The following is a 42,721-nucleotide window of genomic DNA, read 5'->3' as shown; positions in this document are numbered from 1 at the left end:
CTTGGTCAGGTCGAACAGGTCGAGGCCAATGAGGGCATGTCCTATGGCGTCAACGACATGCGCGACGGCGTCAACCTGTCGCGTATGCAGGTGACCCGGCCGCTGGTCATGCCGACCGAGGTCACCAACCTGCCCAATCTGGTGGGCTTCCTGCGCTTCGGCCGCAATTTGCCTGTGGTCCGGTTCGATAGCCGGTTCAACAACATTCCATCGCTGGGAGAGGCCTTCGCCGAACGTACTGATCCGCCCGCCCAGATCGACAAGGCGCAAACACTCGTTCGCATTGCCCACGCCGAATCGCGGGTCCGTGAAGCCATGGAGCGCGAGGCTGCGCAGACGCCGCCAGCCCCCAACGCCGGAGAAAAGCCGTCGAAGAAGCCCCCGGTATCCCAGGAGACGCCAACGCCGCCTTCACCCCAGCCGGATCTGTTCAGCCCTCCGGCGCCCGATATCGATCCGCAGCGGGTCGAGGACATCCTGCTGAATGAAGAGCATGCCGAGCTTCCGGCTCCCGCGCGAACCCTGTGGACCATCCTTGCCGGCAAGCAGGGAGAAATCCGCTCCGAACTTGTCCAGCATGGCCATGAAGATGGGCCGCGTGAGCAGGCGAGGCCGGCATGATCCAGCCCCAGCGTCTCCATGGTCGGCCCGCCAACATTGCCCGCTATTATACGGTCGGCGACTATTACACCAAGGGCGGGAACGAGCCTTCGGAATGGGCCGGCAAGCTCGCGACTGATCTTGGGCTGTCAGGCGCGGTCGATCCCAAGCTGTTTCGCGACGTTCTGGCTGGCAAGGTTGGCGACCAGCAACTGGGGCGCCATCGCGCCGATGGGCAGATCCAACACCATCCCGGCTGGGACTTCGCGGTCAACGCGCCAAAGTCCGTGTCGATCATGGCGCTGGTGGCCGGGGACGAACGCGTGCTGGCCGCCCATGAGGGAGCGGTGACCGCCGCTATCACCTATCTGGAGGAACAGGCACAGCTGCGCCGCCGGGACGAAGGCAAAATCGTTCACGAAACCACCGGTCGCATCCTCGTCGCGCGCTTTACCGAACATGGTAGTCGCGAACTCGATCCTCATCTCCACACCCATCTGGTCGTCCTCAACATGACCAACCGTGAACCCGGCGATCCCATGGCGAGCCTGGAAAGCAGGGTCATGTATGGCGAACAGCGCGTCGCGGGTCAGATCTATCGCAATGCCCTGGCCTTCGGTTTGCGCGAGGCGGGCTATGAGATCGACACCAACCCGCGATCGGGCCTCTTCGAGATACGCGGTGTTCCCGATGATCTGATTGAGCAATTCTCGCAGCGCGCCGAGGCGATCGAGGACCATGCTCGCGAACACGGGCTGGTCGGGCAGAAGGCCCAGCGCGCCTCATTCTACGCCACGCGCAAGGCCAAGGTGAAGATCGGCAAGGATGACCTTGTCGCACGGTGGCACCAGCGGACCGGGCTACGGCTCGACGCGCTTCGGTTGATCACCGCCGGGACGCATGAGCGAGAAGGCAGGCACCTGCCAGCCACCGAACGGGCGGCGTCGCGTGCCGCGCTGTTCGGCTTGCGGCAATTGGAAACGACCGAAGCGGTCAACAATCTGGGCGATATCCTGCGCACTGGTCTCGCCGCCCATGTCGGTGAAGTCCGGCTCGAGGATATCCGTCCCCGGATTGAAAACCACGAACTGTTACGCAAGCTGCTCCCGACCCATGAGCAGACCGGCCACAGGATACTGGCACGAGGGCGAACCAGTCGCAAATCCTGGCGGCTTGAACTGGCGCTCACCCAGCATATCGCGCTCGGCCTGAATGATGCTCCCCCGATTGCCTCAAGTGATCGATTGCTTACCGTGCTGGAGGGGACCAGCCTCAACAAGCAGCAGCAGAATGCCCTTGTCGAGACGGCGCTGACACGCGATCGCATCACCGCCATCCACGGCGTCGCGGGATCCGGCAAATCGACGCTGGTCAGAGTGTTGGGAGAGGCGGCTGAGCCCGGCACGACCTTGATTGCCCTGGCGCCCACATCTTCAGCGGCCGCCGAACTGGGCAAGAAAGCAGATATAGCCTCCTATACCGTTGCTGGTTTCGTCGCGCGAGGCGGGCAGGGGATCACCGACCGTCATGTGCTGGTCCTCGACGAGGCGGGGCAATTGAGTAACCGTCAGGCCCAGCGACTGCTTGAGATCAGCAGGACGACAGGCGCACGATTGCTGCTGCTGGGCGACGAGAAACAGACTGGCGCCATCGAGCAGGGTAAGCCGTTCTGGCTGATGCGCAAACTGGGCCTGCCGACGGTCGAACTTACCGAGGCCGTGCGGCAGGAAACCAAATCGATCAAGGCGGCCGTCACTGCCGCACGATCGGGCAACTTCGCCGAGGCATTGGCAAAGCTTGATAGCGTCAGCACCGTCACCGACAATGAGAGGATGGCCGAACAGGTCGTGCATGCCTGGATACGGCTCAAGCCGGACTCGCGGGCAGGCACCAATATCCTCGTCCTCGACAATGCGACCCGCCTCATCGTCAACAGCAAGATTCGCGATGCGCTGAAGGACGAGAATGGTCTCGCCGCCCAGGACAGCCGGCTGTCCATCCTCGCGCCCGCCGGCCTGACCGACACTGAAAAGCATATGGCGCGTTTTTACGGCTCTGGTCAGGTCGTACGTTTCGACCGCGATATCGTAGGTCTCGGTGTCGCCCGCAATGCCGACTATCGCGTCGTCGGACTGGGGCGTGAACCCAATGGCCGACAGGTCGTGCGCCTCGTCGACGAGCAAGGACGCACGATCCGATGGGATCCGCAGACCACCGGGGCCCGGCACATCAACATATTCAATCCCGAATATCGCGATCTTGCCGGAGGAGACCGTATCCAGTGGCGTCTCGTCAACCGTGAACTGGATCTGCGCAACGCCGAGCGTGGGACCGTGGAGAAGCTGGAAGGGGCGGTGGCAACGATCCGCTGGGACCGGGATGGACGTGTGCAACAGGTCGATCTCGCCGAGCACAGGACGTGGGATCATGGCTATGCCGAGACCGTCTATTCCGCTCAGTCCAAGACCTATCCGCGCGTCTTCGTGCTTGCCCCGGTCGAATCGCCACTCGTCAACGCCCAGAATTTCTACACGGCCATCACCCGCGCGGCCTTCGGCGCGAGGCTTTGGACCAACGACGTCAAGGCGTTGATCGCAAAGCTCGAGCGGCAGTCGGGCGAGAAAACATCTTCGTCGGAAGGGTTGGGGCGGCTGAAGGCAGACCGTGTCGATGCACTCTCGAACCGCCATGGACAGCATCTGGCCAATCTCAAGGCCGAACAGGAGCAATTGCGCGCACAACGCCGCGATCGCGTGCCCGAACGGCATCTTGATCGCCGGGAGCGTCCGCCGCGCGGCGCCGCCGAACATCTCGCCGAGGGCGCGCGCAGTATTGCACAGGTCCTGGACCGCTTCCTCAAGGACATTCTCGACCGCGCCCGCACCGATCGCGGGGCACCAGAAAATCAGCCGACGCGGCCAACGCCATTTCCTGTCCATCACCCCGAGCCGTCTCACGGTCCCGAGCGATAAGGTCATTTCCCATGCTGTTTATCCTGTCCGCGCTGCTGCTCATCCTTCTGGCTTTTTTCTTCCGTCGATTTCGGGTGCCCATGAAGCATCGCTGGCGAAGGCGGCAGGCCAGGGCCATGGCGGGCCAACTTCGCGGACGGAATCGGTTGCAGCCGCCACAACTCCTCTATGCCCGCCTGCGCGCCATGGATCCGCTCGCTTTCGAGGAACTTCTGCTCGAGAGTTTCGAGCGCCGTGGTCACAAGGTCATTCGAAACCGCCGTTACACCGGTGATGGCGGGAACGACGGACAGGTGGTCATCAATGGCGCTGCCTGGCTGATCCAGGCCAAGCGCTATGCTGATACGATCCGGCCGGAACATGTTGCGGCATTTGAGGCGCTCTGTCGCACGAGGGGGCGGCGCGGCCTCTTCATCCACACGGGGCGGACCGGGCCACAATGCCGGGCCGCCGTCGCGAATAGCAGCACCATCGAAATCATTTCCGGTCGCGCACTTCTCGCCTTGCTGACAGATGGGCCGTTTCCAGACTTCACCGGCATAGGGCACCATGACCGAGTGGCGTCAAAGGCGATGAGGGGTGTATGATGCGTTTCGTTCCCTATCTCATCGGTATATTGCTGTGCGGAGTGATAATTTCACCGTCCTTGGCGCAGGCCAGAACGCGCAATCCGGATGAGGAACGTCTGATCGGTGTGTGCATCCGCCAGGCCTCACTTGGCAGGCCCTGGCTCGAAAAGACGCTGTGGGGTCTGCGCGACCAGGAGGCAGGCTGGATCGGAGCCGAGGTTGGCAACACCAACGGCACCCATGACCTGGGGCCCTTGCAGATCAACAGTTGGTGGGTCGGCCGCATCGCCGCGCATATCGGTCGGCCAAAAGCTCATGTGCGCCACTGGCTCCGTTTTGATCCCTGTTTCAACGCCGAGGCCGCACGGTGGGTGTTTCTGTCCGCCCTGCGGACGACGGGAGACTATTGGAAGGCAGTCGGCGTCTACCACAGCCCGACGGCGTGGCGTCAGCGGAACTATATTGCATCGGTGGCCATGCACCTGAGTGGAAGGTTCGGGAACGACGTGTTTATGCGCTGAAACCTCCGTCACGCCGCAGGTTGCGGCGCAGCCAGCTCAGCCATCTGCTCCAACGCGGTGGTCAGGTCCTTAATAATCTGGCCGGTTAGCTCGTCTAACGCTTCGGGGCCGAAATCCCGATGCCGGCTTCGCTCGGAAATCCAGCTGATATCGAGCGCAGCCTTGTCACGTTCCAAGAGACCCGCAATGTCATAGGCGCGCCAGCGCCCGGCGGGCGCTTCGGGAGACCAGCTAGCCACTCTGTTATGGCGATCGTCGGGGCGAAAGCAGGTCACAAAGTCCTCCAAAGTCCGCCTGTTCAAGCCGATTGCAGCGTAGCCAATGCGGTGTTTGAGGGCGCAACGGCGGCGTACGGCGGCAAATAGCGGTATGGCGGGTCGCATGGGATTCGAACTGGTATGAGGCGACGATACCCTTCGTCTGAACGATAAGTTCAAATTGATACTCTCAGCGAATGTCGGTCTCGGTGGTGGCGAGCCCCCGCAACCACAAAAAACGACATTCGGGAGTTTTGTCGGTCTCGGTAAGATCGCCCTCCTGCAACCAACTACCCGGCGTATGGGACAGAGTCAGCGCCTGTTCGCATGCGGCAATGAAGGCTTCCCCGCGATCGGCCACGAATACGGCTTCGATATCGCCATAATGGCGGACGACGTCGGTTATGGGGGTCGATACAACGGGCTTCCCGGCCGCAAGATATTCCGGCGTCTTAGTCGGGCTGATGAAGCGGGTGGCTTCGTTGATGGCAAAGGGCATCAGGGCGACATCCCAGGCGCACACGCAGGCGGGCAACTCTTCGTAGGTCAGGCCACCCGGAAAATGCAGGTTGGCGCGCCGGGGCAGATCATCCGGGTTGATCTTGACGATCGGACCTATGACTTCAATGTGCCAGTCAGGCCGCGCGTCGGCGAGCGCCGCTAGCAGTTCAAGGTCCATCCGCTCATCGATGACACCGTAAAAGCCAAAACGGGGGGGATGCCCCGTTGCGCGCGTGCGCGGCTGCCGGGCTGCGCTGAAATGCGCAACATCGACGCTGGAAGGAACCGGATGAATATCCCGATGCCGGTCCTTTTTCGCCTCATACAGACTATATCCGCCTGTAAAGACGACATCGGCCTGAGACAGCAGTCGCTGTTCGAGGGGCAATAATTCCGGTGGGGCGCCGTGAAAGTTGGCGAGTTCGTCCATGCAATCGTAGATCACGCAGTCGGCGGGAACATGCTCTGAAAAGGGCAGCATCATCGGGGTGTAATACCACCGGATATAGGGGTCGGGCTCGCTGGCGAGATGTTGATCGAGCAGCAGCTTCAGGATTTCGCCATTCAGGGCGGGATCGCCAGCCGCGCACAACTGCGGCGTGATGACGCGAACGCCGGTTTGCGGACAATCGCGGATATGAAGTCTCGGCTCGTCCAGGTCGGTGATCGAGACGGGCTCCTCCCAGTAGAGGACGCGGCTGTGGTGGGCGAAACGCCGCATCAGATGCTGGGGCCGCTGAAAAACGAAGTCCCAGCGCAAATGGCTAAAGCAGATCAGGGTAAAGCCGCTGAGGGCGACAAAAGATGCAGGGAACTGAGAGGGTGGCGTCGGCCGGCGGCCCATGGACTTACCTTTCTGGAATATGAACAAACCGAACCCGCTGCGCACATCTGCGGTTCCAGCAATGTTCGTTCACATAGGTTGGTCAAAGGGGTGAATACGTCAGGCCTGCGTTGAAAACTCGCTCGAAAGGGCTTTAGTGCCAATGCTGCGGGCTGCTGGACAGTTGCCGGAGACTGGCTGATGACAAACAATCCTGAGCTATGGGCCGGCGTGGAATGTACGCTCAACCGGGTAGGTGACATGTTCACCGATCAGCTCCGGCTGAGCGGGCACCGGGACCGTATCGACGATCTTGACCGGTTCGCCTCGCTCGGCATCGGCGCGATCCGTTATCCAATACTATGGGAACATATCAGCCCTGACGATCCGGGCCTTTGCGACTGGTCGTGGAGCGACGCCCGGATGGCGCGGCTCAAATCGCTGGAGCTGCGGGTCATCGCGGGGCTGGTGCATCATGGCAGCGGTCCGCGCTATACCAGCCTGCTCGACGATAGTTTCGCGCCCGGACTGGCGCGCCACGCGGCCCGCACGGCCAAGCGCTATCCTTGGGTCACCGACTGGACCCCTGTTAACGAACCGCTGACGACGGCGCGGTTTTCTGCACTCTATGGTATATGGTATCCGCATCTGAAGGACGAGCGGGCTTTCTGGCTCGCGCTGCTTAATCAGGTGGATGCCATACGGCTCTCCATGCGCGCGATTCGGCGCGTCATTCCAGGCGCCCGGCTTATCCAGACTGACGATCTTGGACGAACCTACGCAACAGCGACGCTGAGGGGACAGGCAGCGTTCGATAATGAGCGACGGTGGGCCGGATGGGATCTGCTGTTTGGAATCGTTGACGACCTGCATCCCCTCTGGCCGCGGCTGTCATCCTTTGGCTTACAGGATCGTTTGCGCCGGATCGTCGATGATCCCTGCCCGCCTGACGTGGTCGGCATCAATCATTATCTAACCAGCGACCGTTTCCTGGATCATCGCCTGCAACGATATCCGCGCCATACCCATGGCGGCAGCGACAAGCAGCTTTATGCCGATGTCGAGGCGGTCCGGGTACTCAACCCGGCACCACCAGGGTTGGACAACGCATTGAGCGAGGCTTGGGCGCGCTATCGAACGCCACTTGCAATAACCGAGATTCATAACGGCTGCACCCGCGAAGAGCAGCTTCGTTGGGTGGCGCAGGCGTGGGACATAGCGGTGAATGCCCGAAGCCGGGGCATCGACGTAGAAGCCTTCACGCTCTGGTCGCTTCTGGGCAGCCAGGGATGGAACACCCTATTGACCCATAAAGGCCTCTATGAGCCAGGTGCATGGGATGTGAGCAACGGTTCCCCCCGTGCCACCGCATTGACCCGCTTGCCAGGCGCGTTGACCTTTCGCGGTGACCGCCCCTTGCTAAGCCGGGGAGCGGGATGGTGGCAGCGACCGATCCGTATCATGCATACCCCGATGACAAGGCCTTCGCCAATCGCCGAACATTGCGCGGGCCAAGCTGTACAACCCGTCCCGCAACCCCTGCTGATTTGCGGCGCTACCGGCACATTGGGGCAGGCTGTCGCGCGCGCCTGCATGCATCGGAACATTCCATTCGTCCTTACCGGTCGCGACGAGATCGACTTGGGCGATCCGCGAACGATGGACGCAGCGCTAAAACGGCATCGACCATGGGCAGTGGTCAATGCAGCGGGGTGGGTGCGGGTGGACCATGCCGAACATGCAGAGCAGGCATGCCGTCGGGTCAATGCCAGCGGTGCGCAAGCCCTGGCGGCCGCCTGTGCAGATCATGGGGTGCCGACCCTGTCTTTTTCGAGCGATCTTGTATTCGATGGTACAAAGAGCGGCGGCTATGACGAGACAGATGCTCCGCTGCCCCTGAACGCCTACGGACGCAGCAAGGCGGATATGGAAGCGGGCCTTCTTTGCCTTCCCGGCCGCCATCTGATCATACGTACAGCCGCGTTCTTCTCGCCCTACGACCGCCATAACTTTGCCGTCGCGGTTGTCGATGCGCTCCGTCGTGGTGAGCAGTTCCTTGCGGCCAACGACCTGTTCGTCACGCCCACCTATGTGCCCCATCTGGTCGCAACCGCGCTGGATCTGCTGATAGATGAAGAGGCGGGACTGTGGCACCTTACCAACGGCGAACCCGTCACATGGGCCGACTTTGCCCGCCGGGTCGCCCTATCGCTGCACCTGGAACCCGCGCTTGTTGTCGAAGCGCCCTGTTCGACATTCAATTGGGCGGCGCGTCGGCCGACCAATGGCGCACTGTCAAGTTCGCGCGGCGCGCACCTGCCGCCCCTTACCGCTGCCCTGGACCAATTTTCGGCGCATATGCGGGCCACCTGATAACAGCAGATTGCGCCCTACAGACCACGCCGGGATTAAGACTTGCCGCATGGAGAACTCTTTGCAGGCCGATGGGTTCTTTGACGCAAAGGAGTTTATGCAATGACCGATACCGCCCCAATGATCCACGAAGATGCGCTGCCCGGCCATGAGCGCAAACTGTCGCCCAAGCCCCAATGGCAACCGCGCTACCAAGGTTCCAACCGGCTCGCGGGCAAAGTGGCCATCATCACAGGCGCCGACAGCGGCATAGGCAGGGCGGTCGCCGCCCTCTATGCGCGCGAAGGTGCCGACATCGCGATCGTCTATCTGCTGGAAGACGACGATGCGGCCGAAACGCGGCGCATCGTAGAAGCCGAGGGTCGAAAGGCGATCACGATCCGCGGCGATATCGGCGAACGGACCTTTTCTGACGAGATCGTCGCACAAACATTGGGGGCGTTCGGCAGGGTCGATATCCTTGTCAACAATGCGGGCGAACAGCATCCCGACAAGGACATCACCGGGATCGCCGAGGATCAGCTTCGCCGTACTTTCCAGACCAATATTTTCGGCATGTTCTTCCTCGTGCAGGCCGCGCGTCCGCATCTAAAGGCCGGGGCGGCGATCATCAATTGCACCAGCGTGACCATGTACCAGGGCAGCGCCGAGCTATTGGATTATAGCGCTACCAAGGGCGCCATCACCGCCTTTACCCGGTCCCTGTCGGAAAATCTCGTGGGAGAAGGCATTCGCGTGAACGCCGTCGCACCCGGCCCGATATGGACGCCGCTCAACCCGTGCGGGGGTGCAAGCTCAGAGAAGCTGGAACATTTCGGCGAGGATACACCGATGGGCCGACCAGGCCAGCCCAATGAGGTCGCGCCAGCTTTCCTCTTTCTCGCGTGCGACGACGCAAGCTATATGTCGGGTCAGGTCCTGCACCCCAACGGCGGAACGATCGTTAACGGATGAGGCTGCCTTTCCGACGATCCCAAATCAGCGGAGCGTTATGCGCACACCTCGTCACGCGCCTCTTGGTGACTGATCGTGAACCGGGCGGTGCCCGACATTGCGGCATTTCCCTCCGGCGAGACCGCCGAGACGACGGAGGACGAGTTCATCCAATGCTTCCTGCTCGGGGGGGTGAGCTGGTCATTCGCGATAGTGAGACGCGCCGAAAGCAGTTCTTCATTGCTTAGTGCGGCGGCTTGTGCCGCAAGTCTCAAATGATCTTCCATGTAACGTCTCCCTCGCGACTATCTCCTGTAGCAAACGACCGGCAGGCAGCGGGATCTGCGCCGATATTATATCGCAGCCGAAATTGATGACATTAACGCAGGTTGAAACAGTGCCATGAGGGTCGATCTGACTGATCGCACTGGTCGATAGGTCTTTTTGACCAGAGGGTGCAACCGGACGTTACAGCAGGGACGGGTCTTGGCGGACCGATTTCGCGCCGTACTATGGTAGCCGAATTTTGTGGAGCAGGCCGCAGCAATGCTACCCGTAGCGATATCCCCCGATCTATGCAGGATCGGACTTGCCGCATCTCCATCCGCGCAGCCGAGCAGGCGTCTGCAGGAGTAGGGCTCTTGGCGCAACCGCCGTTGACGCCCCGTGTTAGCGCACACTCTTGAGACCAACCTTCAGGTGAACCGCCATCACGCCGTAAATCGACGTCAGCCACGCGCCTGTTTGCGGCGGGCTTCCCAACCCTTCTTAGCCGCAGCCGAGCGCTTTTCGGCGCTCTGGTCGGAGCCGGCTATATGACCGCCCTTACGGGATGAGGCGTGGTTTTCGATCTTGCTGCGACCTGGTCCCGATTTCTTTCCGCCGCCGGATTCCTTGTTCACCGTCGCCCAGGCGCGGCGCTCGGCTTCGTCCTTGGACACGCCGCGATCCTCATATCCTTCCTCGATATGCTCGGCCTTGCGCTTTTGCTTGTCGGTATAGCTGGACTTGTCACCGCGAGGCATGACTCTTCTCCTTCTTGCTGAATGCCGCCCGCAGCTCGTCCTTGGCTTTTTCCAGGATATGTCGTTGCCTGGCGCTGAGATTGTCTCCCGCCCGATTGATGTAGAATGTCAGCATGCCCATCGCCGATTGCAGCGGTGTGCCCTTGCGGCGGTGGCTATGTTCGGCAGAGCGTTTCAACGACAGGGCGATGGCTTTTGGGTCGTCCTGTTTGAAGACGCCCTCGTCGAGGTCGAGCGCATCACTATGTTCGGTCACATCCTGCGACCATTTGCGCTTGGTCATTGCGTCTCTCCTGTCTCGCTCAGCTGCCAGCATCTATGTTGACGGGCGGCGCCAGAGGATTGCCATCGGATCTATCCTTGTGCGCGACGTCGTCGTCAGCCTTGCCCGATCCACCATCCGCGGGGGTAGGGGAACCCTTTCCCGGCGGCGGCGTCCCGGCATCGCCTTCTGCCGGCTCGGTCGAACGCGGACGGCTCTCGATGTCCTGCAGTACGCTGTTGTCGCGGCCGCTGCTGTGGTTCACCTGCTCCATCATGGCTTATTTCCTTCGTTCAGTCGGAACCTGCACGCGTGTCGTTCTCCTCGCCGCGTCGCGTCATGGTTTCGGGATTATAGTCGGACGATATGGCGCCACCGCTCACCGGATCGCGTGCGGGCTTGCGGTCGAGCGTATCGCTGGGCCGGCGGGCCGCACCCTGAGGCTGGTTCTCCGTCGAGATGTTGGGCTTACGCGTCTTTTCCGTCGGCACGGCGCGTTCGCTACGGGACTGATCTTCCATGGCTCTCTCCGTTTCATGCGCCTTTGGCGCGTTCTCCTTCCGGATAATCCTCCGGTTTACCGTCCCGACTGCGGGCCGATCCTCTACCTTTTCGGGAGGCTCTCCACCGCGCGTGCGCGGATCCGGATCATTCTTGTCCGGCCGGACTTCACCGAGCGGCCCCTGGCGCGGGCTGTCGTCCATCGACACGTCCGAAGGGTCTGTAGGCTCGCGTGTCTGCTCAGTCATCGACCGTCTCCCAGTTCAACTTTTGAGGGGTCCGCTTTGGTCCAGTAGAGGTGACAGGGCGGGATGTTGCGCCACTCATAGGCAGAATGGATCGCGCCGATATGGGTCTTCAGCAGGGGCTCAATGGCGCGGCGCATCTGATAAGCGCAGAACATGCCGTCAGGAGCGAGGATGGCGCGACCGGCGCGCATCGTCCGATCGGCTTCGGCCGGATCAAGGGTGGAGAAGGGCAAGCCTGAAAGAATGCAATCGGCCGGCGGCAGGCCACGCTTTCGAAGGATAGCAGCAACATTCGATGCCGGCGCGCAGACGGCATGCAAACGTCGATCGTCTATGGTCGCCCTGAGGTGATCGACAAAGGCCGGACTGGTGTCCAGTGCGAGCAAGGCAGCGTCAGCAGGCAGACGAGACAGCGCCGCGCGCGTGAACGCACCCGTGCCGGGTCCGAATTCGACGAACAGCTTGATGCCATTCCAGTCGATCGGTTCCAGCATTCGGCGCACGAGCCACCGGCTTGCGGGAAAGGCGGATCCGACCATTGTCGGATACTGGAAAAATGTCTTCACGGTCAGCGCAAGCGACGACCGGCTCTGATCGGCATCCCCACCGGGCGCAGCAGAAACGGACATGGCGTCGGACCCGTCGGCCAGCGTCTTGCTCACGGACCTTCCTCACGGATTGGAATTCACGATGAGCGTAAAACTTGGTTTGCCGAGGGCCGTTCCGACTGCAAGCGCTGAAAAGCTGCGTAGCTTAACCTAAGTAACTCACTTTGTATCGCCAACCGAACTGAACCGCGCCGGGTTTGCCGGAGGCTCCAACTCCTGAGAAGGTGGAGCCTGTATGAGCAAGACAACGAACAAGTTTGCACCTGAAGTGCGCGAGCGGTCGGTGCGGATGGGGGTCGATCACGAGCGCGATTATCCCTCCCGCTGGGCGGCGGTGGTATCGATCGCGCAGAAGATCGGCTGCGTTCCGCAGACGCTGCATGAGTGGGTGAAGAAGGCGGAGGTCAACAGCGGCAAGCGCGCCGGTGTCCCGACCGAGGTTGCCGACAAGATGAAGGCGTTGGAGCGCGAGTTCCGTGAACTGCGGCAGCCAACGAGATCCTGGGCAAGGCGTCGGCATATTTTGCGCAGGCGGAGCACGACCGCCCGTTCCGGCGATGATCGCGTTCATTGACGATCACCGCGATGCCTATGGGGTCGAGCCGATCTGCCGCGTCCTGCCGATCGCGCCATCCACATACTACGAGCGCGTCGCGCAGCGACAGAATCCGACACGCCCGTCGGCGCGGGCACGGCAGGATGCGGCCATCAAGCCCGAGATCGCGCGCGTGTTCGTCGAGAACTTCGCGGTCTACGGCGTGCGCAAGGTCTGGCGGCAGATGATGCGGGAGGACGTGTCCGTCGCCCGCTGTACGGTCGCTCGGCTGAGGCGCGAGATGGGCTTGGCAGGAGTGATCCGCGGCAAGCCGGTGCGCACCACCATCAGCGACAAGGCGGCGCCATGCCCGCTTGATCACGTCAACCGCCAGTCCTACGCGCCAGCCCCGAACATGCTGTGGATGTCGGACTTCGCCTACGTCGCGACCTGGGTGGGGTTCGTCTACGTCGCCTTCGTTATCGATACATATGCTCGGCGGATCGTTGGCTGGCGGGCCAGCCGGACGGCGCACGCCAGCTTCGTGCTGGATGCGCTCGAGCAGGCGCTGCATGATCGCCGACCGGCGCATCGCGGCGGCTGCGGACGTTCGATAATCAGGACCTGACCGGCGTTTAGTCAGGGTACAATGATTCAGCTCTGCGGGCTGACGCGAGAGCGGTTGCAAGCTATAATGATGGAAGTCGCGAGACGGGCGAAAACGTTCCTCCGGCGCTTATGCGCTGCTGCAGACAAAAACGCCTTGGCTGGAATGTCTCAGGCCCAAAGTTCTTCCGCGCTTCAGCGAGCAAGATTCGGGTCTTCACGCACCGGCACCTTACCTGTGGACAAATTAACCTGATCACGCGTGAAAAGGATCAGCCCGGTTCCAAACAGTGGCAGCACAGACAAGATGGCCCAAGCCAGGCAGGCCCCGCGCGACGTGAGCAAGGCCTTGCGCCGCAGAAGAAGTCCCGCGACGAAAAGCGCAATTGAAAGCGCCAGCAGCGCCACGATAATCGGAATCGGTGTCCCCATGTCCATGCAGGGGAAACGGTGCACGCATGCGCCTGTTCCTTTGGAGAAGGGAGAAGCACCTCAAGACTGATCCAGGATAGCAAGGTAAAACCTGCGGTCCGGTGAAGTTTCCTTATCGCCCAAACCGGCAACGAAGTGCCGTCGCACACGTTACGCGGTCATGACCCGCTTTTACCTTCATTTGCATAACCAGACCGGCACGGCGCCAGACGAGCAGGGTCAGGATCTAGGCTCCCTCGACGAGGCGCGGCAGTTAGCGCTGGATTCCATCCGCGATGTTTTAAGCGAAGAGGTCAGACAGGGCCGGATCGACTTTCGTGGCCATATCGAGATTGCGGACGAGACAGGCGAGGCGCTTGCCATCCTGCGTTTTTCCGAAGCGGTCGAGCTTGTCGTGGACGGAGAAGCGGCATGATCGATCGCCATATCGCCAAGCTTCGCGCGCGCGACGAACTCAGTTCGCAAGAAGAAGACGCTATTCGCGCCGCGGTAGCGGAGGTGCGCATCTATGAGCCCGATCTGACCGTCATTCGCAGGGCAGAGCAATTGACCCACTCCACGCTGCTGCTCGACGGGTTCATGTGTCGCTACAAGGACCTCAGCGATGGACAGCGGCAGATCAGTGAATTGCATGTGAGCGGCGACTTCGTTGATCTGCACAGCTTCACGCTCAAATATCTCGATCATGACATCATGACTCTAACGCCATGCCGGGTCGCGTTAGTTCCGCATGAGAAATTGCAAGAAATCACCGAGCAGCACCCTCACCTCGCGCGCCTCTATTGGTTCCTCACCAACATCGATGCCGCGGTGCATCGCGAGTGGGAGCTTTCGCTGGGGCGGCGGTCCGCCGTCGCGCGAATCGCGCATCTGTTTTGCGAGCTGCAAGTTCGGCTGTGTATCGTCGGTATGGCCGATGACAGAGGCTTCGAACTGCCACTCACGCAGGCTGAGTTGGCGGAATGCTCCGGCCTCACCGCGGTCCATGTGAACCGCTCGCTCAAAGCGTTGCGCGAGGATGGCCTGGTAGAGTTTCGCCGAAGCCGTGTCGAACTGAGGTCGCTCGAAAAGCTGAGGATGCTCGCCGAATTCGATCCTATGTATCTGTATGTGGATCGCCGCCGCCGGTAGGTAAGCGGCGTCGCCCAGGCGTAGCTAATCCACTCCGCCAGAACAGGAACGGCCCGCCGCTCTCTTTCGTCTGCCGGTAGGCCGGGCCTGCCATTATTGCATGCTTCCTGATGGGCTAAGCCAGGACTGCGCTCCCCTGGGGCCGGTTGACGAGACTTTGACAGGTCGTATGATCGAGGAAGGTTATCGTCCTGCCATTGACCTGAATGAGCCGATCGCGCCGCAACGCCTGCAAGGTCCGATTGACATGTACACTGGTGAGGCCGACGGCATCGGCGATGATCTCCTGTGTGAGGGGAATAGTCATCCTATTACCCTCACAACATCCACTGAGCGCCAGCCGCTCATGCATTTCGCACAACCAATCGACGATCCGCTCATAGGCGCTTAGCCGGCCCAGCCGGGTGATTTGACGAAACAAATAGCCACGTTCGAGCCGCCGGCTGGAGGCATAGGCGCTTTCCAGCCCGCTGCCGTCCTCATCGGCGCCCGGCGCAACGCAAACCGCAATGTCCGTCAAGGCGGTCAGACTCGCAGGGCCGTTCGCGTCCTGTGCTTCCAGATTATCGATCAAATCGCCAGGGAGCAGAAATTGAAGGATCTGGCGTCGTCCATCGCTCAACAAATGCATCCGGTATGCCCAGCCATCCATCAGCAGCAGCGAACGCCGGACCCCTTTCTCATACATGTCGACTTCTCGCCGCGCAGGGACAATTCGAGCGCTGCGGCCGGCGGCCTCCAGTTTGGCGAGATCCCCATTGCTCAGCGTAGCGAGCGCCGCCAGTCGGCTAAAGGTCGGGAGATGGCCGAACGAAAAGGTTTGCGCTTCCATTCAGGATCAACGTTCGGCAACGAAACTTGTATCCCTTGGTGTCAAGGGTTCTGAATCTATCGTGAATGCAATCGTGCATCGCACCCCGCCCGGCATGATTTCGAAGCTGGTATCAGCTTCAAGCTGATAAGGCAGGGCCTGCTCGATATATTTGCGGCCAAAGCGTTCAGGGATCGGAGCGGACGCAACGACAGACACGCCGGTTTCAGTCCAGTAGAATGTCAATCGCCGATCGCGAAGAGCCCAGCCAATCCGCAATGATCCATGCCCGTCCATACTGGCCAGAACGCCATATTTGACCGAATTGATCATCAACTCGTGAATTCCAAGCGCAAGCGCCGAAGCCTGATCATGCCCTATCCTGACTTCCGACCCTTCGATCAGCACGCGAGGATCATTGGCCGACGCGACCGTGATCAACTCGTCGCAAACCATCATCTCCAGGTCGAGGCCGACCTCGGACGTCAGAGATAGCTGCGCCTGATAGCGCGCCACCGTGTTCAGCCTATCCGGAAAATGATCGGCGACATGCTCCAGCGTTTCGGCCGTCTCGATCGTGCGGGAAAAGATCGACCGCACCACCGCCAGTTGGTTGCGGATACGATGATGGAATTCCCGCATCACGAGGGCTTCCCGCTCGAGGCTTTTGTCCAATGCGCGCTTGTATGTGTCCCGCTCGTCGAGGGCGCGCTGCAATTGCGCAGCAGGATCGCCGTTGAACTCCGCTTCCGCCACACTGCCTCGCCAACCGTTTCAGCGCAAGAACGCATATCACGCGATCCGGTGCCATCGCTGACGACATATCGAAAATTCGCCGACGCTTACAAGTTTTATTGGAGAGAGCAGCGGTAGCGAGTAGCGTACCGGCACCCCTCCTTCAGCGGCGGCAGTTCCGCCTCGAAAGTCATCATGGCCGAAAAGACATCATCGGACCCCGCGTTCGAATCGCTGCTTCAATATATTCAGGACAGCCGCCGGCTGGATTTTCGCGGCTACAAGCGGACCAGCCTGCGCCGCAGGATCAACTTGCGCATGGAAGCCGTGGAGACGAAGACGTTCGACGACTATCAATCCTATCTGGAAGCCGATCCAGGCGAGTTCGAGAGCCTGTTGAACACGGTGCTGATCAACGTCACATCCTTTTTCCGCGATGCCGACGCATGGGCGGTATTGAAGGAAGAGGTCGTGCCCCGGCTGGTGGCCAACAGCGAGCCGGATAAGCCGATCCGCATCTGGAGCGTGGGCTGCGCATCCGGAGAAGAACCCTATTCGATCGCCATGCTGCTGGCCGAAGCGCTGGGCAGTGCGGACTTCTGCAACCGGGTGAAAATCTATGCCACGGACCTGGACGAAGAGGCGCTGAAAGTCGCGCGTCTGGCCAGCTACAGCCCGCGTGACGTCGAGAGCGTGCCTCCCGACTTACTCGAAAAATATTTCGAGCGCACCAACAATCATTATGTATTCGAGCGCGAACTGCGCAAATGCGTGATCTTCGGCCGACATAATGTCGTCAACGACGCGCCGATCTCGCGCATCGACCTGCTCGTGTGCCGCAACCTGCTGATCTATCTGGAAGTCGAGACCCAAGGCGTCGTGCTTCCGCGCCTGCACTATGCGCTTAATCCCGAAGGCACCCTTTTTCTGGGCAAGGCGGAAACGCAGCTCGCGCGCTCGCCTTTGTTCAAGGCGGTCGAGTTGAAGCACCGTATCTTCTCCAAGGTCGCGCAGGAATGGCGCCGGCCGATCAACGGCGGCTTTGCAGGCGGCCGTTCGCGGCGGGCCGAAACGCCCCTGCCCAGCGTGCTGCTGCTCGAAGCGGTAGTGAACGAAGCGGGTAATGCGCTAGTCGTGGTGGACGAGACCGGCGCGGTCGCGCTGGCGAACAATCCGGCCCGGCATCTGCTGGGCGTGGGCGAAGCGGACATCGGGCGGCCGTTCCAGGACCTGCCGATCTCCTACCGGCCGATGGAATTGCGCGGGCCGATCGAGGAGGTGTTCCGCACCCGGCGCGGCATCCGGCTGGAGGACCAGGAATATCGGCTGACCCAGGCCGACGTGTTGCGCCTCACCATCGACGTGCGTCCGCTCGCCCGGCCCGACGGCAGCGTCTACGCCGTGCTGCTGAGCTTCGCCGACACCACGCGGATGCATATGCTGCATCTCGAGCTGGAGGCGGCGCAGGAGAATCTGGAGAACACGATCGAGGAACTCCAGTCGGCCAATGAGGAGCTGGAGACCACCAACGAGGAGCTTCAGTCCACCAACGAGGAACTGGAGACCACCAACGAAGAGCTTCAATCCATCAACGAGGAACTGGAGACGCTGAACGAAGAGGCGCGGTCCAGCAACGAGGAGATGGAATCGGTCAACGAGGAACTGCGCATCCAGGCCGAACAGGCGTCGAGCTATCGTCTCTATCTGGAATCGGTGCTGCGCAGTATGAATGGCGGCATCATCGTGCTCGATTCCAAGCATGCGATCCAGAGCTGGAACCGGTGGAGCGAGAATGCCTGGGGCCTGCGGTCCGAAGAGGTGCTCGGAACCAGTTTCGAGTCGCTGGACATCGGCCTGCCGGTCCACCTGCTGCGCGAAGCGATGGCGACGGTACAGGCGGGAAGCGAGAAACAGGTCGAGAAGATCATCGAGGGCATCGACCGGCGGGGGCGCCGCCTTTTGTGCAATGTGATCGTCTCGGGCCTGCTCGACGAGGAGAATGATCGACATGGCTTGGTGTTGCTGTTTCAGGACGTTACCGAGGAGCATCGCCGCGACGATTATGGCCGCTATCTGGGCCGGATCATGGGGCGGGCGCTCAACGAGATTTATTTTCTCGATCCCGTAACGCTGCACTTCACGCTGACCAACGAAGGGGCGCAGAAGAAACTTGGCTATTCGGAGCAGCAATTGTCGTTGATGTCGCTGCTCGACGTCATGCCGGACGTATCGGGGGCGGAGATCAAGGGTCTGCTCGCGCCGCTCATGAGCCGGGCGAAACCGGAGATTGTGTTCGAGACGGTGATCGGCGCTGCCGACAACCGCCGCTATCCCGCCGAGATCTGCATGCAATATTTCGCGGACGAGCATCCGCCGCTGCTGGTCGCGATCGTCCACGACACAAGCGATCGTCAACAGTTGGGTTAGCCTGGTTTAGCATATGTCAGTTTTTCGATGGTTTTTCAGATCGTCGTTATCAAAGATCAAGGCGTTTGCGCCGCTCTTGAATAGGATGACATTTCGATCGGGGGAAAGCGTAAGGAAGCAGACATGCTCGATGAAATCGATGAGGAATATTATCGTAAGCGCGCGCTCTATGCCCGTCAGCGCGCCGAGGAAGCGGTGAATCCGTCCATCGCTACCGTACACCGCAATTTCGCAGAGGAATATGAGCGCAGAGCGGCAGCTGTACGCACCTCGCGTAAGAGCAAGGCGCATATCATGGGACTCAACTTCAGTACCCGTTAAGCTTCGCCGTCGGTCTGGGATTTACGCAGGCTCGACATCGCCCGTTCGAGCACCTGGATCATCTGTTCGGATTCCCGCGATGCTTCGGCCCAGCGTCCTTCGGCATGGGGCAGGCCTCGCGCATGCGCGCTTTCGCGCATCTGGACGAACAGGCGGATGCGGTCGCGATGGGTGCGTGCGGCGATCGACAGCGCGCGCTCCAGCTCTTCGTTCTGCGCCGCGGCAAGGCCGAGCGGCGTGAAGGCATGACCGACCTGGCAGCGGAAACGCAGCTCGCCCTCCAGCTCGATCTCGTTCAGTACGCCTCCGCAGTCGGGGCAGGAGATATGGCTGGGCTGTCCCGGCGTGACGACATTCGGTTCCATGATGGCAAAATCCCTAGCGGCCATGCGGTCCTCCACCAGATAGTCCTTGGGCAAGGGGACGCTGGCTCCGGCCTCTTCGCGCACCAATGTGCCGAGCAGCGCGGCGAGACCGTCGAGCGCTACGCAATGGTCGACATGATCGCGCTTGAGCGCATTTTGCGGCATCGACGGCCACTGCGCGTCGGCGGGATCCTGGACCATCGACAGGCCGCCCGCGGCCTTGATCGCGATCAGGCCTTCTGTGCCGTCATCCAGCAACCCGGTGAGCACGACACCGATGACGCGCCCCCCATAAGCGATCGCGGCCGAACGGAACAGCGCGTTCACCGCCGGCCGCGTCCGGTTTTCCTGCGGGCCGCGGCGCATGAGGATGTTGCCCGGTCGCAGCAGCATGTGGAGATCGGGCGCCGCGATATAGATGCGTCCCGCTTCGATGATATCGCCGTCCATCGGCGAAATGGCGGGGAGCGGTCCGGCGCGCCCGATCAATTGCGGCAGCAGGCTGCGCGCGGAAGGCGACAGGTGCTGGGCGATGAAAATGGCGGCGGGAAAGTCCGCCGGGAGCCCCGCACATAGCCGCTGCAGCGCTTCCACGCCGCCAGCCGATGCGCCGATTACTACAATGTCCTTGGTCGGCATAATGCCTCCTTGAAAAACGTAACGTCCGCGCATCGTCTTTCGCCGCATGCGCATCGAAAATAACTGGCGACTTTTCCTGAACCCACGCGTTATCTTGCTTAACAGAGGGCCCCGCCATGCCATCATCCGTCGGCCGTTCCGACCCGGACGAGATCATCCGCCTGCTCGACGAAAATGAGCAGCTGCGCACCGCGCTGGAATCGGCGCTGGAAGAGAATGGTCGGGTCGTGGAGGACCGAGACCGCTTGTTGACCCGGATCGCGGTGCTGGGACGGGAGTTGCATGCGCTGAACCTGATCAAGCCGGCTGTTCCTCCTGAACCGCAATCGACGCCGAGCGAAGCCGAAATGCTGGTAAGGCAAAGCCAGACCGATGAGGAACTGCGCGTAGCTTTCGAGGAACTTCAGGTGCTGACCGAGGAGCTGGAAGTCGCCAATACCAGTCTCCAGAAGGCAAACAGCGATCTGGAGGTGCGGGTCGCTGGCCGGACACGCGAGCTGACCGAGGCCAACAGCATATTGCGCCGAACCGAACTCCGGCTCTCCACACTGGTCAACGGCATCCCCCAGCTCGTCTGGCGCGCGGGCGAAGGCGGACAATGGACGTGGGCGAGCGAACAGTGGGAGGGGTTTACCGGCCTTAGCAATGAGGAAAGCCGCGGGTTCGGCTGGCTCGAAGCCTTTCACCCCGACGATCGCGAAGGCGCCCGGCGCGCCTGGGCGCAGGCGGACCGACATAATGGTTTCCTGTTTGAGGGACGTCTGCGGCTGCGTGACGGTGGCTATCGTCACTTTCAGACCCGCGCGAGTCCCGTCCGCGCGGCGGACGGCAAGATCCTGGAGTGGCTGGGCACATGCACGGACGTCGACGACATATTGCAGCTTCGCGAGCAGCAGTCGGTACTGGTCGACGAGTTGCAGCATCGGACGCGCAATCTGATGGCAGTGGTGCAGGCGGTCATGCTCCGAACGATCAAGGGGACGCGTTCGCTGGAAGAGTTTCGCCGCTGCATCGACGACAGGCTGGAAGCGCTGGCGCGCGTGCAGGGGCTTTTGTCGCAACGCGGATCGCAACGAATCGCGTTCGACCGGCTGCTGCGGGCGGAGCTGTCAGCCCATGTCGAACTCGACGACGACGGCAACGGCAAACAGATAGCGACGTCCGGCCCGTTGGGCGTGCCGCTGGCGACCTCGCTGGTGCAGACCTTCGCCTTGGCATTGCATGAACTCGCAACCAATGCCGTCAAATACGGCGCGCTGTCCCAACCGACGGGATTACTCGAGGTGGGGTGGGATGTCACGGAGCGGCCCAACGGCACCCACCAATTGCATGTCGATTGGCGCGAGCGAGGCGTTGCCGACATGCCCGACAAAGACGCCGTACCGCGAGGGGGGGGCTATGGCCGTGAACTGATCGAGCGCGCATTGCCGTATCAGCTTGGCGCCGAAACAAGCTATGGCTTTACCGAAGATGGCGTTCATTGCACGATCAGTGTGCCGGTAGCCATGGACAGAAAAATGATGGAGACGATCAATGGCTGAGTTCAGCCTTGCGGGGCTGCATATTCTCGTCGTGGAAGACGAATATCTGATCGCCGACGAGATTCGGGATATGCTGGATGCGGCGGGAGCCAAGGTGCTCGGTCCCGTTCCCACGGTGGAGGCCGCTTTGGCGCGGATAGTTGAAGCGCCGCGGATCGACGCCGCCATCCTGGACATCAATCTGCGCGGTACGATGGTGTTCGACGTGGCCGACGCTCTGAACGCAAGGGCCGTGCCGTTCCTGTTCGCGACGGGCTATGACCGCAGTGCCATCCCCGATCGGTTCAATGAAATTCCGCGCGCCGAAAAGCCATTGAAGGCCCGACACGTCGAAGGAGCGCTGGCGACGATCATGAAGGACAGGGGCTTCGCCAACTGAAGGCCGGTCCGGCCGTGCGTCGCCCGCCTATTTGCGGCATGCGCAACCCTTGAGGTCATGCATTAATCTGAGTGAGTCGGCGGGTGCTTTGCAGGAACCGGCCGATGCGCCCCCGGTTAAACCTGTCGGTGGACCGGACAGCGCATGTGATCGCAATGAATGACGGAACGGCGAAACAGCAAGCAAGCTCTAAAGACCGGACCAGTCGCTGGATCGACGCCATGCGGGCACAGGATTATGACACGGTCTGGGCAATCTCCCAAGAAGCGCTGTCAGAGCGAAAGCCGGAACAGCGCGACGATCCCACTCTGCCTTATCACTACCGCTGGGTCTGGGATGGGCGCGACTATCATCGGAAGCATTGCCTGGTGCGCTGTTATCATGGCCTGGGCGATACGATACAGTTCGCGCGCTTCCTGCCATTGCTCGGCGCACGCGCCGCATCGCTTAAGGTGGAGGTGCAGCCGCGGCTGCTCCCTTTGCTCAATGCGGTCTTTCAAAAAGTTGGTCATCAAGGGATTGAACTGGTTCCGTTCGACCCGGTCCGACCCGCTCCGCCTTCAGAATGCGATATGGAGATTACGGAACTGGATTTCGCTCTACGCGCGAGACCCGCCGACGCCCCCATGCCCTATATCTCCGTCAGTCGGGCCTTGCTGCCGCGATCTGTCGTCGGACTTTGCTATGAGGCTGGCGACTGGGACCCGGCCCGTTGCATACCGGCCGATTTATTGCAGCCGCTATGCAGCTTGGCGCCCTGTCTGACATTGGTGCCCGAGCCCACCAGCCTGGATGTGCTGAACCCCGGCGGCTGTCCTTTCGACATGGAGATCACCGCCGCCCTCGTTGCCGCCATGGATTTGGTAATCACGACAGACACGATGATCGCGCATCTTGCAGGAGCGATGGGCAAGCCGACCTGGCTGCTGCTCAAGGCGGAGCCGGACTGGCGCTGGCCGGTCGGCAGCCGCCATACGCCCTGGTATCCCTCGATACGCATCTACAGCCAAACGGTCAGTGGCGACTGGCGCGGCGTGCTGGCGGAAGTCTGGCACGATCTGGCGGCGGTCGCGCTCAGTGCGAAGGAACTTTAGTGTGAAGGCGCCCCTCGCTTCCAGTCCGAGCATCCCCGTATCCTGGGGCGAGTTGCTCGACAAGCTGACGATCCTGGCGATCAAGCGGGATCGCATCGCCACGCCGGACGCGCGGGCGCATGTCGATACCGAATATCGCCTCTTGCAGCGGGCCGGCAGCGAAGCGCTGGCTTCCGGCGAGCTGGGCCAGCTCGTCCAACGTCTCGAACGGGTGAACGCGCGATTGTGGGAAGTAGAGGATGCGATCCGCAAACAGGAGGCGATCGCCGATTTCGGGCCGGCCTTCATCCGCCTTGCAAGATCGGTCTACAGGTTGAACGATCAGCGAGCGGGCATCAAGCGCGAGATCAACGATCGGCTCGGCTCCGAGATCGTGGAGGAGAAAAGCTATAGCCGCGGCGACGTGGGTCATGGCCGTGGGCTATCGGTGCATCATGCCGCGCCATCTTTGGCCGCAATCGGTCCGGTTGGAAACGATCGCTGATGCACGGCCAAGCGAGCAGCACCGTGCGTCGCGACCGGTTCGGCATCCTGACCTTCCACCGCTGCATCAATTACGGCTCCTACTGGCAGGCCCGCTGCCTGGTGGAGGGGCTGCGCAGCATTGGCGCCGACGCTGTTCTGCTGGATCATGCGTCCGTGGCGATCGAACGGGCGGAATTGCGCTGCGCCTTTCGGCCCACCTTGCCCATGCGCACGCCGCGCTCCGATTTTCCGGCCTATGCGCGCAAGACCCGAACGTTCCGGCAAGCTTTCGCGCAACTGCCTCTCTCCCCCGCATTCCCGCTGGACCAGCCGGAGACGATGGAGGATTATGACGCCGTCATCGTGGGCAGCGATGAGGTGTGGAACCTCCAACATCCCTGGTACGGCGGGTGCGAGACTTTCTATGGACAGGGAATAGCCGCGCGACTGGTCGCTTATGCGGCGAGCTTCGGCAATCAGAATGCCGCCTGGGGGCTGTCCGATCATTGGGCGCGACGTCTGCGGAATTTTTCGGCGCTGTCCGTGCGGGACGACAACAGCCGCAGCATCATCAAGGCAGCGCTCGGCCATGAGCCCGCATTGGTGCTCGATCCATGCCTGCAGTTCCCGCCGCCCACACGCGCCCGGGCATCCGAAGATCGGCCTTATGTCGCGGTTTACGGTCACGGTTTTCCAGACTGGCTGGCGCGATACGTCCGGCGATGGGCAGACGGCAACAATTATCGCCTCCTCAGTATCGGCTATCGCAACGATTGGGCCGACGAGCAGCGCATCGATGCAGGCCCCGAAGAGTTCGCCGAACTGATCGCCAGAGCCCAGGCGGTCGTGACGAATTTCTTCCATGGGTGCGTGTTCGCGCTGCTCAACCGGCAGCCGTTCGTGACGGCGCCGTCCGCCTATCGGTTCAACAAGGTGCGCGACCTGATGGCGCTATTGGGCACGCAAGAGCGTATGGTGACAGAGGGGACAAGCGACCGCGATTTCTCACGCCTGCTCGATGCACCGATCGATGAATGCGCGGAGGCGCGCATCGTGGCGCGACGAACCCAATCCGATCGCTATATCCGTCAAGCACTGGCGTTGCGGTCATGAGGCCCCCGCCGGATCGACTGGTTAGTCCGCGCGATATGGTGTCTTCGGGCCTGTGCACAGGCTGCGGCGGCTGCGTCAGCCTTGCCGGGGAGGCGCAGGCCCATCTGGCATGGGACGCCGACGGGCAGTTGAAGCCGCAGGGTGAGCGGCGCTGGCATCGCGGACGAACCGAGTCGTTTTCCAAATGCTGTCCTTTCTCTCCGATCGCGCCAGACGAGGACATCATCGCGGCCGACCGCTTCCCTCGCGCGCGCCATATCGATCCCTGGATCGGCCGTTTCGAGGCGGCTTATGTCGGCCATGCAGTCGAGCCCGGCTTCCGCGACCGGGGCAGCTCAGGCGGCATGGTGAGCTGGGTTGCGGCCGAACTGCTGCGCCGGGGCATGGTGGACGGCGTCGCCCATGTCGCACCGGTCGATCCCACCGATGAAGCCTTCTTCGGCTATAGTATCTCGCGTGACGAGGACTCCCTGCGCGCAGGGGCGAAGTCCCGCTATTATCCCGTCGAGATGTCCGCCATATTGCGGGAAATGCGCGATGTGCCCGGCCGCTACGCCGTGATCGCCATCCCGTGCTTCATCAGGGCGGTTCACTTGGCTACCCGCGCCGATCCCATTCTGCGTGAGCGTATCGCTTTCACCATGGGACTGGTTTGCGGCCATATGAAGAGCCGGCATATGGTGGAAAGCTTTGCCTGGCAGATGGGTATGGGTCTCGAAGACGTCAGCCAGGTCGATTTCCGGGTGAAGGACCCGGATCGTCCGGCAAACTGGTATACGGCCCGGCTCGACCGACGGGATGGCGAAGCGCGAACGAAGGATTGGTGGCATCTCGTCGACGGGGATTGGGGATCGGGCTTCTTCCAGAACCGCGCGTGCGACTTCTGCGACGATGTCGTGGCTGAGACGGCGGATATCAGCTTCGGCGATGCCTGGGTGGAGCCCCATTCGTCCGATGGTCGGGGGACGAATGTGGTAGTCGTCCGCTCAGCCATATTGCACGCGCTGATCTCGGAAGGGCGGGCGGCAGCCCAAGTCGAACTCAAGCCGGTCGACGCCGCGTTCGTCAGGGAGACGCAAGCGGCCGGTTTTCGGCAGCGACGCGAGGGGCTTGCCTATCGGCTCGCCTGGCGCCGGTCAGGCGTGCAGCCACGCAAGCGCGTCGTAGCGGATCGGCACAATCTGCCGTTCCGTCGGAAGCTGATCTACCGGCTTCGCCACGGCATCGCGCGCGGCAGCGTGGTCCTGTTCCGAGTGGCTAGGCGCTTTCATCAGCCTGGCCTTTTCATCCTTGGGGGCCGCTCCGCCTTGGCGATATATCAGGGAATGACCTATTCCCGCGGCTGGATCGGGCGCGTATTCGACCGCGCCGAGCGGCTGATGACCAGATTGCGTTGATCAGACGAAAAGCTCTGGTCGACGCAGCAGCAATGCCTGCGACAACATGATGAGTTTGGGATCGACGCACTCTCCGGCGAACAATTGTCTTCGCAATGTCGACAGACGGATTTCCGCGACCGTGATATTTTCCATCTCGCCCTCCGCGCCGCCACCTTTGCCGATCCGATCGGTTGCGGCATAGGGTGCCAGGAACAGGTGGAGGCGTTCCGATGACAGCGCCGGCATGGTCCAGACGCACGCGACGGGTTCCAGCGCCCGCAACAGGACGCCCGCTTCCTCTACAGCTTCGGCGCGTGCGCAGTCCTCGGCTTCGCGACCGTCCAGAGTGCCGGCGACCGCCTCCCAGATCGGGGAAGCGCCGGCAGCCAGAAGGGGAGCGCGCGGCATTGAAACGATCAGCGCCGTACGCGCCACCGGATCATAGGGCAGCACGGCTGCGGCGGAGCCATGGTCTTCTAGATGCCGCTCGACCTCGGTGCCGCAGGGCATGCGCACCCGCAGCCGGCGCAACCGATACCAGCCGTCATAAACTATATCGTCGCCCACGATCTGCGCGACGCTCATCGAGCCATTGCCGCAGCGTAGATGCCATCAAGCACGGTTGCGACCGCCGCAAGCCGTTCGCAATCCGGGTCGAATTGCGGAGATCGGGCAAGCTGCTGGATCCAGGCAGCCGCCATCTGCCCGCCCCAGGGATCGCAGGGCATCGACAAGGTCTCTCGCGCCGTGCCGTGAAACAATTCTGCGGAAAAGTCGTAGAAGGAGCCGCCGACGTTGCGGAAGGCTGCGCCACCCTGATCGCCATAGAATTCTGCCGCAATCGCCGCGTCCTGTCCCGCGTGCAAATGCCAGGAACAGGCGATCCGTACGACCTTGCCGCCCGCCAGGCGGATGGTTGCCACGCCATAGTCCTCGACCTGCGCGGCGCGGTCGGTCAACGGCCTGCCCTTGCTGAACAGATCGGCGTCGATGCTCTCTACCTCCGGGAAATCAAGCGCCCACAGGGCGAGGTCGATCAGATGGACGCCAAGGTCCATCATGCAGCCGCCGCCCGACAAAGAAGGATCGTAGAACCATGGCTTGTCCGGGCCATAGGCATTGTGAAAGGTCAGGTCGATTGCATGCACCTCGCCCAGGTCGCCGGCTGTCACCCGATCGCGAATCGCTCGCATGCCGGCGGTGCCGCGATACGACAGATCTACACCGAGCAGGCGGTCGGCCGCACGCGCCGCGTCGATCACCGCTCGCACCTCGTTCAGATCGCGCCCGAGCGGCTTTTGACAGAAGACCGAAATGCCGCGTTCGAGCGCCCGGATCGACTGCTGCGCGTGCAGCGCGCTTGGGGTGGCGATCACGATGCCGTCGAGCGATTGTTCCTCCAGCAGGGCATCCAGCGAGTCGAGGGATGCGGCGTTCGGCGCCAGCAGGCATGCTGCGCCTCTGTTGTCCGACAAAGCGTCCGCAATGGCCACAGTTTCGATCAGGCCGGTATCCAGCATCGCTTCCATGCGGTTGCGGCCGATCCAGCCGACGCCAAGAAAGCCGATGCGCGGGCGGGCCATGACCGATGCCTGCGCGTGCGAGGATGCCGTCGCTGTCATAACGTGACGATCGCCTTTATGAAACGGTCGGGCTTGTCGCGGGTTGCATCGAGCGCTTCGTCGAGCCGATCGAGCGGATAGCGGTGGGAGTAGAGCGATTGAGGATCGAGCCGACCCGATACCACCGCCTCCACCGCATCCCTGACGCCGCGCGCATAGATCCCCGGGTTGCGTTCATGGGCATTGATCACATCGATGCCCCGCCAATTCCAGAGCCACATGTTCACCTGCCGCGGACCGTCCTGATGATAGCCGGCGATGATCAGCCGGCCGCGTTCCGCGGTCAGTTCTCCGGCAAGGTCTAGCGGCCATGATTTGCCCACGCACTCGATAACCCGGTCGCAGAAGCGTCCGCCGGTCAGCGCTCCCACCTGATCGATGATCGCGTGATGATCGTCCATGACGATTGTTTCCGCTGCGCCCTGGTCGCGCGCCATATCCAGCGACGACTGCCGCCGGGAAATGGCGATGACCCGAGCGCCAGTGTCCGAGACGAGGCTCGCCAGGATCGCGCCCAGAAAGCCGATGCCGATGATCGCGACCGTCTGGCCAGCCCGTATGTCCGAGCGACGGAAGATGTTGAAGGCGCATCCAAGCGGCTCTCCGGGAAAATCCATGCCGTCCAAAGCAGACGGCAGCAACACCACGGCGCTCTCATCCGCAATGTCATACTCGGCGTAGCTTGCATGGGACAGGGTCGCTACCCGGTCGCCGAGCGCCACAGATGCCACGCCATCGCCAACTGCGTCGACGACGCCCCACCCTTCATGGCCTAGCGATCCCGGCTGCGTCGGGAACTCTTGCCATTCCGGCCCCGCCCAAGGCGTAAGGTTGGAGGCGCAGACGCCGCAACCCTCCAGCCGGATGCGCACTTGGCCGGGGCCAGGTTCGGGACGCGCCACAGTGTCGATGCGGATCGTGCCCGGTCCAGTCACGACCGCCGCGCGCATGGTAGCCGCGCCCGCGCGGCCTGCGAGCGCGGCCGGATCGATGGTCAACAGATCGCTCATTCGGCCGCCACCGCTGTCGGGTGTTCGGCCCCGATGAATATCTTCAGCGCCTCATGCGCCTGATCGTCGGTCATCTGGCGCGGCGGGTGCTTGCAGAAATAGGCGGCCGCCGGATGGATCGGCCCCGCCAGCCCGCGATCCCGCGCAACTTTGGCGCAGCGGATCATATCGATGGCGACACCGGCCGAATTTGGGCTGTCCTCGACAGAAAGTCGCAGCTCCAGGTTCATAGGCACCCCGCCAAACAGCTGACCTTCCATCCGCAGGAAACAGACCTTGTTATCATTCTGCCAGGCGACATAATCGGACGGGCCGATATGGATATTCTCGTCCTCCAGCCGGGTTTCGGCGACGGCCTGTACGGCTTCGGTCTTGGAGATCTTCTTGGACTTCAGCCGGGTCCGGTTCGACATGTTGAGGAAGTCGGTATTGCCGCCGGTGTTGAGCTGATAGGTCCGATCGAGCTTGACGCCGCGTTTGGCGAACAGATCGGTGAGCACGCGATGAACAATCGTGGCGCCAAGCTGCGCCTTGATGTCGTCACCGATGATCGGCACGCCGGCCCGTTCGAACCGAGCCGCCCATTGCGGATCGCTGGCGAGGAATACCGGGATATTGTTGACGAAGGCGACGCCTGCCTCCAGCGCGCATTCGGCGTAGAACTCCGTCGCCTGCTGCGATCCGACCGGCAGATAATTGAGCAGCACGTCAACCTTGGCCCCGCGCAGCCGCTCGACGACCGCATCCTTCGTCGCTTCCAGCGCGTCGGCGGGCAGAAAGGTTCGCTCGTCAACATGGTCCGCCATATGCTCGGCGAAGCCGTCGAGCATACAGCCCATTTCGACGAGCGTGCCGCATGGTTCCACCTCCGGGCAGAAGGCCTGCGTGCAATTGGGCTTGGCGAAGATCGCGTCGGCCACATCCTTTCCGACCTTGCGCCTGTCGATATCCCAGGCCGCGGCGACACGGATGTCACAGGGGCGATATCCGCCGATGTCCCAATGCATCAGGCCGTGATGGTCGTTGCACTCGGCGCGATAATAGGAAAGGCCCTGCACCAGCGAACTCGCGCAATTGCCGATCCCGATGATGCCGATATTGATCGAAGGCGGTGGCATGTATCTTCCCTTTCTCAGGCGATGCGGGCGATCGGCAGCGCCGGTTGCGCAGGCGCGTAACGTTCGATCGCCCACCCACAGAAGTCGGCGAACGCCTGCGGATCGTGAACGGCGCTGCTGTGGTGCGGTGCGATACCCAGATGCTCCGGCGTGAAGCAGAAGGTGACGGTCACATCGAAATCGGCGAGAGCATCCATCTGCCGGTCAAACCAGTCGACCGCATCGGGGCGGAAGCTGTCCGCCCAGGAAAGCCCGGTGCGCAATTGCTTGACTCCCAGCCGCTTCATCCAGGCGACGGCATCGTTCAGTCGTGGGTCCTTGAAATGGAACCACTGCATCAGACCCATCTCGCCCGCCACCTTTGCATAGTCGTCCAATGCCAGCTTCGGCATGCCATCGGCGCGGATCAGGCCCATGTAGAAATGACGGTAATAGCTGGAGCCTTCCGCCTCACGATGGCGAGTGGTGGCGCCCCAGTCCTGCGGCAGGTCATAAAGGCTGTACCAGTAGACGCGCGGCACGCGGCCGATCAGCAGTTCGGCCGTTCGGTTGAGGCCGAAGACCTGCACCTCCTCGGCGCCGAAGGAGCCGACCCCGACTTCCGTCACCCAGATCGGCTTGTCCGGCACGATTGCCTCAATGTCGGCGATCCGGTCTGGCCATTCATGGATCGGCCAGAGATTCCAGTCGAGCGGAAAGCCATGCACCGCGACCACGTCGATGGCATCCAGCGCGCCATGACCGCGCATTCGGTTTACCCAATGCGGGTCGATCGGCGACATGCCGCCCAGCACCCGCGTGACGGCCGGGTTGACCTCGCGGATCGCCTTTCCGGCGCGGATCACCATATCGGCATAGAGCGACCAGTCGGGGTCGATCTCCGGGTCCCAATGCGATTTGTTGTTGGGCTCGTTCCAGATCATCGCGGCTTCGATCATGGGCGCTTCTCCTCCTGCGGTCCGAATGCCGGGTAGACGGCCGGGCTGCCCATCCACTCCGCGTAAGGAACGGGGCCGATACGGCAAAGATAGACTTCCTCCTCGGGCTGCATCTCGACCGTGAAGCCTGCGGCGCGCAGCATCGCCTGACTGCACGCGGAGTTGGGCGCCCACCAGTTGGTCCAGTCGTTCGCGAACTTCTTCTCGATGAAGTGCATCCGCGGGTAGGCGGGATTGTCGAAGAAGCTCGGCGGCCTGCTGGTGCCCGGCACATGGAAAGGATGGTCGTCGGGGACCTGAAGGACATCGGGCGGACCCTGCTGCATCGTCTGGAACAACAGCAGATCACCGGCCACGTGCTGGCGAATGAGGTCCAGCGCCAGCAGCGGATGACGCAGGTGGTAGAGCACGCCCATGAAGATGACGATATCGAAGCGGCGGCCGAGTTTGCCGACATCATAGACCGACAAGTTTTCGAAGCTGATGCCCTGGAAACCGAGCGTGTCGGCCGCGAAGCGTGCCTGTGCCAGGTAGCGGTCGTCAGAGTCGATGCCGATGACCTCGGCCGCTCCACGGCGCTTCATCTCGATCGAATAGAAGCCGGCATTGCAGCCGATGTCGAGCACGGTCTTGCCCGAAAGATCGGCGGGGATCGCGGATTCGAAGCGCGCGAACTTGAATGCGGGATAGTCGCCCAGGAAATGATCGGGCGCGGTCTGTTGTCCTCCAATCCGCAAGTTGTGGAACCAGGGACCGAGCGCGACGATCTCCCGCCGCAGCGCCGCCTCATCATCTTGGCCAGAGGCGATGGTCGCAGTCTTCATGCCGGTACCTCATTGATGCGCGTCACGCGGGCGCCGTGCGCGCTCAGTTCCACCGTGCTGATCGATCCCGGATCGACATCGAACCGCAGGATGTTGTCGAGGCTGAGCCCCAGATAATGCGCGATCGCACCGCGAATGATGTCGCAATGGGTCACGCACAGGATGGTCTCGCCTGGATAGGCGAGTGCGGCGCCCTCGATATGGCGAACAGTCCGCTCAACGGCTTCCATCATCGTCTCCCCGTTCGGCGTCCGCGCCAGCGACCGGCTGCCATTCCAATTTTGCCAGCGCGGATCGTCCGCGAGTTCGGCGAAGCTTCGGCCGTTCCAGGCTCCGAAATCCACTTCATCCAGCGCATCGACTTCCTGGACGTCGAGCGCGTGGGCGGACGCGATGATCGACGCCGTTTCCATCGTCCGTGCGCGCGGGCTGGCATGGACAGCCACAGGGCGGGCGCGACAGGTCCACTCGGCCACGCTCGAAGCCTGTGCCCGGCCCTGTGGGGTCAGCGGCGGCGAACCCGCCCGGCCGCTCAACAGACGGCCGAACTCCCAATGTACCCCATGGCGTATCAGGTGCAGGCAAGTATGTGCTGGTAGGAAATTTTGGTCAAGCATCAACATAGATGCTACTTAACCCGGGATAGCGTAGAATTGTTCCTTAACGGAAGTAAGATTAAACGGCAACAAACATATCACTATAGAAACATGGCGATATTTTCGGATAATTATCACGCATTATAACCTAGATTATGCCATATTAATTCATATTAATCTAGCGTGATCGAAATCTGTTCTTTGATGGATTGTAATATTTCAGGAACAAAGGGGTAGAAGAAGATGTTCCTCCATCCATTGCCTGCCGATACCGCGCAATGCGTCCGGGTGATGCCGGCACGAGCGCCAGGTCCATGAAGGGAACATCCGTGGAGAAAATACTTGTTACTGGTGGCGCCGGCTTTATCGGCCGCGCGGTATGCAAGCAGCTTCTATCGCGCGGCCATGAGGTGCGCGTGCTCGACAGCCTTATCGAGCAGGTTCATGGCGCCGGCAAGCGACCCGCGGATCTGGACAGCGAAGTGGAGTTCCTCCAGGCCGATGTGCGCAACGGCAACGCGGTCGAGCGCGCGCTGGACGGTATCGACAGCGTCATCCATCTCGCGGCCGAAGTCGGCGTGGGCCAGTCGATGTACGAGGTCGAGCGCTATACATCCGTCAATGATGTCGGCACCGCTGTCCTGTTCGAACGGCTGATCGACAATCCAGTGCGGCGCGTCGTCACCGCCTCCTCCATGAGCATCTATGGCGAAGGTCTCTATCGCAACGCAGACGGCGATCTGGTTGAGGATGCGGAACGCGGCGCGATTCGCGACAATCAGAAGCTGTGGGAGCCGACCGACCGCGCCGGCCGGCCCCTGGCGCCGGTCGCCACGCCCGAATGGAAACGGCCGAACCTCGCCTCCATCTATGCGCTCAACAAATATGTGCAGGAACGCACGACCCATATCATGACCGCGCCCTATGGCATGGAAGGCGTCTGCCTGCGCCTGTTCAATGTCTATGGCCCCGGCCAGGCCCTCTCCAATCCCTATACCGGCGTGCTGGCGATCTTCGCATCGCGGCTGCTGAACGGCCAGAAGCCGATGATCTTCGAAGACGGCGAGCAACGGCGGGATTTCGTTCATGTAACGGATGTCGCCCGCGCCTTCGCCGATGCGCTGACCCTGCCGCCGGCCGCAGGGGGCACGTTCAACATCGGCTCGGGGCAGGACCGTTCGGTCACGCAAGTGGCCCAGGCGCTGGCCGCCGCCATGGGAAAGAACGACATCGAGCCTGAAATCGTCGGCAAAGCGCGGACCGGCGATATCCGGCATTGCTTCTGCGATACGACGCTGGCCGCCGATGTGCTGGGCTTCCAGGCACGGCAGGATTTTCAGCATGGCCTGTCGGAACTTGCCGAATGGGTCGCGCAGCAGACTGCCGAGGACCGCGTCGCCGACGCGCGCGCCGAACTGGAAGCGCGAGGGCTTGTCGCATGATCGACGCTGATCCACGACCTGTCCTGATCACGGGTGGCGCCGGCTTCATCGGCAGCAATATCGCCGATCGGCTCGCCGGAGAGGGCCACAATGTCATCATCTTCGACTCGCTCGTGCGTCCCGGCGTCGAACGCAATCTCGCCTGGCTTGAAGAGCGGCATGGCGACAGGATCATGCCGCTCACCGCAGATATTCGCGACGATCAGACCGTCGATCGCGCCGTCGGCCAGGCTAAGGCGGTGTTCCACATGGCGGCGCAGGTCGCGGTAACGACCAGCCTTGCCGATCCGCGCGTGGACTTCGCCGTCAATGCACTGGGCACCTTCAACCTGCTGGAAGCCGCACGGCATTGCGCCGTGCCGCCCCCTGTCATCTTTGCGTCCACCAACAAGGTTTATGGCGGCCTTGATGACCTGGAATTTCGCGTCACGGGCGAGGCCTATCAGCCGGCCGATCCCGCGCTGCGGGCACATGGCATCCACGAGAACCGCACGCTCGATTTCCACACGCCCTATGGCTGTTCGAAGGGCGCGGCAGACCAATATGTTCTGGATTATGGCCGCAGTTTCGGCGTGCCGACCGCAGTGCTGCGCATGAGCTGTATCTATGGCCAAAGGCAGATGGGCACGGAGGATCAGGGTTGGGTCGCCCATTTTCTGATCAGCGCGCTAGATGGGCGACAGATCACCCTTTATGGCGACGGTCGCCAAGTCCGCGACATCCTCGATGTGAGCGACGCGGTGAATGCCTATCTTGGAGTGTGGCGCAACATAGCGCGGGTACGCGGTCGCGCGTTCAACCTTGGCGGAGGCGTCCAGAATGCCGTCAGCCTGCGGCAGCTCCTCGACTTTGTCGGCACCTATCTCAAGCTCCCGCTTACCATCGAGATGGCTGACTGGCGGGCGGGGGATCAGCGCTATTTCGTGGCGAATACACACGCGCTGCGGACGGCAATCAGCCTCGACCGGCGCAAGCCATGGCGGCAGGGCGTGGCCGATCTTGCCGAGTGGCTTATCCGGGAGAGACACGCGCAAGACACCCGGGAAGAGCCGGCGCGCCTGAAGGCCAATGCGCTGTGAGGCGTGGCCGGCACCTGTTGCTGACAGCCGACGCGGTTGGTGGCGTGTGGCAATATTCGATCGAACTTGCCACGGCGCTCCAGCCATTCGGCTATGATGTGACGCTGGCCGTGCTGGGGCCGCCGCTTCAAAGCTCACAGCGAGAGAGCGCAGCAGGGGTCAAAAATCTTCGGATCACGGAAACGGGGCTCCCGTTGGAATGGCTCGCGGATGAGCCAGAATCCATCGCCGCCGCCGAAGAGCGCCTCGCGGCAATGGCGGGCGATCTTCACGCCGACATCGTGCAACTGCATACGCCGGCCTTGGCCAACACCGCGCTTTATCCCTGTCCGGTTGTCGCAACATTACATAGCTGCGTCGCCACATGGTGGTCCGCTGTGCGGGGCGGACCCGCGCCCGACGATTTCGTCTGGCGCACGGTGCTGGTAAAAAAAGGGCTGGAATGCGCCGATATCGCCGTCGCACCTAGCGCTGCCTTCGCCGCTGTTGCGCAGCGCCATTACGGCGTCGCGCCGATGGCGGTGCACAATGGCCGCAGCTTGCCGCTTGTTCCGGCCGCAATGCAGGATTTCGTCTTCACCGCCGGGCGACTGTGGGACGAGGGCAAGAATGTCCGGGTGCTGGACGAGGCGGCCGCCCGAATTTGCGTACCGTTCAAGGCGGCGGGTCCACGGCGCTCGCCGCAAGGCGATATGATCAGCCTTCAGGCTTTGCATCCGCTGGGCTCGCTCGACGACGCGGCGCTGGCGCGGCAACTGGCGGCGCGCCCGGTATTCGCATCGGCAGCACTCTACGAGCCATTCGGTCTCGCAGTGCTGGAGGCGGCCATCGCCGGCTGCGCGCTGATACTGTCCGACATCCCCACGTTCCGCGAGCTTTGGGACGACGTGGCGTCATTTGTCGATCCCCGCGACCCGCTAGCCTATGCCCGCGTCATCCAGGACATGGTCGAAGACCTGCCACGCCGGCTGGAAGCGGGACGGCGTGCCCAGCAACGGGCCCGCCGCTACACGCCCGCCGTCATGGCCGGCCGCATGGCATCATTATATGACAAGGTGCAGCGCAGGGTGGCGGCATGAAAATCCGCTATTTCACGCACTCGCTGCTATCCTGCTGGAACCATGGCAATGCGCATTTCCTGCGCGGGGTATTGCGCGAACTCGCGATGCTTGGCCATGATGTTTTGGCGCTCGAGCCGGAGGGCAATTGGAGCCTGTCGAACTTGCTTGCCGACCATGGCGAGGCGGGTCTGACCGCCTTTCGCATTGCCTATCCCGAATTGCGCACGCGCAGCTACGGCGATGACGAGCAGCCGGAGAACCTGTTGGACGATGCGGACGTCGTGATCGTCCATGAATGGAATGAGCCCTCGCTCGTGGCCCGGCTCGGCGACATCAGAGCGGGTGGTGGCGGGTTCACTCTGCTTTTCCATGACACCCATCATCGTGCCGTGTCCGACCCGGGCGCCATCCGTGCCTTCGACCTGTCGGGCTTCGACGGGGTTCTCGCCTTTGGCGAGACGCTGGCGGATGTCTATCGCCGCTGGGGCTGGGGCAACCGGGTCTGGACCTGGCACGAAGCGGCCGACATCCGCCACTTCCAGCCGCCCGAGGAAGAGGGTGAGCGAAGCGGCCTCGTTTGGATCGGCAATTGGGGCGATGGAGAGCGCACCGCCGAGCTGGAAGAATATCTGTTCCGACCGGCTCCGGCGGCGGGCCTGCCTCTCGATGTCTACGGTGTACGCTATCCCGACGCTGCCTTGCGCACGCTGGAGCGCTATGGCGTTCGCTATCACGGCTGGGCGCCCAACGCCGCAGCGCCGGAGATTTTCGCCCGGCATCTCGCCACGGTCCATGTTCCCCGGCGCTTCTACACGAAGCGGCTGCCAGGTATCCCCACGATCCGCATGTTCGAGGCGCTGGCGTGCGGGATCCCCCTGATCTCCGCTCCGTGGAGCGACAGCGAGAGCCTGTTCAGCCCGGGCGATGATTATCTCGTCGCGCGCACCGGCGCCGAGATGGCCCGCCACCTCAAAAGCCTCGCGTCCGATCCCGATCTGCGTGCGTCTCTGGTCAGCAAGGGTATCGAGACAGTGCGCGCGCGCCACAGTTGCGCGCACCGGGCCCGCGAACTTTTGGATATCGCCGCAACGTTGCGGCCCGTCCACCAACCGGAATCCATGGGGACTGTTGCATGAAGATAGCGTTTTACGGCTCCAGCCTGCTGTCATCCTATTGGAACGGCGCCGCCACCTATTATCGCGGCATCCTGCGCGAACTTAGCGCGCGCGGGCACGACATCACCTTCTACGAGCCGGATGCCTTCGACCGGCAGCAACATCGCGATATGGATTCGCCCGATTGGGCGCGCGTGATCGTCTATCCCGCGACGGTGGACGGGCTCAACGGCGTCATGAACGAGGCCGCACACGCCGACGTCGTCGTCAAGGCCAGCGGTGTCGGCGTCTTCGATGACGAATTGCTCGACGGCGTGATGCGGCGCGCCCGGGCGGGCGCCGTGCGGATCTTCTGGGATGTCGACGCCGCGGCGACGCTGGACGAGATGCGCGCCGATCCGGCGCATCCCGTGCGCAGCGCGCTCCCGGGTCTCGACCTCGTGTTGACTTACGGCGGTGGCAATCCCGTTACGCGCGCCTATCAGGAGTTTGGCGCGCGCGAATGCATCCCCGTTTACAACGCGCTCGATCCTGGCACGCATTTTCCCGTGCCGCCCGATCCACGCTTCGCCTGCGACCTCGCTTTCCTCGGCAATCGCCTGCCCGACCGTGAAGCACGGGTCGAGGAATTCTTTCTGAAGCCGGCTGCATTGCTGCCGGAACGCCCGTTCCTGGTCGGCGGCAACGGATGGGAAACGAAGGCGATGCCCGCAAATGTCCGCCATCGCGGCCATGTCTATACCGCTGAGCACAACGCCTTCAACTGCACGCCGCTCGCGGTGCTGAACATCGCCCGCGACAGCATGGCGCATATCGGCTTTTCCCCCGCCACCCGCGTGTTTGAGGCAGCAGGCGCGGCCGCATGCCTCATCACCGACGCCTGGGAAGGGATTGAGCTGTTCCTGACCCCGAACAAGGAAGTGCTGGTCGCTCGCGACGGGCAGGACGTGGCCGAGCATCTTTCCGCGCTGACCCCCGAACTCGCCCGTAATATCGGCCAGGCTGCGCTCGCCCGTGTTCGGCTGGAGCATAGCTACGCGCTGCGCGGCGCCCAAGTCGATGGGATCCTGCGCGAGCATGGGGCGAAAGTCGCTCAACGCCAAGATCAGATGGAGCGCGCATGAAACTCGTCGTCCTGGGACTTAGCCTCTCCTCCTCCTGGGGAAACGGCCATGCCACCACCTTCCGCGCGCTGCTCTCGGCCTTCGCCGCGCGGGGACACGATATCCTGTTCCTGGAACGCGACGTCGCCTGGTATGCCGACCAGCGCGATTTGAAGTGCCCCGACTATTGCCGGCTGGAATTCTACGAAGGCGCGGCGGCGCTTGATGGATGGCGCGGCGAGATCGCCTCGGCCGATGCGGTGATCGTCGGCTCATATGTGCCCGACGGCATTGCCGTGGGCGAATACGTCCAACGCCACGCCCAAGGGGTCACAGCCTTTTACGACATCGACACGCCTGTGACCCTGTCCCGGCTGCGCGAGGGGACTTGCGACTATCTCTCCCCCGCACTGATCGCGACATATGATCTCTACTGCTCCTTCACCGGCGGGCCAACGCTCGACCTCATCGAAGGCCAATATGGCTCCCCGATGGCGCGTGCGCTCTACTGCTCGGTCGATACCGCCACCTACGTGCCCCAGGATATCCCCAAACGTTGGGATCTTTCCTATCTCGGCACCTACAGCCCGGACCGGCAGCCGACTCTGGAACGCCTGCTGATCGAGCCGGCACGTGCCATGCCGGACAAGCGCTTCGTCGTCGCCGGACCCCAATATCCTCCCGCCATCGACTGGCCCGCCAATGTCGATCGCATCGAACATCTGCCGCCAGCCGAACATCCCTCGTTCTACTCGGCTTCGCGCTACACGCTGAACGTCACCCGCGCCGACATGATCGCCGCCGGCTGGTCCCCATCTGTGCGTCTGTTCGAGGCGGCAGCGTGCGGGACGCCGATCATCTCCGACATCTGGCCGGGGCTGGGCGAATTGCTGGCGCACAATCAGGAGGTGCTGCTCGCCGACAAGCCCGAGCAGGTGATCGTCTGGCTGCATGAGGACAAGGCGCAGATCGGTGCGGCGGCGCGGACGCGCATCCTGGCCGAACATGGCGCGGCAAGCCGCGCACGGGAGCTGGAAGCACATCTCGTCGAAGCGGTCACCATGCTGGCGCCAGACAAGATCGCTGCGGCGCAATAGCTGCAATTCGTAAGGACAAGACTGATGAAGCAGACACAAGATGTAGCGCTCGTGGCCGGCGGCGCGGGGTTCATCGGTTCCCACCTGTGCCGGGCTCTGCTCGACCGCGGCCATGAAGTCATCTGCCTGGACAATCTCCAGACCTCGCGCGCCGTAAACCTTCAGTCGCTGGAGGGTGACCGCAACTTCACCTTCATCCGCTCCGACATCGTCGACCCATTGCCCGACGCGGTGACGCGGCGGCGCGACATCGGTCGCATCTACAATCTGGCCTGCGCCGCGTCACCCCCGCAATATCAGGCGGATCCCGAGCATACGATGCTGACCAATGTCGTCGGCACCGATCGCCTGCTGCGGCTGGCCGAACAACATGGCGCCCGGTTCCTCCTCACGTCAACGAGCGAGGTCTATGGCGACCCTGAAGCGCATCCGCAGCAGGAAGATTATCGCGGCTGGGTCAATTGCACGGGGCCCCGCGCCTGCTATGATGAAGGTAAGCGGGCGGCAGAGGCGATTGCCTTCGATTTTGCGCGGCTGGGCCGCGCCGACGTCCGCGTCGCTAGAATTTTCAACACCTACGGTCCCAACATGCACCCGGACGACGGCCGGGTCATCTCCAATCTGCTCTGTCAGGCACTGACGGGCGAAGACATCACCATCTATGGCGACGGATCGCAAACGCGCAGCTTCTGCTTCGTGTCGGACATGGTGGAGGGGCTCATCCGCCTGATGGAAGCCGATATGTCGGAGCTGGCCCCCGTCAATCTCGGCAATCCCGAAGAATTCACCATCCTCGAGCTGCTTGAACAGATCATCGCGGCAACCGGAACGACATCCGACGTGATCTACCATCCCCTGCCCACCGACGATCCGCGGCGTCGTCGGCCTGATATCCAACGTGCTCGGACGTTGCTCAACTGGGAGCCGCGCATTGCGCTGGAGGAAGGCCTCCACATCACATGCACTTTCTTCGCTTCGGAAATCGGCCCGCGCTTTCGAGCGTCCATGTCACAGGTCGCGGCGGAATAGCCCAGAGCGGCAGTTTTTATGGCCAAGCCCCGCACGAGTGAGGACCAACAGGACAGGGTCACGATCGCTCCGCCCGATCCGCCGGGACTCGCATCGGCCCTGGCACGCAATATCCAGGCGTTGCGGGACCGCGAGCGGCTGGAGGATAACAGCGCCAGCCGCCAAACGCGCGTCGCCGAGGCGATCACTTTTTTTAGCGGCAGCATGCGGTTCGTCTATCTGCATCTCGCCTTGTTCGGCGCTTGGATCGTCCTCAACCTGGGCATGTTGCCGCCCGTAGAGCCTTTCGACCCGAAGTTCATCATTCTGGCGACCTGGGCATCGGTGGAGGCGATATTCCTATCAACATTCGTACTCATCAGCCAGAATCGCGCGGCTGCGGCGGCCGACAAGCGCGCGCAGCTGGACCTGCAGGTCAGCCTGTTGGCCGAACATGAAGTGACGCGGCTGGTCCGGCTCACCGCTGCAATCGCGGATCGGCTCGGCATTGCGGAGGCCCAAGACCCGGAGTTGGACGAGCTGGAGCGTGATGTAGCGCCGGAGGCCGTCCTCGACGTGCTCGACGATGAAGAGAGTCCGCGGCAGGAATGATGAGCATGAAGCCGGACATGGGAAGCTCATGCGGTAGGTTGTTCTTCTTATCCGTTCATATGCAGGTAATATTTTTCGAAATCAACATAGGTGAATTCGCGCTTTCGTAGATTGGCTAACATGCCTTTTGGGGGATTAACAGGGACTAGCTATGTTAAGCCAAGTTGCACCGAATGAGGATGTCGTGTTCTTCCGCCCGCAGCACTTCGTCGCGCGGGAAAATGAGTCGCCCGCAGCTGTTCTCCATTTATTGGAAGGGTGGGCCTGCCGCTTTCGCATGCTTGCAGATGGGCGCCGGCAGATCACTGCCCTCTATCTGCCAGGCGAGTGCTGCGACCCCAGTTGGATCCTGGGACGCCTCCCCACCCAGCCGGTCATAGCTTTGACCATCGTTCGCGCCGTACAGTTACCTTGCCGTTTGCCGGTTGGGCCGCAGGGGGAAAACGAACATAAACTTCTGAGAAGTCTGGCCGACAGCTGCGAGCGCCAGGCGAGCTGGCAGGTTTCATTGGGCCGAAAGACTGCTCTTGAAAGGATCGCCCACCTCTTGCTCGAATTGTTCGAGCGCATGCGAGGGGCGGGTCTGGCTTACGGCCAGCAATGCGCCCTGCCGCTGACCCAGATGGATATCGCCGACGTAACCGGCCTCACCCCGGTACACGTCAATCGCACGCTCCAGTCCCTGCGGTCGAAAGGACTGCTGGACCTCCAATCCAAATGGCTCCGCATCCTGGATCTTGGAGGATTGCGAAGAGCCGCGGCCTTGGCACCGGATGAAATGCTGATCTGAATAGCAGACGATGATTGTCTGTGCCGGGAAGTGAGCGCCGATTATCCCATGTTCTGACCGTACAGCAACCGCCGGGAGCTCGCGCCAACTCCTGCCGTTATACCCTGAAATGGTCATCGAGGAGACAATGATGAGCAGCGCTGAACGTACGACGGATCACAGCACTATTCGCAAATGGGCCGAAGACAGGGGCGGTCGTCCGGCCGTCGTTCGGACTAAAGGCGATAAGGGCGGCGTGTTACGTTTCGATTTCGGCGAGAAAGAGGAATCGCTGGAGGAGATCGACTGGAGCGAATTCTTTGCTATTTTCGACGAGTCTGACATCGAACTGTTATATCAGGATAAGGCCAGCAACGGCACCACCAGCCGCTTCTTCAAATTCGTTCGGAAAGACGAAGCGGACGATTGAGGTCGGCGCCTTATGTCCGGTTAAGTCCCAGAAACATCGATCGCACGCACATCGTCGCGGATGACAGGCTCCTCCGGACAAGGTGAATATCGGTAGGCCAGCGCTATCGACCGGGTAGATCATGGGGCGCAGGCAACGTTACTGGACGCATACTCTCACGATCCTCGGGATCCACGGATCCGCCGGGATCTGGCCGAAAATGGTCGTCCGCGCGTTCCGAACCGTCCGGATGCTCGTCGCCCAACAGATCGGTGGGAACATGGCCCGTCGCATCGCTCGGCTCTCCGACCGACTGTTCGGTGTCCAGGTCACTTTCGTCACGCAGAATCTCTGTATCAGAGGCTTCCGTCACATGTTGACGTGCCCCCACACGATCGGCGATCGTCTTTGCGATAACGCCGATCCCGGCACCGAACAATAATCTGCGTATCATGAACCGAACTCCTGGGTGGATGGGTCAAGGTGTTTGAGAAGGCACATCAGGCGCCCGGACGAGGCGCTTGCTGTCCGGTTCGATCGTGGTTGCATGGCGGCCAGCACGCACCGAAACCGGAGAAGCCGGGCCCATCACCAGAGGCGAAGCCTTTCCGGCCTGCCGGTCAAGGGCGCGCGCCACCAGCGCGTCGAGTGCGGCAGCCCCGGCGACGAACGCAACTGCGCCCCACAACGCCGGTCGACCGTTCGCCCGTCTTGCCGCAAAGCCAAGAGCCGTGAGATCCATCAGGTCACCG

46 protein-coding genes, 2 pseudogenes and 1 other annotated feature are annotated in these 42,721 nt (G+C 62.1%); of the genes and pseudogenes, 28 read left to right on the top strand and 20 right to left on the bottom strand.

The window, feature by feature from the left end:
• The 4 genes from VMR39_RS27535 to VMR39_RS27520 form a co-directional block, all read left to right on the top strand.
• The coding region (locus VMR39_RS27535) for a type IV secretion system DNA-binding domain-containing protein (RefSeq protein WP_325421242.1) at positions 1-621 on the top strand (621 nt) is incomplete at its 5' end.
• Complete coding sequence (gene mobF / locus VMR39_RS27530; protein ID WP_325421240.1) at positions 618-3,572, top strand: MobF family relaxase; 2,955 nt, start codon at positions 618-620, stop codon at positions 3,570-3,572. The genes VMR39_RS27535 and mobF, both read left to right, overlap by 4 nt.
• Before the next feature lie 11 nt (positions 3,573-3,583).
• Positions 3,584-4,159, top strand: a complete 576-nt coding sequence (locus tag VMR39_RS27525) for a restriction endonuclease (protein WP_325421238.1) — start codon at positions 3,584-3,586, stop codon at positions 4,157-4,159.
• A complete protein-coding gene (locus tag VMR39_RS27520; protein WP_325421236.1) occupies positions 4,159-4,662 on the top strand; it encodes a lytic transglycosylase domain-containing protein in 504 nt (167 codons plus the stop codon). The genes VMR39_RS27525 and VMR39_RS27520 overlap by 1 nt, the downstream gene beginning before the upstream one ends.
• 8 nt (positions 4,663-4,670) lie before the next feature.
• Here the strand turns inward: VMR39_RS27520 and VMR39_RS27515 are convergent, their stop codons facing one another.
• On the bottom strand, positions 4,671-4,937 hold the full coding sequence (locus tag VMR39_RS27515; protein ID WP_325421234.1) for a hypothetical protein: 267 nt from the start codon (positions 4,935-4,937) through the stop codon (positions 4,671-4,673).
• Positions 4,938-5,109: 172 nt separating this feature from the next.
• On the bottom strand, positions 5,110-6,309 hold the full coding sequence (locus VMR39_RS27510) for a glycosyltransferase (protein ID WP_325421232.1): 1,200 nt from the start codon (positions 6,307-6,309) through the stop codon (positions 5,110-5,112).
• Positions 6,310-6,444: 135 nt separating this feature from the next.
• On the opposite strand from VMR39_RS27510, the gene VMR39_RS27505 reads away from it, so the two are divergent.
• Together VMR39_RS27505 and VMR39_RS27500 are read left to right on the top strand one after the other, a co-directional pair.
• Positions 6,445-8,616: a sugar nucleotide-binding protein gene (locus VMR39_RS27505; RefSeq protein ID WP_325421230.1), complete on the top strand. Its 2,172-nt coding sequence runs from the start codon at positions 6,445-6,447 to the stop codon at positions 8,614-8,616.
• A gap of 102 nt (positions 8,617-8,718) precedes the next feature.
• Positions 8,719-9,570 (top strand): SDR family oxidoreductase, encoded by an 852-nt coding sequence (locus VMR39_RS27500; protein ID WP_325421228.1) that lies wholly within the window; start codon positions 8,719-8,721, stop codon positions 9,568-9,570.
• A gap of 35 nt (positions 9,571-9,605) precedes the next feature.
• Here VMR39_RS27500 and VMR39_RS27495 read toward each other — a convergent pair whose 3' ends face one another.
• The 6 genes from VMR39_RS27495 to VMR39_RS27470 all read right to left on the bottom strand — a co-directional run bounded on the left by VMR39_RS27495 (position 9,606) and on the right by VMR39_RS27470 (position 12,079).
• The gene (locus VMR39_RS27495) at positions 9,606-9,836 is read right to left on the bottom strand and encodes a hypothetical protein (RefSeq protein ID WP_325421226.1); all 231 of its coding nucleotides are present in this window, start codon (positions 9,834-9,836) and stop codon (positions 9,606-9,608) included.
• Positions 9,837-10,277: 441 nt separating this feature from the next.
• On the bottom strand, positions 10,278-10,574 hold the full coding sequence (locus VMR39_RS27490; protein WP_325421224.1) for a plasmid stabilization protein: 297 nt from the start codon (positions 10,572-10,574) through the stop codon (positions 10,278-10,280).
• The gene (locus tag VMR39_RS27485; protein ID WP_325421222.1) at positions 10,561-10,857 is read right to left on the bottom strand and encodes a DUF3175 domain-containing protein; all 297 of its coding nucleotides are present in this window, start codon (positions 10,855-10,857) and stop codon (positions 10,561-10,563) included. The genes VMR39_RS27490 and VMR39_RS27485 overlap by 14 nt, the downstream gene beginning before the upstream one ends.
• A 19-nt stretch (positions 10,858-10,876) precedes the next feature.
• Positions 10,877-11,113, bottom strand: a complete 237-nt coding sequence (locus VMR39_RS27480; RefSeq protein ID WP_325421220.1) for a hypothetical protein — start codon at positions 11,111-11,113, stop codon at positions 10,877-10,879.
• A 16-nt stretch (positions 11,114-11,129) separates the two neighbouring features.
• Positions 11,130-11,585, bottom strand: a complete 456-nt coding sequence (locus VMR39_RS27475) for a hypothetical protein (protein WP_325421218.1) — start codon at positions 11,583-11,585, stop codon at positions 11,130-11,132.
• Complete coding sequence (locus VMR39_RS27470; protein WP_325421216.1) at positions 11,582-12,079, bottom strand: class I SAM-dependent methyltransferase; 498 nt, start codon at positions 12,077-12,079, stop codon at positions 11,582-11,584. Before VMR39_RS27470 ends, VMR39_RS27475 begins: the two co-directional genes overlap by 4 nt.
• Positions 12,080-12,428: 349 nt before the next feature.
• Here VMR39_RS27470 and VMR39_RS27465 point away from each other — a divergent pair.
• Positions 12,429-13,329: pseudogene (locus tag VMR39_RS27465) on the top strand (IS3 family transposase); the annotation flags it as partial.
• Positions 12,709-12,825 (top strand) — a sequence feature (AL1L pseudoknot). It overlaps the preceding pseudogene by 117 nt.
• Positions 13,330-13,529: 200 nt before the next feature.
• Here VMR39_RS27465 and VMR39_RS27460 read toward each other — a convergent pair.
• A complete protein-coding gene (locus tag VMR39_RS27460) occupies positions 13,530-13,790 on the bottom strand; it encodes a hypothetical protein (RefSeq protein ID WP_325421214.1) in 261 nt (86 codons plus the stop codon).
• Between the two features lie 136 nt (positions 13,791-13,926).
• Between VMR39_RS27460 and VMR39_RS27455 the strand changes: the two genes are divergently transcribed.
• Together VMR39_RS27455 and VMR39_RS27450 are read left to right on the top strand one after the other, a co-directional pair.
• The gene (locus tag VMR39_RS27455; protein ID WP_325421212.1) at positions 13,927-14,181 is read left to right on the top strand and encodes a DUF6894 family protein; all 255 of its coding nucleotides are present in this window, start codon (positions 13,927-13,929) and stop codon (positions 14,179-14,181) included.
• Positions 14,178-14,897 (top strand): Crp/Fnr family transcriptional regulator, encoded by a 720-nt coding sequence (locus VMR39_RS27450; protein WP_325421210.1) that lies wholly within the window; start codon positions 14,178-14,180, stop codon positions 14,895-14,897. The genes VMR39_RS27455 and VMR39_RS27450 overlap by 4 nt, the downstream gene beginning before the upstream one ends.
• Positions 14,898-15,012: 115 nt before the next feature.
• Here VMR39_RS27450 and VMR39_RS27445 read toward each other — a convergent pair whose 3' ends face one another.
• On the bottom strand, positions 15,013-15,729 hold the full coding sequence (locus VMR39_RS27445; RefSeq protein ID WP_325421208.1) for a Crp/Fnr family transcriptional regulator: 717 nt from the start codon (positions 15,727-15,729) through the stop codon (positions 15,013-15,015).
• Positions 15,730-15,735: 6 nt separating this feature from the next.
• Positions 15,736-16,350, bottom strand: coding sequence for a sensor histidine kinase (locus VMR39_RS27440; protein ID WP_325421246.1), 615 nt, complete (start codon positions 16,348-16,350; stop codon positions 15,736-15,738).
• Between VMR39_RS27440 and VMR39_RS27435 the strand changes: the two genes are divergently transcribed.
• The 3 genes from VMR39_RS27435 (at position 16,246) to VMR39_RS27425 (ending at position 19,191) form a co-directional block, all read left to right on the top strand.
• Positions 16,246-16,581, top strand: coding sequence for a hypothetical protein (locus tag VMR39_RS27435; protein ID WP_325421248.1), 336 nt, complete (start codon positions 16,246-16,248; stop codon positions 16,579-16,581). The two genes, VMR39_RS27440 and VMR39_RS27435, sit on opposite strands and share 105 nt — an antisense overlap.
• A 57-nt stretch (positions 16,582-16,638) precedes the next feature.
• A complete protein-coding gene (locus VMR39_RS27430) occupies positions 16,639-18,870 on the top strand; it encodes a CheR family methyltransferase (protein ID WP_325421206.1) in 2,232 nt (743 codons plus the stop codon).
• A gap of 123 nt (positions 18,871-18,993) precedes the next feature.
• Complete coding sequence (locus VMR39_RS27425; RefSeq protein WP_325421204.1) at positions 18,994-19,191, top strand: hypothetical protein; 198 nt, start codon at positions 18,994-18,996, stop codon at positions 19,189-19,191.
• Here VMR39_RS27425 and VMR39_RS27420 read toward each other — a convergent pair.
• Complete coding sequence (locus tag VMR39_RS27420; protein ID WP_325421202.1) at positions 19,188-20,195, bottom strand: chemotaxis protein CheB; 1,008 nt, start codon at positions 20,193-20,195, stop codon at positions 19,188-19,190. The two genes, VMR39_RS27425 and VMR39_RS27420, sit on opposite strands and share 4 nt — an antisense overlap.
• Positions 20,196-20,311: 116 nt before the next feature.
• Here VMR39_RS27420 and VMR39_RS27415 point away from each other — a divergent pair, with 116 nt between their 5' ends.
• The 6 genes from VMR39_RS27415 to VMR39_RS27390 all read left to right on the top strand — a co-directional run bounded on the left by VMR39_RS27415 (position 20,312) and on the right by VMR39_RS27390 (position 26,184).
• Positions 20,312-21,736 carry a sensor histidine kinase gene (locus tag VMR39_RS27415; RefSeq protein ID WP_325421200.1) on the top strand — a complete coding sequence of 475 codons (1,425 nt, stop codon included), beginning with the start codon at positions 20,312-20,314 and terminating at the stop codon, positions 21,734-21,736.
• Positions 21,729-22,115 carry a response regulator gene (locus VMR39_RS27410; protein WP_325421198.1) on the top strand — a complete coding sequence of 129 codons (387 nt, stop codon included), beginning with the start codon at positions 21,729-21,731 and terminating at the stop codon, positions 22,113-22,115. The genes VMR39_RS27415 and VMR39_RS27410 overlap by 8 nt, the downstream gene beginning before the upstream one ends.
• A 155-nt stretch (positions 22,116-22,270) precedes the next feature.
• Positions 22,271-23,209 carry a hypothetical protein gene (locus VMR39_RS27405; protein ID WP_325421244.1) on the top strand — a complete coding sequence of 313 codons (939 nt, stop codon included), beginning with the start codon at positions 22,271-22,273 and terminating at the stop codon, positions 23,207-23,209.
• Between the two features lies 1 nt (position 23,210).
• Positions 23,211-23,693, top strand: a complete 483-nt coding sequence (locus tag VMR39_RS27400; RefSeq protein WP_325421197.1) for a DUF6165 family protein — start codon at positions 23,211-23,213, stop codon at positions 23,691-23,693.
• Complete coding sequence (locus tag VMR39_RS27395; protein ID WP_325421195.1) at positions 23,693-24,787, top strand: polysaccharide pyruvyl transferase family protein; 1,095 nt, start codon at positions 23,693-23,695, stop codon at positions 24,785-24,787. The genes VMR39_RS27400 and VMR39_RS27395 overlap by 1 nt, the downstream gene beginning before the upstream one ends.
• Positions 24,784-26,184, top strand: coding sequence for a Coenzyme F420 hydrogenase/dehydrogenase, beta subunit C-terminal domain (locus tag VMR39_RS27390; RefSeq protein WP_325421193.1), 1,401 nt, complete (start codon positions 24,784-24,786; stop codon positions 26,182-26,184). The genes VMR39_RS27395 and VMR39_RS27390 overlap by 4 nt, the downstream gene beginning before the upstream one ends.
• Here VMR39_RS27390 and VMR39_RS27385 read toward each other — a convergent pair whose 3' ends face one another.
• Genes VMR39_RS27385 through VMR39_RS27355 form a run of 7 tightly spaced genes read right to left on the bottom strand, consistent with a single transcriptional unit; the run spans position 26,185 to position 32,295 of the window.
• On the bottom strand, positions 26,185-26,751 hold the full coding sequence (locus tag VMR39_RS27385; RefSeq protein ID WP_325421191.1) for an NUDIX domain-containing protein: 567 nt from the start codon (positions 26,749-26,751) through the stop codon (positions 26,185-26,187).
• A complete protein-coding gene (locus VMR39_RS27380; RefSeq protein ID WP_325421189.1) occupies positions 26,748-27,788 on the bottom strand; it encodes a Gfo/Idh/MocA family oxidoreductase in 1,041 nt (346 codons plus the stop codon). The genes VMR39_RS27385 and VMR39_RS27380 overlap by 4 nt, the downstream gene beginning before the upstream one ends.
• The gene (locus VMR39_RS27375) at positions 27,785-28,798 is read right to left on the bottom strand and encodes an MDR/zinc-dependent alcohol dehydrogenase-like family protein (protein ID WP_325421187.1); all 1,014 of its coding nucleotides are present in this window, start codon (positions 28,796-28,798) and stop codon (positions 27,785-27,787) included. Before VMR39_RS27375 ends, VMR39_RS27380 begins: the two co-directional genes overlap by 4 nt.
• Positions 28,795-29,916: an inositol-3-phosphate synthase gene (locus VMR39_RS27370; protein ID WP_325421185.1), complete on the bottom strand. Its 1,122-nt coding sequence runs from the start codon at positions 29,914-29,916 to the stop codon at positions 28,795-28,797. The genes VMR39_RS27375 and VMR39_RS27370 overlap by 4 nt, the downstream gene beginning before the upstream one ends.
• A 14-nt stretch (positions 29,917-29,930) precedes the next feature.
• Entirely contained in the window at positions 29,931-30,854 is a 924-nt protein-coding gene (locus VMR39_RS27365) for a glycosyl hydrolase (RefSeq protein ID WP_325421183.1), read from the bottom strand.
• Positions 30,851-31,678: a TIGR04290 family methyltransferase gene (locus VMR39_RS27360; RefSeq protein WP_325421181.1), complete on the bottom strand. Its 828-nt coding sequence runs from the start codon at positions 31,676-31,678 to the stop codon at positions 30,851-30,853. The genes VMR39_RS27365 and VMR39_RS27360 overlap by 4 nt, the downstream gene beginning before the upstream one ends.
• Entirely contained in the window at positions 31,675-32,295 is a 621-nt protein-coding gene (locus VMR39_RS27355; RefSeq protein ID WP_325421179.1) for a histidine phosphatase family protein, read from the bottom strand. Before VMR39_RS27355 ends, VMR39_RS27360 begins: the two co-directional genes overlap by 4 nt.
• Before the next feature lie 308 nt (positions 32,296-32,603).
• On the opposite strand from VMR39_RS27355, the gene VMR39_RS27350 reads away from it, so the two are divergent.
• The 10 genes from VMR39_RS27350 (at position 32,604) to VMR39_RS27305 (ending at position 41,990) form a co-directional block, all read left to right on the top strand.
• On the top strand, positions 32,604-33,716 hold the full coding sequence (locus tag VMR39_RS27350; protein ID WP_325421177.1) for an NAD-dependent epimerase/dehydratase family protein: 1,113 nt from the start codon (positions 32,604-32,606) through the stop codon (positions 33,714-33,716).
• Entirely contained in the window at positions 33,713-34,795 is a 1,083-nt protein-coding gene (locus VMR39_RS27345; RefSeq protein ID WP_325421175.1) for an SDR family NAD(P)-dependent oxidoreductase, read from the top strand. Before VMR39_RS27350 ends, VMR39_RS27345 begins: the two co-directional genes overlap by 4 nt.
• A gap of 17 nt (positions 34,796-34,812) precedes the next feature.
• On the top strand, positions 34,813-35,874 hold the full coding sequence (locus tag VMR39_RS27340; RefSeq protein ID WP_325421173.1) for a glycosyltransferase family 4 protein: 1,062 nt from the start codon (positions 34,813-34,815) through the stop codon (positions 35,872-35,874).
• Entirely contained in the window at positions 35,871-36,992 is a 1,122-nt protein-coding gene (locus VMR39_RS27335) for a CgeB family protein (protein ID WP_325421171.1), read from the top strand. Before VMR39_RS27340 ends, VMR39_RS27335 begins: the two co-directional genes overlap by 4 nt.
• Positions 36,989-38,095 carry a CgeB family protein gene (locus VMR39_RS27330; protein WP_325421169.1) on the top strand — a complete coding sequence of 369 codons (1,107 nt, stop codon included), beginning with the start codon at positions 36,989-36,991 and terminating at the stop codon, positions 38,093-38,095. Before VMR39_RS27335 ends, VMR39_RS27330 begins: the two co-directional genes overlap by 4 nt.
• Positions 38,092-39,171 carry a CgeB family protein gene (locus VMR39_RS27325; RefSeq protein WP_325421167.1) on the top strand — a complete coding sequence of 360 codons (1,080 nt, stop codon included), beginning with the start codon at positions 38,092-38,094 and terminating at the stop codon, positions 39,169-39,171. The genes VMR39_RS27330 and VMR39_RS27325 overlap by 4 nt, the downstream gene beginning before the upstream one ends.
• A gap of 24 nt (positions 39,172-39,195) precedes the next feature.
• Entirely contained in the window at positions 39,196-40,200 is a 1,005-nt protein-coding gene (locus tag VMR39_RS27320) for a UDP-glucuronic acid decarboxylase family protein (protein ID WP_325421165.1), read from the top strand.
• Between the two features lie 18 nt (positions 40,201-40,218).
• Entirely contained in the window at positions 40,219-40,791 is a 573-nt protein-coding gene (locus VMR39_RS27315) for a DUF1003 domain-containing protein (protein WP_325421163.1), read from the top strand.
• Positions 40,792-40,942: 151 nt separating this feature from the next.
• Positions 40,943-41,581, top strand: a complete 639-nt coding sequence (locus tag VMR39_RS27310; RefSeq protein WP_325421161.1) for a Crp/Fnr family transcriptional regulator — start codon at positions 40,943-40,945, stop codon at positions 41,579-41,581.
• Between the two features lie 130 nt (positions 41,582-41,711).
• Complete coding sequence (locus VMR39_RS27305; RefSeq protein ID WP_325421159.1) at positions 41,712-41,990, top strand: hypothetical protein; 279 nt, start codon at positions 41,712-41,714, stop codon at positions 41,988-41,990.
• A 457-nt stretch (positions 41,991-42,447) separates the two neighbouring features.
• Here VMR39_RS27305 and VMR39_RS27300 read toward each other — a convergent pair.
• Positions 42,448-42,721: pseudogene (locus VMR39_RS27300) on the bottom strand (hypothetical protein); the annotation flags it as partial.

The organism is Sphingobium sp. (assembly GCF_035511395.1).
Classification (GTDB): domain Bacteria; phylum Pseudomonadota; class Alphaproteobacteria; order Sphingomonadales; family Sphingomonadaceae; genus Sphingobium.
Note: the sequence above shows the minus strand (reverse complement) of the source record. Positions and strands in the feature narration are given on the sequence as shown.

What these genes read in the sequence shown, in the direction of transcription:
- VMR39_RS27500 (WP_325421228.1), top strand. Translation starts at nt 8,719, where the DNA reads ATGACCGATACCGCCCCAATGATCCACGAAGATGCGCTGCCCGGCCAT.
- VMR39_RS27415 (WP_325421200.1), top strand. Translation starts at nt 20,312, where the DNA reads ATGCCATCATCCGTCGGCCGTTCCGACCCGGACGAGATCATCCGCCTG.
- VMR39_RS27480 (WP_325421220.1), bottom strand. Translation starts at nt 11,113, where the DNA reads ATGATGGAGCAGGTGAACCACAGCAGCGGCCGCGACAACAGCGTACTG.
- VMR39_RS27390 (WP_325421193.1), top strand. Translation starts at nt 24,784, where the DNA reads ATGAGGCCCCCGCCGGATCGACTGGTTAGTCCGCGCGATATGGTGTCT.
- VMR39_RS27410 (WP_325421198.1), top strand. Translation starts at nt 21,729, where the DNA reads ATGGCTGAGTTCAGCCTTGCGGGGCTGCATATTCTCGTCGTGGAAGAC.
- VMR39_RS27525 (WP_325421238.1), top strand. Translation starts at nt 3,584, where the DNA reads ATGCTGTTTATCCTGTCCGCGCTGCTGCTCATCCTTCTGGCTTTTTTC.
- VMR39_RS27370 (WP_325421185.1), bottom strand. Translation starts at nt 29,916, where the DNA reads ATGCCACCGCCTTCGATCAATATCGGCATCATCGGGATCGGCAATTGC.
- VMR39_RS27425 (WP_325421204.1), top strand. Translation starts at nt 18,994, where the DNA reads ATGCTCGATGAAATCGATGAGGAATATTATCGTAAGCGCGCGCTCTAT.
- VMR39_RS27330 (WP_325421169.1), top strand. Translation starts at nt 36,989, where the DNA reads ATGAAGATAGCGTTTTACGGCTCCAGCCTGCTGTCATCCTATTGGAAC.
- VMR39_RS27375 (WP_325421187.1), bottom strand. Translation starts at nt 28,798, where the DNA reads ATGAGCGATCTGTTGACCATCGATCCGGCCGCGCTCGCAGGCCGCGCG.
- VMR39_RS27505 (WP_325421230.1), top strand. Translation starts at nt 6,445, where the DNA reads ATGACAAACAATCCTGAGCTATGGGCCGGCGTGGAATGTACGCTCAAC.
- VMR39_RS27320 (WP_325421165.1), top strand. Translation starts at nt 39,196, where the DNA reads ATGAAGCAGACACAAGATGTAGCGCTCGTGGCCGGCGGCGCGGGGTTC.
- VMR39_RS27435 (WP_325421248.1), top strand. Translation starts at nt 16,246, where the DNA reads ATGATCGGCGACATGCTCCAGCGTTTCGGCCGTCTCGATCGTGCGGGA.
- mobF (WP_325421240.1), top strand. Translation starts at nt 618, where the DNA reads ATGATCCAGCCCCAGCGTCTCCATGGTCGGCCCGCCAACATTGCCCGC.
- VMR39_RS27310 (WP_325421161.1), top strand. Translation starts at nt 40,943, where the DNA reads ATGTTAAGCCAAGTTGCACCGAATGAGGATGTCGTGTTCTTCCGCCCG.
- VMR39_RS27470 (WP_325421216.1), bottom strand. Translation starts at nt 12,079, where the DNA reads ATGCTGGAACCGATCGACTGGAATGGCATCAAGCTGTTCGTCGAATTC.
- VMR39_RS27305 (WP_325421159.1), top strand. Translation starts at nt 41,712, where the DNA reads ATGAGCAGCGCTGAACGTACGACGGATCACAGCACTATTCGCAAATGG.
- VMR39_RS27315 (WP_325421163.1), top strand. Translation starts at nt 40,219, where the DNA reads ATGGCCAAGCCCCGCACGAGTGAGGACCAACAGGACAGGGTCACGATC.
- VMR39_RS27365 (WP_325421183.1), bottom strand. Translation starts at nt 30,854, where the DNA reads ATGATCGAAGCCGCGATGATCTGGAACGAGCCCAACAACAAATCGCAT.
- VMR39_RS27345 (WP_325421175.1), top strand. Translation starts at nt 33,713, where the DNA reads ATGATCGACGCTGATCCACGACCTGTCCTGATCACGGGTGGCGCCGGC.
- VMR39_RS27495 (WP_325421226.1), bottom strand. Translation starts at nt 9,836, where the DNA reads ATGGAAGATCATTTGAGACTTGCGGCACAAGCCGCCGCACTAAGCAAT.
- VMR39_RS27430 (WP_325421206.1), top strand. Translation starts at nt 16,639, where the DNA reads ATGGCCGAAAAGACATCATCGGACCCCGCGTTCGAATCGCTGCTTCAA.
- VMR39_RS27405 (WP_325421244.1), top strand. Translation starts at nt 22,271, where the DNA reads ATGAATGACGGAACGGCGAAACAGCAAGCAAGCTCTAAAGACCGGACC.
- VMR39_RS27325 (WP_325421167.1), top strand. Translation starts at nt 38,092, where the DNA reads ATGAAACTCGTCGTCCTGGGACTTAGCCTCTCCTCCTCCTGGGGAAAC.
- VMR39_RS27445 (WP_325421208.1), bottom strand. Translation starts at nt 15,729, where the DNA reads ATGGAAGCGCAAACCTTTTCGTTCGGCCATCTCCCGACCTTTAGCCGA.
- VMR39_RS27520 (WP_325421236.1), top strand. Translation starts at nt 4,159, where the DNA reads ATGCGTTTCGTTCCCTATCTCATCGGTATATTGCTGTGCGGAGTGATA.
- VMR39_RS27450 (WP_325421210.1), top strand. Translation starts at nt 14,178, where the DNA reads ATGATCGATCGCCATATCGCCAAGCTTCGCGCGCGCGACGAACTCAGT.
- VMR39_RS27360 (WP_325421181.1), bottom strand. Translation starts at nt 31,678, where the DNA reads ATGAAGACTGCGACCATCGCCTCTGGCCAAGATGATGAGGCGGCGCTG.
- VMR39_RS27335 (WP_325421171.1), top strand. Translation starts at nt 35,871, where the DNA reads ATGAAAATCCGCTATTTCACGCACTCGCTGCTATCCTGCTGGAACCAT.
- VMR39_RS27395 (WP_325421195.1), top strand. Translation starts at nt 23,693, where the DNA reads ATGCACGGCCAAGCGAGCAGCACCGTGCGTCGCGACCGGTTCGGCATC.
- VMR39_RS27420 (WP_325421202.1), bottom strand. Translation starts at nt 20,195, where the DNA reads ATGCCGACCAAGGACATTGTAGTAATCGGCGCATCGGCTGGCGGCGTG.
- VMR39_RS27385 (WP_325421191.1), bottom strand. Translation starts at nt 26,751, where the DNA reads ATGAGCGTCGCGCAGATCGTGGGCGACGATATAGTTTATGACGGCTGG.
- VMR39_RS27485 (WP_325421222.1), bottom strand. Translation starts at nt 10,857, where the DNA reads ATGACCAAGCGCAAATGGTCGCAGGATGTGACCGAACATAGTGATGCG.
- VMR39_RS27380 (WP_325421189.1), bottom strand. Translation starts at nt 27,788, where the DNA reads ATGACAGCGACGGCATCCTCGCACGCGCAGGCATCGGTCATGGCCCGC.
- VMR39_RS27355 (WP_325421179.1), bottom strand. Translation starts at nt 32,295, where the DNA reads ATGCTTGACCAAAATTTCCTACCAGCACATACTTGCCTGCACCTGATA.
- VMR39_RS27475 (WP_325421218.1), bottom strand. Translation starts at nt 11,585, where the DNA reads ATGACTGAGCAGACACGCGAGCCTACAGACCCTTCGGACGTGTCGATG.
- VMR39_RS27490 (WP_325421224.1), bottom strand. Translation starts at nt 10,574, where the DNA reads ATGCCTCGCGGTGACAAGTCCAGCTATACCGACAAGCAAAAGCGCAAG.
- VMR39_RS27440 (WP_325421246.1), bottom strand. Translation starts at nt 16,350, where the DNA reads ATGCGGGAATTCCATCATCGTATCCGCAACCAACTGGCGGTGGTGCGG.
- VMR39_RS27455 (WP_325421212.1), top strand. Translation starts at nt 13,927, where the DNA reads ATGACCCGCTTTTACCTTCATTTGCATAACCAGACCGGCACGGCGCCA.